51 protein-coding genes, 1 tRNA gene and 1 pseudogene (2 of these 53 running past the window's edge) are annotated in these 56550 nt (G+C 63.6%); 22 read left to right on the forward strand and 31 right to left on the reverse strand.

From position 1 onward, the window contains the following. The 6 genes from QMG80_RS14270 to dusB all read right to left on the reverse strand — a co-directional run. A protein-coding gene (locus QMG80_RS14270; RefSeq protein WP_085773400.1) for a heme o synthase crosses the window boundary here: on the reverse strand, positions 1–507 show its 5' portion. 435 nt of this gene lie to the left of the window's left edge; the window shows 507 of its 942 coding nt (coding positions 1–507); it begins with the start codon at positions 505–507; its stop codon lies off the left edge, out of view. 230 nt (positions 508–737) lie between these two features. Continuing rightward, positions 738–2105, reverse strand: a complete 1368-nt coding sequence (ntrX, locus tag QMG80_RS14275) for a nitrogen assimilation response regulator NtrX (RefSeq protein ID WP_085769775.1) — start codon at positions 2103–2105, stop codon at positions 738–740. Then, positions 2105–4306: a sensor histidine kinase gene (locus QMG80_RS14280; protein WP_245300011.1), complete on the reverse strand. Its 2202-nt coding sequence runs from the start codon at positions 4304–4306 to the stop codon at positions 2105–2107. Before QMG80_RS14280 ends, ntrX begins: the two co-directional genes overlap by 1 nt. A 352-nt stretch (positions 4307–4658) precedes the next feature. Continuing rightward, complete coding sequence (ntrC, locus tag QMG80_RS14285; protein ID WP_085769777.1) at positions 4659–6131, reverse strand: nitrogen regulation protein NR(I); 1473 nt, start codon at positions 6129–6131, stop codon at positions 4659–4661. Positions 6132–6165: 34 nt separating this feature from the next. Next, positions 6166–7293, reverse strand: coding sequence for a two-component system sensor histidine kinase NtrB (locus QMG80_RS14290; RefSeq protein WP_085769778.1), 1128 nt, complete (start codon positions 7291–7293; stop codon positions 6166–6168). After that, positions 7290–8321, reverse strand: a complete 1032-nt coding sequence (gene dusB / locus QMG80_RS14295; RefSeq protein ID WP_085769779.1) for a tRNA dihydrouridine synthase DusB — start codon at positions 8319–8321, stop codon at positions 7290–7292. The genes QMG80_RS14290 and dusB overlap by 4 nt, the downstream gene beginning before the upstream one ends. 124 nt (positions 8322–8445) lie before the next feature. Here dusB and QMG80_RS14300 point away from each other — a divergent pair, with 124 nt between their 5' ends. After that, positions 8446–9060, forward strand: coding sequence for a hypothetical protein (locus QMG80_RS14300; RefSeq protein ID WP_085769780.1), 615 nt, complete (start codon positions 8446–8448; stop codon positions 9058–9060). A 174-nt stretch (positions 9061–9234) separates the two neighbouring features. On the opposite strand, the gene QMG80_RS14305 is transcribed toward QMG80_RS14300, so the two are convergent. The 4 genes from QMG80_RS14305 to QMG80_RS14320 form a co-directional block, all read right to left on the reverse strand. Next, on the reverse strand, positions 9235–9633 hold the full coding sequence (locus QMG80_RS14305) for a hypothetical protein (protein WP_085769781.1): 399 nt from the start codon (positions 9631–9633) through the stop codon (positions 9235–9237). A 267-nt stretch (positions 9634–9900) separates the two neighbouring features. Continuing rightward, positions 9901–11988, reverse strand: a complete 2088-nt coding sequence (locus tag QMG80_RS14310; protein ID WP_085769782.1) for a vWA domain-containing protein — start codon at positions 11986–11988, stop codon at positions 9901–9903. Beyond that, entirely contained in the window at positions 11985–12527 is a 543-nt protein-coding gene (locus QMG80_RS14315; protein WP_085769783.1) for an RNA polymerase sigma factor, read from the reverse strand. The genes QMG80_RS14310 and QMG80_RS14315 overlap by 4 nt, the downstream gene beginning before the upstream one ends. Before the next feature lie 144 nt (positions 12528–12671). Further along, positions 12672–12748, reverse strand: a tRNA-Arg gene (locus QMG80_RS14320). A 201-nt stretch (positions 12749–12949) separates the two neighbouring features. Here QMG80_RS14320 and pap point away from each other — a divergent pair. Continuing rightward, positions 12950–14467: a polyphosphate:AMP phosphotransferase gene (gene pap, locus QMG80_RS14325; protein WP_085769784.1), complete on the forward strand. Its 1518-nt coding sequence runs from the start codon at positions 12950–12952 to the stop codon at positions 14465–14467. Positions 14468–14597: 130 nt separating this feature from the next. After that, positions 14598–15005 (forward strand): ester cyclase, encoded by a 408-nt coding sequence (locus QMG80_RS14330; RefSeq protein WP_085769785.1) that lies wholly within the window; start codon positions 14598–14600, stop codon positions 15003–15005. Positions 15006–15025: 20 nt separating this feature from the next. Here QMG80_RS14330 and QMG80_RS14335 read toward each other — a convergent pair whose 3' ends face one another. Next, positions 15026–15106 carry a hypothetical protein gene (locus tag QMG80_RS14335; protein ID WP_245300286.1) on the reverse strand — a complete coding sequence of 27 codons (81 nt, stop codon included), beginning with the start codon at positions 15104–15106 and terminating at the stop codon, positions 15026–15028. Here QMG80_RS14335 and QMG80_RS21595 point away from each other — a divergent pair. After that, complete coding sequence (locus tag QMG80_RS21595; RefSeq protein ID WP_342586557.1) at positions 15072–15269, forward strand: hypothetical protein; 198 nt, start codon at positions 15072–15074, stop codon at positions 15267–15269. The two genes, QMG80_RS14335 and QMG80_RS21595, sit on opposite strands and share 35 nt — an antisense overlap. On the opposite strand, the pseudogene QMG80_RS21600 reads toward QMG80_RS21595, so the two are convergent. From QMG80_RS21600 to QMG80_RS14350, 3 genes and pseudogenes are all read right to left on the reverse strand, one after another. Continuing rightward, a pseudogene (locus QMG80_RS21600) lies at positions 15269–15358 on the reverse strand (GyrI-like domain-containing protein); the annotation flags it as partial. The gene QMG80_RS21595 and the pseudogene QMG80_RS21600 overlap by 1 nt on opposite strands. A 1106-nt stretch (positions 15359–16464) precedes the next feature. Then, a complete protein-coding gene (locus QMG80_RS14345; RefSeq protein WP_085769787.1) occupies positions 16465–18036 on the reverse strand; it encodes an AAA family ATPase in 1572 nt (523 codons plus the stop codon). A gap of 149 nt (positions 18037–18185) precedes the next feature. Continuing rightward, complete coding sequence (locus tag QMG80_RS14350) at positions 18186–18866, reverse strand: GyrI-like domain-containing protein (RefSeq protein ID WP_085769788.1); 681 nt, start codon at positions 18864–18866, stop codon at positions 18186–18188. A gap of 240 nt (positions 18867–19106) precedes the next feature. On the opposite strand from QMG80_RS14350, the gene dapF reads away from it, so the two are divergent. From dapF to QMG80_RS14365, 3 genes are all read left to right on the forward strand, one after another. Then, positions 19107–19973, forward strand: a complete 867-nt coding sequence (gene dapF, locus QMG80_RS14355) for a diaminopimelate epimerase (RefSeq protein WP_085769789.1) — start codon at positions 19107–19109, stop codon at positions 19971–19973. 65 nt (positions 19974–20038) lie between these two features. Beyond that, positions 20039–21175 carry a MiaB/RimO family radical SAM methylthiotransferase gene (locus QMG80_RS14360; RefSeq protein ID WP_245300288.1) on the forward strand — a complete coding sequence of 379 codons (1137 nt, stop codon included), beginning with the start codon at positions 20039–20041 and terminating at the stop codon, positions 21173–21175. A gap of 132 nt (positions 21176–21307) precedes the next feature. Next, positions 21308–22048, forward strand: coding sequence for a TerC family protein (locus QMG80_RS14365; protein ID WP_085769791.1), 741 nt, complete (start codon positions 21308–21310; stop codon positions 22046–22048). Here the strand turns inward: QMG80_RS14365 and QMG80_RS14370 are convergent. The 3 genes from QMG80_RS14370 to QMG80_RS14380 form a co-directional block, all read right to left on the reverse strand. Next, on the reverse strand, positions 22006–23094 hold the full coding sequence (locus tag QMG80_RS14370; protein ID WP_085769792.1) for a M48 family metallopeptidase: 1089 nt from the start codon (positions 23092–23094) through the stop codon (positions 22006–22008). The two genes, QMG80_RS14365 and QMG80_RS14370, sit on opposite strands and share 43 nt — an antisense overlap. Before the next feature lie 121 nt (positions 23095–23215). Next, entirely contained in the window at positions 23216–23773 is a 558-nt protein-coding gene (locus QMG80_RS14375) for a LemA family protein (RefSeq protein WP_085769793.1), read from the reverse strand. Positions 23774–23827: 54 nt separating this feature from the next. Further along, positions 23828–24088, reverse strand: a complete 261-nt coding sequence (locus tag QMG80_RS14380) for a hypothetical protein (protein ID WP_085769794.1) — start codon at positions 24086–24088, stop codon at positions 23828–23830. A gap of 140 nt (positions 24089–24228) precedes the next feature. Here QMG80_RS14380 and QMG80_RS14385 point away from each other — a divergent pair, with 140 nt between their 5' ends. Then, positions 24229–25320, forward strand: a complete 1092-nt coding sequence (locus QMG80_RS14385; RefSeq protein ID WP_102938032.1) for a DUF2336 domain-containing protein — start codon at positions 24229–24231, stop codon at positions 25318–25320. 94 nt (positions 25321–25414) lie between these two features. Here the strand turns inward: QMG80_RS14385 and QMG80_RS14390 are convergent, their stop codons facing one another. From QMG80_RS14390 to QMG80_RS14415, 6 genes are all read right to left on the reverse strand, one after another. Beyond that, complete coding sequence (locus QMG80_RS14390; protein ID WP_085769796.1) at positions 25415–25756, reverse strand: DUF1491 family protein; 342 nt, start codon at positions 25754–25756, stop codon at positions 25415–25417. A 29-nt stretch (positions 25757–25785) separates the two neighbouring features. Next, positions 25786–27441, reverse strand: a complete 1656-nt coding sequence (locus QMG80_RS14395; RefSeq protein WP_158658513.1) for a serine hydrolase domain-containing protein — start codon at positions 27439–27441, stop codon at positions 25786–25788. A gap of 228 nt (positions 27442–27669) precedes the next feature. Next, a complete protein-coding gene (locus QMG80_RS14400; protein WP_158658514.1) occupies positions 27670–28218 on the reverse strand; it encodes a pentapeptide repeat-containing protein in 549 nt (182 codons plus the stop codon). A 151-nt stretch (positions 28219–28369) separates the two neighbouring features. Beyond that, on the reverse strand, positions 28370–30217 hold the full coding sequence (locus QMG80_RS14405) for a cation:proton antiporter domain-containing protein (RefSeq protein WP_085769799.1): 1848 nt from the start codon (positions 30215–30217) through the stop codon (positions 28370–28372). 210 nt (positions 30218–30427) lie between these two features. Continuing rightward, positions 30428–32215: an amidohydrolase gene (locus QMG80_RS14410; protein ID WP_085769800.1), complete on the reverse strand. Its 1788-nt coding sequence runs from the start codon at positions 32213–32215 to the stop codon at positions 30428–30430. A gap of 207 nt (positions 32216–32422) precedes the next feature. Continuing rightward, positions 32423–35032: an ABC transporter permease gene (locus QMG80_RS14415; RefSeq protein WP_085773401.1), complete on the reverse strand. Its 2610-nt coding sequence runs from the start codon at positions 35030–35032 to the stop codon at positions 32423–32425. 552 nt (positions 35033–35584) lie between these two features. Here QMG80_RS14415 and QMG80_RS14420 point away from each other — a divergent pair. Continuing rightward, on the forward strand, positions 35585–35797 hold the full coding sequence (locus tag QMG80_RS14420) for a cold-shock protein (RefSeq protein ID WP_085769802.1): 213 nt from the start codon (positions 35585–35587) through the stop codon (positions 35795–35797). 81 nt (positions 35798–35878) lie between these two features. Continuing rightward, positions 35879–36139 carry a hypothetical protein gene (locus QMG80_RS14425; protein ID WP_085769803.1) on the forward strand — a complete coding sequence of 87 codons (261 nt, stop codon included), beginning with the start codon at positions 35879–35881 and terminating at the stop codon, positions 36137–36139. A 434-nt stretch (positions 36140–36573) separates the two neighbouring features. On the opposite strand, the gene QMG80_RS14430 is transcribed toward QMG80_RS14425, so the two are convergent. After that, the gene (locus QMG80_RS14430) at positions 36574–36891 is read right to left on the reverse strand and encodes a DUF2795 domain-containing protein (protein ID WP_085769805.1); all 318 of its coding nucleotides are present in this window, start codon (positions 36889–36891) and stop codon (positions 36574–36576) included. 119 nt (positions 36892–37010) lie between these two features. Between QMG80_RS14430 and QMG80_RS14435 the strand changes: the two genes are divergently transcribed. The 4 genes from QMG80_RS14435 (at position 37011) to QMG80_RS14450 (ending at position 39877) form a co-directional block, all read left to right on the forward strand. After that, positions 37011–37145 carry a hypothetical protein gene (locus tag QMG80_RS14435; protein WP_280950000.1) on the forward strand — a complete coding sequence of 45 codons (135 nt, stop codon included), beginning with the start codon at positions 37011–37013 and terminating at the stop codon, positions 37143–37145. Between the two features lie 613 nt (positions 37146–37758). Continuing rightward, a complete protein-coding gene (locus QMG80_RS14440) occupies positions 37759–38106 on the forward strand; it encodes a hypothetical protein (RefSeq protein ID WP_085769807.1) in 348 nt (115 codons plus the stop codon). A gap of 221 nt (positions 38107–38327) precedes the next feature. Then, on the forward strand, positions 38328–39125 hold the full coding sequence (locus QMG80_RS14445) for a DUF4142 domain-containing protein (RefSeq protein WP_245300289.1): 798 nt from the start codon (positions 38328–38330) through the stop codon (positions 39123–39125). 290 nt (positions 39126–39415) lie between these two features. Then, a complete protein-coding gene (locus QMG80_RS14450; RefSeq protein ID WP_085769809.1) occupies positions 39416–39877 on the forward strand; it encodes a PRC-barrel domain-containing protein in 462 nt (153 codons plus the stop codon). Between the two features lie 103 nt (positions 39878–39980). Here the strand turns inward: QMG80_RS14450 and QMG80_RS14455 are convergent, their stop codons facing one another. Together QMG80_RS14455 and QMG80_RS14460 are read right to left on the reverse strand one after the other, a co-directional pair. Beyond that, positions 39981–41360, reverse strand: coding sequence for a sensor histidine kinase (locus tag QMG80_RS14455; RefSeq protein WP_085769810.1), 1380 nt, complete (start codon positions 41358–41360; stop codon positions 39981–39983). Beyond that, positions 41357–42040, reverse strand: a complete 684-nt coding sequence (locus QMG80_RS14460) for a response regulator (protein ID WP_085773402.1) — start codon at positions 42038–42040, stop codon at positions 41357–41359. The genes QMG80_RS14455 and QMG80_RS14460 overlap by 4 nt, the downstream gene beginning before the upstream one ends. A 788-nt stretch (positions 42041–42828) precedes the next feature. Here QMG80_RS14460 and QMG80_RS14465 point away from each other — a divergent pair. Together QMG80_RS14465 and QMG80_RS14470 are read left to right on the forward strand one after the other, a co-directional pair. Then, the gene (locus QMG80_RS14465; protein WP_085769812.1) at positions 42829–45198 is read left to right on the forward strand and encodes a TonB-dependent siderophore receptor; all 2370 of its coding nucleotides are present in this window, start codon (positions 42829–42831) and stop codon (positions 45196–45198) included. A 2-nt stretch (positions 45199–45200) separates the two neighbouring features. Beyond that, the gene (locus QMG80_RS14470) at positions 45201–46469 is read left to right on the forward strand and encodes a PepSY-associated TM helix domain-containing protein (protein ID WP_085769813.1); all 1269 of its coding nucleotides are present in this window, start codon (positions 45201–45203) and stop codon (positions 46467–46469) included. Between the two features lie 43 nt (positions 46470–46512). Here QMG80_RS14470 and QMG80_RS14475 read toward each other — a convergent pair whose 3' ends face one another. Further along, positions 46513–48738: a lytic transglycosylase domain-containing protein gene (locus QMG80_RS14475; protein WP_085773403.1), complete on the reverse strand. Its 2226-nt coding sequence runs from the start codon at positions 48736–48738 to the stop codon at positions 46513–46515. A gap of 255 nt (positions 48739–48993) precedes the next feature. Between QMG80_RS14475 and dapA the strand changes: the two genes are divergently transcribed. Beyond that, positions 48994–49887, forward strand: a complete 894-nt coding sequence (gene dapA, locus QMG80_RS14480) for a 4-hydroxy-tetrahydrodipicolinate synthase (protein WP_085769814.1) — start codon at positions 48994–48996, stop codon at positions 49885–49887. An 8-nt stretch (positions 49888–49895) separates the two neighbouring features. Continuing rightward, a complete protein-coding gene (gene smpB, locus QMG80_RS14485) occupies positions 49896–50372 on the forward strand; it encodes an SsrA-binding protein SmpB (protein WP_085769815.1) in 477 nt (158 codons plus the stop codon). Positions 50373–50619: 247 nt separating this feature from the next. Here smpB and QMG80_RS14490 read toward each other — a convergent pair whose 3' ends face one another. The 3 genes from QMG80_RS14490 to QMG80_RS14500 form a co-directional block, all read right to left on the reverse strand. Then, the gene (locus QMG80_RS14490) at positions 50620–51243 is read right to left on the reverse strand and encodes a LabA-like NYN domain-containing protein (RefSeq protein WP_085769816.1); all 624 of its coding nucleotides are present in this window, start codon (positions 51241–51243) and stop codon (positions 50620–50622) included. Between the two features lie 484 nt (positions 51244–51727). Next, positions 51728–52243 (reverse strand): disulfide bond formation protein B, encoded by a 516-nt coding sequence (locus QMG80_RS14495; RefSeq protein WP_085769817.1) that lies wholly within the window; start codon positions 52241–52243, stop codon positions 51728–51730. Continuing rightward, positions 52240–52821, reverse strand: coding sequence for a YqaA family protein (locus tag QMG80_RS14500; protein WP_199769010.1), 582 nt, complete (start codon positions 52819–52821; stop codon positions 52240–52242). Before QMG80_RS14500 ends, QMG80_RS14495 begins: the two co-directional genes overlap by 4 nt. 159 nt (positions 52822–52980) lie before the next feature. Between QMG80_RS14500 and QMG80_RS14505 the strand changes: the two genes are divergently transcribed. The 3 genes from QMG80_RS14505 (at position 52981) to QMG80_RS14515 (ending at position 54953) form a co-directional block, all read left to right on the forward strand. Next, on the forward strand, positions 52981–53448 hold the full coding sequence (locus tag QMG80_RS14505; RefSeq protein ID WP_102938033.1) for a hypothetical protein: 468 nt from the start codon (positions 52981–52983) through the stop codon (positions 53446–53448). 299 nt (positions 53449–53747) lie between these two features. Next, entirely contained in the window at positions 53748–54089 is a 342-nt protein-coding gene (locus tag QMG80_RS14510) for a hypothetical protein (protein WP_085769819.1), read from the forward strand. A 552-nt stretch (positions 54090–54641) separates the two neighbouring features. Beyond that, positions 54642–54953 carry a DMT family transporter gene (locus QMG80_RS14515; RefSeq protein ID WP_085773405.1) on the forward strand — a complete coding sequence of 104 codons (312 nt, stop codon included), beginning with the start codon at positions 54642–54644 and terminating at the stop codon, positions 54951–54953. A gap of 60 nt (positions 54954–55013) precedes the next feature. Here the strand turns inward: QMG80_RS14515 and QMG80_RS14520 are convergent, their stop codons facing one another. Beyond that, the gene (locus tag QMG80_RS14520; protein ID WP_085773406.1) at positions 55014–56132 is read right to left on the reverse strand and encodes an amidinotransferase; all 1119 of its coding nucleotides are present in this window, start codon (positions 56130–56132) and stop codon (positions 55014–55016) included. 340 nt (positions 56133–56472) lie between these two features. Here QMG80_RS14520 and QMG80_RS14525 point away from each other — a divergent pair, with 340 nt between their 5' ends. Then, a protein-coding gene (locus QMG80_RS14525; protein WP_158658515.1) for an autotransporter outer membrane beta-barrel domain-containing protein crosses the window boundary here: on the forward strand, positions 56473–56550 show its beginning. It continues 2958 nt past the right edge of the window; 78 of the gene's 3036 nt are visible here — the first part of the coding sequence; it begins with the start codon at positions 56473–56475; its stop codon lies off the right edge, out of view.

Below are 56550 nucleotides of genomic sequence, written 5' to 3' on the forward strand. Positions count from 1 at the left end.
ATAGGCGACGATCGGCGGAAGCGCGCCAGCCGCTCCGCCGATGACGATATTCATGGGCGTCGCGCGCTTGAGCCACATCGTGTAGATGACGACATAGAAGAAGATCGTGAAGGCGAGAAGCGCCGCGGCGAGCCAATTGGCGGCGAGGCCGAGCGTGAGGACCGAGAGGCCGGCGAGCACGAGACCAAAGGCCAGCGCCTCTTCGGGATTGAGCCGCCCCGCCGGGATGGGCCGGCCGCTCGTTCGCACCATGAGCCGATCGATATCGGCCTCGTACCACATGTTGAGCGCGCCGGAGGCGCCGCCGCCCATGGCGATGGCGATGAGCGAGGCCAGGGCGAGCACGGGATGAGGCGGCGTCGGCGCGAGAAGCAGGCCGGCGAGCGCCGTGAAGACGACAAGCGACATCACGCGCGGCTTCAGGAGCGCGAAATAGTCGGCGGGAGAAGCGGAGAACGGTTGGTCGAGGCTTCGGCCCGCGTCCGTGGCGAAAGTCGTGTCGCTCATTTGGTCCGATCCATCGGCGCGCTCGGTCGGAGCGCCCGCTTCGCGCAGTAAAGCCAGGACTCCGCGCGGCTCATAAGGGACTCGTATCGCCGAGCAAGGGCCCATCCCAAAGCGCTTCAACCATATTGTGAGACCCTGCGCAATTGCTGCGTCGCACCAAGTTGTCGCAGGCCCGCCCGAATGCAGCGCGATCTGCGCAGGCGCCGCGCTCGGCCCCCGGCTTCGCCAGCCTACTCGATCTCGAGCGACTTCATCTTTCGATGCAGAGCCGAGCGCTCCATTCCGATGAACTCGGCCGTGCGGGAAATATTGCCGGAGAAACGGTTGAGCTGAGCCACAAGATATTCTCGCTCGAACACCTCGCGGGCCTCGCGCAACGGCAGGCTCATGAGCTTCTCTCCGCGCACGCCGGCGGGGGTGGCCGGCACGAGCTCGCCCACATCCGCGGGCAGCATCTCAGCGGTGATCTCGCCGCCAGCCTCGCCGGCGGTGAGAATCATCAGCCGCTCCACGGCATTGCGCAGCTGCCTGATATTGCCGGGCCAGTCGTGCATCTGCAGCACCGCGAGCGCATCGTCGGAGACCGTGCGGCGTTGGAGGCCGGAGGCCGCTGTCGTCTGCTCGACGAAATATTCCACCAGCTCGCCGATGTCCTCACGCCGCTCGGCGAGCGAGGGAACGCGCAGCATGGTGACGGCGAGGCGGTGATAGAGGTCCTCGCGCAAGAGGCCGTCCTCGATGCAAAGCTGAACGTCGCGGGCGGAGGAGGAGATGATTCGGACGTCGACCTCGACGCGCGTCGAGCCCCCGACGCGCTGGAAATTCTGGTCGACGAGCACGCGCAGGATCTTCGCCTGCGTCTCCTTCGGCATATCGGTGATCTCGTCGAAGAAGAGCGTGCCCCCATGCGCCTCCTCGAGAGCGCCGATCTTGAATTCTCCGGGCGAGGAGCCCTCAAAGCCGAAGAGCTCGACCTCCATGCTCTCCGGCGCCATCGTCGCCGAGTTGATCACGATGAAGGGCGCCTCGGCGCGGCTCGATTGGCTGTGCATCACGCGCGCGGCGAGCTCCTTGCCGACCCCGGGCGAGCCAGTGATCAGCACGCGCGAGTTGACCGGGGCGAGCCGCGCGACGGCGGCCTGAAGCTGATTGGCGGGCATCGAGGAGCCGACGATGCGATCCTGGGTCCCGGCGCGCTGGCGAAGCGCCGAAACCTCGCGGCGCAGCTTATAAGCCTCGAGCGCGCGCTCGGCGACGAGCACCAGACGATCCGCCTTGAAGGGCTTCTCGATGAAATCATAGGCGCCCATCTTGATGGCGCTGACGGCGGTCTCGATGTTGCCGTGGCCCGAGATCATCACGACGGGAAGGGAGCGGTGAAGCTTCTGGATCGCCTCGAGCACCTGCAGCCCATCGAGCCGCGAGCCCTGCAGCCAGATGTCGAGGAAGACGAGATGCGGCCGGCGCGTCGCGATCGCCCCGAGGGCTTCGTCGGCGTTTCGCGCCGTGCGCGCATTGTGGCCCTCGTCGCTCAATATGCCGGCGACGAGCTCCCTGATGTCTTCTTCGTCGTCAACGATCAATATGTCGTTCGCCATCACGCCCCGCCAACCCGGCTCGACTTGGTTCTTTCCCAACCGCCCGACGCAGCCTCGCCGGGCGGCTCGATCGGGAGCAGAATACGCACGCAAGCGCCCTTCCCGGAGGGCGCGTCGAGCAGCTCCAGTCTGCCGCCGTGATCTTCGACTATTTTAGCGACGATCGGCAAGCCCAATCCGGTGCCTTCGGCGCGCGTCGTCATATAGGGTTCGAGGAGCCGCTGCCGATTCGTCGCCGGAAAACCCTTGCCATTGTCGATCACGTCGATCTGCGCCATGCCGTCCCTGCGCTTGAGCGCGATGTGCACGACGCCTTTCTCCCCGGGCTCGGAACCTTGACGGGCGGCGATCCCCTCGATCGCGTTCTTTACGATGTTTTGGAGCGCCTGGGAGAGCGCGCGCCGGTCAATCTGCGCGAAAAGCCCCTCGGCGGGCAGATCCTCGACAATGTCCACGTCGGCGTTCCCGACCCGCATCAGGAAGGCCGTCTGGCGCACGCTTTCGCACAGATCGTCGCGCTCCGGGCGGGCCTTGGGCAGGCGCGCGAAGGTGGAGAACTCGTCGACCATCCGCTTGATGTCGTCGACCTGCCGCACGATCGTGTCGATGCACTGGTCGAAGATCTCGCGATCCGTTTGAATCGCCTTGCCGTATTTGCGCTTGAGCCGCTCCGCCGAAAGCTGGATCGGCGTCAGCGGATTCTTGATTTCGTGCGCCATGCGGCGGGCGACATCGGCCCAAGCGGAGGTGCGCTGGGCGGTGACGAGATCAGTGATGTCGTCGAGCGTCACCACGAAGTTGCGGTCGCCGTCGGCGGCGCCGGCGGAGGTGACGGAAACGTTGTAGATGCGCTCCCTCGCGCCCCGCTTGATCGTGAGCTGAGTTTGAATCGCGCGCGGAAAGACTTCGACCGCATCGCGCAGCGCCGGCGCGATCTCGGGAAGCGCGTCCTCTACCCGCCCGGGAGCCGAGGCGCCGCCAGCCCGCAGCAGAGCCTCGGCCGATCGGTTGACAACGGTGATCCGGCCGTCGGCGTCGGCGCCGAAGACCGAAGCGGGAACGCCTGCAAGCACGGCCTCCGTGAAGGCGCGGCGCTCCTCGTTGATCCGGCTCGCCTCGAGCAGGCGTTTCTGCTGCAGATCGAGCTCCGTCGTCATCTTGTTGAAGACCGCGCCCAGGCGGGACAGGTCGCCATGGTCGCGGTCGACCTCGACTCGCACGGCGAGATTGCCGGCGGAGACCTCGTCGGTCGCAGCAATGAGCGTCCGGATCGGGGCGACGAGCCGGTTCGCGAAGTCGAGGCCGACCCAAATCGCAGAAAGCAGCAGGATCATCGTCAACATCGCATAGATGATCGCGAAATTGCGCTTGACCTCCGCGCCGAAGGACTCAAACGAGTCGTAGTTCTTGATGAATATGCCGGCCTGCCGCGGAAACTCGATTGCAAAAGGATGCATCGGCCGCGTGACATAGAGATAGGTGTCGGGGAAGCTCGTCAGCAGGCGCAGGCCGACGAAGGTGCGGTCATCGTCGATCATCCGGCATTGCAGCGCCCCTTGGCGCGCGTCCCGGAAGTCTTCCTGCGGCAGCGCGATCACGATGGCGCTGGCGGCGGTCGGGTCGCCGACGACCTGATCGAGAATCTGGCCGTTGGGATGGACAAGAGCCGCGACCGAGAACCCCAAGGTGCGCGCGCGGGTTTCGAAGTATTTGTGGTACAGGTTGCGGTCGGCGTCATAGATGGCGCGCGATTGGTCGAGATCCGAGGCGGTGAGCTGCGCCTCTTTGAGGAGCTCGCCGCACTGGGTTTCGCGAAAGGTCTGCGCGGCCTCGGCTGTTTTGTGCACGAACCCCTTGAGATTGGACATGAAGGCAGGGGAAAGCGCGCGCTCGAGGCTGACCGTCCCCACGACCGCGACGGCAAGCGCCGGAATGAGCGCGACGAGCGAGAAAAAGGCGACCGTGCGCACATGCAAGCGCGCCGCGGCCTCGCCCTTCCGCCAAGCTCGCCAGAGCGTCAAAGACTGGCGCAGCACCATGGCGAGCAGCAGGACGATCGCCAAGCTGTCTGCGACGTAAAGCAGGATCAGCGTCTTGCTGTTGGGCTCGATCGGCCCGGCAGAGGCGATGACGAGGAAGGTCGCGGAGGCGCAGGCGAGAGCGGCGAGAACGACGGCTGGACCCGCCCAAGCCCAGAGCAAACGCCGCCCTCGTGGCGCCACGAGCCTGCCCGTTAGTTTTCCTCCCTGAGACATTGGCCGCTACAAACAGGAAGTCGCGGCGGCAATGAGGCGGAAAACCGGGGCGTTGGACCCCCTTCTGAACTTTTTCCCCGAAAGCGGCATCCGCCTCGAAGGGCTTCGTCGCGCCAAATATGACCCCGTCAAAGAGCGCTTTGGGCGCATCGCTTTCGTCATGTGAAATTGCGCCAAGGTTTCAGGCTGCGGCAATCCTCAAGCTGCTAAGGCCCGGATCGCTCAGGGCGCCCAGGCCTTAGGCCTCCGCATCGGACGATAGCACGCAGGCGCCCGATTCCCAAGGAGAAAGAAGCCTCTATCGTGGCGCGCGCATCAGTCTGATGTCGAGATCATTGATCTTTTTGCGCAGCGTGTTGCGGTTCAGCCCCAACAGCTCGGCGGCCTTGATCTGGTTGCCGCGCGTCGCGGCGAGCGCCGCGGAAATCAACGGGACCTCGATCTCGCGAAGCACGCGGTGGTAGAGGCCGGGCGGCGGCAGGACTTCGCCGCAGTCGCGAAACAGCCGCGCGAGATGCGTCTCGACCGAAGACGAAAGCGTCTGCCCGCTCTCCAGCTCGCGGTCGGCGCCGGCCGTCGCCCCGCTCGGAGCGAGGAGCGAGGCTGGACGCGGCGCCTCGGCCGAAAGCTCCGCTTCGATCAGCGCTTCGCTCACGACCTCCTGCGGATGCAGCGCCGCGAGTCGGCGGATCAGATTTTCAAGCTCGCGAATGTTGCCCGGCCAGCGATAGCGCTTCATCCGGTCGAGCGCCGCCTGCTCGATGTATTTCTGCGGAAGCCCCTCGGCGACCGCCTGCTTGAAGAAATGATGGGCGAGGTCGGGTATGTCCTCGGTGCGCTCCCTGAGCGGCGGAAGCCGCAGCGGCACGACATTCAACCGGAAATAGAGATCTTCGCGAAACAGTCCTTGCTGGATCAGTATGCGCAGATCCTTGTTCGTCGCCGCGACGATCCGGACATTGGTCTTGATCGCCGTGCGGCCGCCGACCGTCGTATATTCGCCCTGCTGCAGCACGCGCAAAAGCCGCGTCTGCGCCTCCATCGGCATGTCGCCGATCTCGTCCAGGAACAGCGTACCGCCCTCGGCCTGCTCGAAACGGCCGGCCGAGCGCTGCGCCGCGCCGGTGAAGGCGCCTTTCTCATGGCCGAAGAGCTCACTCTCGATCAGATCCCGCGGGATCGCCGCCATGTTGATCGCGACGAAGGGGCCCTTCTTGCGCTTGCCGTAGTCGTGCAGCGCGCGGGCGACAAGCTCCTTGCCTGTGCCGGATTCTCCGTGGATCAGCACGGTCAGATCCGTCAGCATCAGCCGCGCCAGCGAACGGTAGATTTCCTGCATCGCCGGAGAGCGCCCGACGAGCGGCATACGCTCGAACTCCTCGCCCGCGCCGACCGCCTGTTTCTTGGGCTCGGCGAGCGCGCGGCCCACAATGCCGACGAGCTCCTTCAGGTCGAAGGGCTTCGGCAGATAATCATAGGCGCCGCGCTCCGAAGCACGGATCGCCGTCATGAAGGTGTTCTGGGCGCTCATCACGACGATGGGCAGCTCGGGCCTCAGCTTCTTGATGCGCGGCAGCAGCTCGAAGGCGTTCTCGTCGGGCATCACAACGTCGGTCACGACGAGATCGCCCTCTCCTGACTGCACCCAGCGCCAGAGCGTCGCCGCCGTGCCCGTCGTGCGCACCTCGTAGCCCGCGCGCGACAGCGCCTGCGCGACGACCGTGCGGATCGCCGCGTCGTCGTCGGCGACCAGGATCTCGCCTCGCGTCATCGGCCGTCTCTCCTCTTCCAATCCTCTAACGCAATTACCGGTACATCGGCATGAGGACGCGGAAGCAGGTTTTGCCGGGCTTTGATTCGCATTCGATGACGCCGCCGTGGTCGTTGATGATCTTGGCGACTAAAGCAAGTCCAAGGCCAGTTCCAGAAGTCTTGGTGGTCACAAAGGGGTCGAAGATGTTGCTCAGGATTTCCTCGGGCACGCCCGGACCATTGTCGCGAACACGGAACTCGAGCGGCAGCCCGACCGCCCGGTCCTGGCCGCGCATGCGGAGGCTGACGCCCGGACGAAAGGCGGTCGAGAGCTCGATCTCGCCATTGGGAGCGTCGCCAATCGCCTCCGCGGCGTTCTTGACGAGGTTCAAGAACACCTGCACGAGCTGGTCGCGGTCTCCCGCGAGCGCCGGCAAGGAAGGATCGTAACTCTCGACAAATCGCACATGACGCGCAAAGCCCGAGCGCCCAAGCTGCTTCACATGGTCGAGCACCGCATGGATGTTGATCTTCTCGCGCTTGAGCGGACGCTGGTCGGAGAAGGCCTCCATACGGTCGACGAGTCGGACGATCCGGTCGGTCTCGTCGCAGATGAGGCGCGTGAGCGCGCGGTCCTCGTCGCCAAGGCCAGATTCCAGTAGCTGGGCGGCGCCTCTGATGCCGGAGAGCGGGTTCTTGATCTCATGCGCGAGCATGGCGGCCAAGGCAGAGACCGAGCGGGCTGCGCCGCGATGGGTGAGCTGCCTGTCTATTTTTTCAGCAATTGTGCGTTCTTGCAGCACAACCAAAACTTCTCCCTGATCGCCGGGCAGCGGGGCGCAATGGGCGTCGACGCGCCGCTCGTCGGCCGCGAAACGTCCGATATCGACCTTATATTCATTGATGGGCGCGCCGCGCTCACGCACCTCGGCGATGAGCGTCAGCAGCGACGAGCCGAAGGGCAAGATCTTGTCGAGCGCCGCGCCGATGAGGATCGGCTTTGAGATTTCGAAGAAGCTCTCGGCGGCGGCGTTGGCGTCGCCGATCGTCCCATCGGCGCGGACCGTGATGATGACGTGCGGCAACGCCTCGAGGATGCAGGCTCGGCCCTCCCCGCTGAGGACGCGCAACCGCGACGTGGCGTTGACGCCGAGCCCCACGCCTTTGCGTTCCATCTTCATGCCGCGGCCTCGAGCGAGGGCGCCGAGAATATCCCGGCGAGAAGCCGCCTCGCTTCGTCGGGGTCCGTCTCAACGAGCAAGGCGCGCCGCCTCGCGGGATCGCGGTCGCCAAGACCGGCGCAATCGACATAGGCGGCGAGATGCTTGCGGGCGTGACGCAGCCCGGCGAGCGGCCCCATCGCCCGGCCGAGCGCCGTAAGATGCTCGAGCGCGATCTCGAGACGCTCGGCGAGAGAAGGCTCGGGCCGCAGGCGCCCGGTATCGAGATAGCTGGCGACGTCGCCGACGAGCCAGGGTCGTCCCAGCGCCGCGCGCCCGATCATGACCGCGTCGGCGCGGGAGAGCCGCAGCATATCCTTGGCGGCCTGTGGAGAATCGCAGTCGCCGTTGGCGATGACGGGAATTTGCACGGCGGCCTTCACGGCGGCGATCGCCGCCCAGTCCGCGCGGCCCTGGTAAAGCTGTCGGCGCGTGCGGCCGTGGATCGTGACCAACGCTGCGCCCTCCTCCTGTGCGGCGCGAGCGAGCGCAGGCGCATTGCGCGACGCCTCGTCCCAGCCGAGCCGCATCTTGACGCTGACCGGAACCCTGGCGGCTTCGACCGCCGCCGCCACGATGCGCCGCGCGAGATCAAGATCGCGCATCAGCGCCGCGCCGGCGAGTCCGCCGGTTACGCGCTTGCACGGACAGCCCATGTTGAGGTCGATCCACTCGGCGCCGGCCTCGACCGCCCCGCCCGCCGCGCGAGCGGCGCCCTCGGGGTCGCAAGCGGCGATTTGCACGATGTCCGGACCTCCCTCCGAGCGCGAGCGCGCTAGCCGCGTGCGGGTCTCGCGGTCGCCGCGCGCAAGGCCTGCGGCGGCGACCATCTCCCCGACGACCGCCGTTGCGCCGAATCGCAGAGCGACGCCGCGCATCGAGGCGTCCGTGACGCCCGCCATCGGCGCAAGGAAGGCTCTGCCGGAAAGCTCGAAGCGTCCTACCCGGATTGGCGGCGCGCAGTCGCCTAAAGTTTCGGCAGTTTCCATCTTGCATGAAGCATAAGCATTGACAGCCACAAGGGCAAGATGGCCTTGACTCTGTTATCGACGCGCAGCGCCTGGACGGCAGGGCGCGGCCGCTTTATGGTCGGCGCCATCGCAGGAGGCAGCATTGTCCGATGATCTCACTTCAAAGCCGGGCGTCGATATCGAACGCAGCAAGCAAGAGCGCATAGATTTGCTTGTACGCTTGCGCGAGGTCACCCGACAGCGCGACGAGCTGCTATCCCAATATGAGTCCATGGCGTTTCAGGTCGACGAGTCGACGAAAGACGTCGACGGCGCTCTGCTCGAGGCGCGCGCCAACGCCAAAAGGGCCGAGGCTTGCGAGGTGCTGGAGCGGCAGGAGTCGGCGCAGATCGCCGAGCTCACGCGTCAGCTCGACGAGGAGCGCCGCAAGAGCGGCGAGGTCGCGTCGGATTTCGCGCGCTACCGCAGTTCCATGGAGCAAAAGCTCGCCGAGCATGCGCAGCGCGAAGATCCCTGGATCCTCTTGGCCTTCGCAATTTCGCAGATCCTCTCCCAATCGGTCGCGTGGGTGCGCGCAAAAATCCCCGCGGACAGCCCGTTCTTGCCCTGGTTCGACCGCCTGGTCGAGTTCGCCAAGACGGCCGGTCAACTGGCCTTTGAAGGCGGCAAGGCGTTTTTCGAATGGGCGAAGCCGCACGTCATTGAGCTCTGGAAGCGCCTCAAAAGCGAGATCGCGCAGCGCACGAGCAAGGGCTAGGACTTCCTCCTTCTGCGCGCTTTCCGCAGCGATCGATCGCGCAATCCGCGATAGGTTTGTCGCCCAATCTTAGAGCATGCCACGGAAGAATGCGAAGCGGCTTTCCCGTCAGGACATGCTCTAAGTTTTTGATTTAGAGTGGCTACTCCCTGCTCCAACGATTCCGCTCGAAGCTCAAAGGCATCCATTCGCGCTGAGCTGAAGCGGCCAGGCTTTGCAGTCGATGTGCTGCCAGGGATTCGACTGCTGCTGTGCGACGCAATTGTTGAAATTCACGCGAAGCGCCGAGCAAACGGCCTCCTTCTTGTTGACCGGCGGAGCGACATAGGCCGGTCCCCCTCCTCCACCGCCCCAGCCGCCATATTCCCGCGCGCGCCGTTGCTGGCGCATTTGCCTGAGCCGCCAGCAGGCACGATCGTCGCCGTCATCGCAGGCCATCCGCAGCCGCTCGAAATACTCATGGCGGGCATAGCCGTCCCCGTCGCCGCCGCCGTACCATCCTTCTTGCGCACGGCCGACCGCCGGCGTCGCAAGAGCGGCGATCAGGATGAACAGCGAAAATCTGGCTCGCATAGATCGTGACTCCGGGGAAGCTGTAGATCACGCTGCGTTCAAGCGGAGCCGCCTGAACGCAGAAAGCGTGATCGATTCTAAAGGTTAGAGCGCGCATTGCGCGGAAACCGCTTTCCGCTTTTTCGTGTCGCGCTCTAGGCGGAATGGCCGGCCGCTCCGCGCACCTTCTCCTATTTTTGGGTTTTGGCAAGGCCGCGCTTGCGAAGGTCGGAGCCATTTGCGCCGGCGAGGATCGGGCCGACGCAAAAGCCACCTTCGGCAGGCGAATCAGGGCTGCGCGGACTTCGCCAGCCGCACGAGATTAACGAACTCGGCGCGATAGCCGAAGCGGTCCTCGCCCTTAGCGCCTTGCGCCAGCGCGGCGACGTCGTCGTAGCCATAGCCCTTGAGATAGGGCGCCCCCTCCAGAAGCTGGGCGTAGGCCACGGCCGCGATCGAGAAGCGGACGTCGTCGGAAGCCTCGGACAAGCTCTTTTTCGCCATAGAATCCTCGATCGGCAGCGCGATCAGCCGCGATGCGTCTTCCTTCGGCAGCTTGTAGCGCAGCTTCAGAAAGCCCCATTCGCCGCTCCCCGTTTCCGCCGCGCGCGGCTCGGTCTTCTTGCCGTAGCGCAGCTCATCATTAAGCTTCTCCGCACCGGCCGGCGTCACTTCGTAGATGGCGGTCACGGTCAGCCCGGAACCGATGGCGCTCGCGGCGACTTCGTCATTGTTGAAGTCCTCCCGTCGCAGGTTCCGCGTCTCGTAGCCGATCAGGCGGTATTCCGAGACGCGCGCCGGATTCCACTCCATTTGGACCTTCACGTCCTTGGCGATGGGAAAGAGCGTGGACGACGCCTGTTCGACGAGAACTTTCCGAGCTTCGTTCAGCGTATCGACATAGGCCGCGACGCCATTGCCGTGCTGCGCCAGCTTTTGCATCAGCGCGTCGTTGTAATTGTCCTGACCGACGCCGAGGATCGAGAGGAAGATCCCGCTCTTGCGCTTGCGCTCGACGAAGGCCTGCAGCTCGCGCGGATCGGTCACGCCGACGTTGAAGTCGCCGTCCGTCGAGAGAATGATGCGGTTCACCGCATTCTTGTCGAAATGCGCTTCGGCGAGACGATAAGCGTCGATTATGCCCTGCGCGCCCGCCGTGGAGCCATCGGCGCCGAGGCCGGCGATGGCCGCGAGAATTTTCTCCTTCTCCGCGACTTTCGTCGGCTCGAGCGCGACGCCGGAGCCGCTGGCGTAAGTGACGACGCCAATCGTGTCGTCGGGTTGTAATTCCTCGACCAGCAAGCGCATCGCATTCTTGACGAGCGGCAAACGGTCCTCCGGAGTCATCGAGCCCGAGACGTCCATCAGCAGCACGAGATTGGCGCGGGGGCGCTGCGCGCTGTGCAACGCGTAGCCCTGCACCGCGACATGCACGAGCCGGTTTTGCGGATTCCACGGCGATGGCGTGATCGTCACCGTCGGCTTGAACGGCGTGGCGGCCGACTCGGGCTGCGGATAGGCGTAAGGGAAGTAATTGATGAACTCCTCGGCTCGCACCGAATCCTTCGGCGGGAGTCGCCCCGCGTTCACCATGCGCCGCGCGAAGGCGTAGGAGGCCGTGTCGACCGCAAGCGAAAAGGTCGAGACGGGCTCCGCCGCGACGCTCTTCACGGGGCTCGGCTCTTTTTGCGAGAATTTGTCTCGGGACTTTTTTTGCAAGCGGCCCCTCGCGACGGCGTCGGCGTCGCCTTCCCCGCGAGGGCTGGCGGCTTGCGCGATCGGCGCCCGTCTCGCTTCTGGTCCGGCGAGGGGAGTTGGTTGGACGGCCGCCACTTGCGCCACCGGCGCCGCCGGCGCGGGGCGACGACTCTGTTCGCGCGTCCCGCGTCTCGCCAGAACGTCTCCGCCCTCGGCCGTGAGCGGTTGCGGGCCTCGGGCTAGCCGAGACAGCGCAACGGGCGGCGTCGGCAGCGACTCCGCGCCCGGCGACGGCGCGACGGGGGGAGCTTGTTTTACCGGCATGTCCATCGCGCGGCCAGACGCGCTCTCTTCGGCCAACCGCGCCATTTGCGCCGGCGCCGACGCCTGGCGCTGAAGATAGAACAGGGCTCCGGGCGCTACGAGCAGCGTCGCCGCCAGCGACGCGGCCAAAGCAGGGTTGAATCTCGCAAGGATACGCATCGGCTGACCTCCTTCTTTGCGGGTCGATGCGTTCCTGAGACGCGGCTGCGCCCTCGTTCCTTGGGTCGCGTCCCAATCTTTTTTTGCCGCAGCCGCGTCGAACGCTTCTAGCGCCGCGGCGAGCGCCGCGCGTTTGGCCGCCTCGCGGGCGGCGGGAGGCGCATGCTGCAGCCGCTCGAGTTTATCGTCGCTCATTGCGCCGCCTCCAAAGCCAGCCTCAACCGCTTGCGCGCCTCGTGCAGATGCCAGGACACGGTTTTCTCCGAACAACCCATGATTTCGGCCGCCTCCCGATGTGACATCTCCTCGGCATAGACGAGCAGCACCGCATCGCGCTGCTGCTCGGGCAGAGCGCGCACCTTTCCCCACAGCTCGCCGTTCATTTGCCGCTCCTCGGGCGTCTCGCCGTCGGGTTCGGCCTCGAGCCTCGCCTGATGCGTCGGACCCAGCGGCGCAAAGCGTCGCGCCGCGCGGAGGTGGTCGATCGCCGTCGTATAGGCGATGCGATGCAGCCAGGTGGAGAAAGCGCAATCGCCGCGAAAGCCGCTGATGGCCCCCGCCATCTTCACCATCGCTTCCTGCGCGATGTCCTCGGCCGCCGCGCGCGTCCCGCTCCACCGCCAGGCGAGGGCGTGGACGCGGTCGTAGTGGCGCTGCGCGAGCGCGCCGAAGGCCGTCCGATCGCCCCGGGCGGCCAGTCTCGCCAATTCGTCGTCGGCTGCTTCGCTCGGCAAATGGCCCCGCCCTTTTTCTCGTCCTCGTGCCCCTTAGACGGAGCGGCGGGCGGAAATCTTGGGGTCAAAAAGATAAAATCTCAAAAAAGACCGGTCGGCGCGCTCAAATCTCAATCCGAACGATCTGATTCGTCCGAAATCCGGTGGTGATCCCGGCAGGGCTCGAACCTGCGACCTACGGTTTAGGAAACCGTCGCTCTATCCGGCTGAGCTACGGGACCGACGCGCTTCTCTCTATCCGAATCCGCGCAATTTGCCTAGGTTGTCGCGCGGCGACGCGCGTCGGCGCCCGCTTAGATCACGCAGCGGTCGGGCGGAGTCGCCTGAGCTCGGAAAACGTGATTGATTTCAATGGGTCAGAACGCGTTTTATGCGAAGAGCCGGCTTCCACGTTTTCGCAACGCGCTCTAGCGGAGGCCATCATGTTCGATTCCGTCCGTCTGCCGCACAAGCTGGGCAAGTCAGAATTCGCCGAAGTGTCGGAGCGGTTGCGCGAACGGCTGCTCGAGGCGCAATTCGAGTTCGTCGAGCGGAAACAAAAGAGCCTCATCCTGCTCATCAACGGCTCCGATGGCGCCGGCAAGGGCGAGGTGCTCAATCGTCTTTACGAATGGCTGGACGACCACAGCCTTGAGACGCTCTCCTATGGCGCGCCCACGGACGAGGAACGCGCCCGCCCGCTCGAATGGCGCTATTGGCGGGACATGCCCGCCAAAGGCCGCATCGGCTTGATGCTCGGCGGCTGGCACCATCGCCTGCTGCATCATCGCGCCCGGGGCAAGATCAGCCGGGACGCCTTCGAAACGGGGCTCGACGAGATCAATCGCTCCGAGGAGATGCTGCGGGCCGAGGGCGTCGTGGTCGTGAAGCTGTGGCTGCATGTCGAGGACTCGGTCGCGCAGAAACGCCTCGCGAAATTACGCGAGGACGGCGGCCGGCTGAGGCGCGCCATTGTCGTCGAATGGGACGACATCAAGGGCGCGCGCTCGAGAGAGAAACTTGCCCGCTCCGCGCTCGACCTCATCGAGAAGACCTCGACAGGATACGCGCCCTGGGCCGTGATTGCGGCCGAGGACCCGCGGTACCGTGACGCCGCTGTGGCCGAGCTGCTGCTTGCGGCGCTGGAACGCGCCAACGCCGAGAGCGCCGCCGCCGCGCCCGCCCCGACGCCAGCGCCGACTCCCGCCCCCACGCCCGAGCAGCCCGGCGAAGGCCCGCTCCTCCCTCGCGCCAGTCTCGTCGGCTCGCTCGACCTCTCCCTGACCGCCGATCGGGACGGGTACGGCGGCGCGCTCGAATCGCTGCAAGACCGCCTGAGCGAGCTGACGACCTCCCGTAAATTCGCGCATCGGGGGCTCGTGCTCGTCTTCGAGGGCAATGACGCGGCCGGCAAGGGGGGCGCGATCCTGCGCGTGCGCGCGGGGCTCGATCCTAGGCGATTTCGCGTGCATGGAACAGCGGCGCCGACCGACGAAGAGCTTGCGCGACCCTATCTTTGGCGCTTCTGGCGCCACCTCCCCAGGCTCGGCCACACCGCGGTCTTTGACCGCAGTTGGTATGGGCGCGTGCTCGTCGAGCGCGTCGAGGGCTTCTGCTCGCGCGACGACTGGATGCGCGCCTATAGCGAGATCAATGATTTCGAGCGACAACAGACGCGCGCGCGCATCCTCGTCATCAAATTCTGGCTCGCGATCAGCCAGGAAGAGCAGCTTGCGCGCTTCTCGGACCGCGCGGCCCGCCCGGCGAAGCGCTACAAGATCACCGAAGAGGACTGGCGCAACCGGGGCAAATGGGCGCAGTACGAGGAAGCGGCCAATGAGATGATCGACCGCACCAACGCCCGCCGCGCGTCCTGGACGCTCGTCGAATCGAACGACAAGAAATACTCGCGGCTCAAAGTGCTGCGCACGATCGTCGATCGCCTCGAGGAGGAGCTTTAGGGCTAGTCATTTCAGATCGGCGTCGCGGCGTCCTACGCTCTCTTTACGAGCTCGCGCGCGCCTTTCATCTGATGGCGGCCGCGGGAAGGGTCACAGCGACCTCAAGGGCTCATCGCACGAAAGGAAGATAATGAACGCCGAAGGAAACAAGCAAATCGTTTGTCGCTTCATTGAGGAAGCCATCAATAGAGGCGACGTGGACGCGGCGGGAGCCTATGTCGCGGAAGACGTGGTCGAGCTGGAGCCTTTCCCCGGTCAGGGGCCCGGGCTTTCGGGCCTAAAAGAAGTTCTCCGAGGGCTGCTTATCGCCTTTCCGGACATGCGCTGGACCGTCGAAGAACAGATTGCCGAAGCAGATAAGGTGCTAACACGCTTCATCTGGACGGGAACTCACCGCGCCGCGTTTTTCGGCGTTCCCGCCATGGGAAAGCCGGTCACGGTGTGGGGAATGGTGATCGACCGACTGGAGAACGGCAAAATCAAAGAAACGCGAATCCTGATGGACGCTCTCGGATTGATGAAGCAACTGGGCGCGTGACTGTCGCTGAGGCGCCGCCCTTAGCGCGCGATCCAGCCGCCGTCGATGACAAGCAGGTGGCCCACGATGAAACGCGCCTCGTCGGAGCACAGGAACAACACCGCCGCCGTCAGCTCCTCCGCTGCGCCCCTACTTCACGAATATGTAGATATCGACCTCGCCTTCCTCGTCCTCCGTGTCGTCGAGGTCGCGGATATATTCCTCGATGAAGCGTCTTTCGTTTCGAGCCCTTTCTCGTCGAGGAAGGCGGTGATCGCCTCATAGGTCGATTCGATGTCCTCATAGGGGCCGCGGTGCTCGAACTTGAGCGCCTTGCCGGCGGGCGTGGCGCCAACCTCGACGCCGCAGCAAATTTTGGAGTCAAGTGCAGGACGAGAACCCCCCCGATACGGCTCTCCGGTGAGCTAGGTCCTGATACCTTCCGAGGCGGCGAAAAACCAAGACAGCTCCTCAAATACCCCCCCAAATACGCTAAGCCACTCAGGCTTATTTATCTCCGTCGCTAAGCCAGATAGGCCTCGATGATCCTGCTCAAGTAGATTTACCACGTTACTGCCGTACCCAGCGTGATTCCACTCCTCGCTGCTAATGCCCGCCGCACCGATTCGCTGAGTGAACCAATGCAAATCCATTTCGTGAACATCGTATAGGCTAGAGCATCCCTTCTTAATATCGAAGAATAGCCAAAAACCGTTTGGAGGCGGCACACCATTTGCTCTTTCCCAATCGATTATTCGTCGTATAAATCCATTCCAACTGCATCCAACAGCGCATTGCAACGTTAAGATTACTTCAAATGGAATAACGTTCTCAATCTCGTGACAGGGCAGCACCAACGCTCCAGCAAGCTTCCAATCATTTGCTTTACACGCCTCGATTACTTGACTCGCACTTCTAGACGGGGGGTGAGAAGGACTCCTTCTGTCTGAGTCAACTACGCAAAAAATAATGCTTCGCCTCTTTAGCTGCTCCTCGAAGATTTTTGGGAGAGAAGCACCTCCTCCATGTAAAGGATCAAAGCGAACTTTTGGCAAGCCCTTCCTCCTCTGTAGACATCTTAGGATATAGCCAATAACAAAGCCATCGCTAACTCCATTTTCAACCAGCAATTTTGGTACTTCGCCGACATTAGCGTGGCCTAGGTGACCTACCGGCACTTTTATGGCACTTCCACAGACTCGCATTTCTCCGGTTGACACCATTTCCACGTACGATTTCGCTTTCGTGTGAAGCCAGCCAGTCTGGGTGAACTCCTGCTCAAGTCTTTCAACAACTCTTAGGTCGCGGGGGGCGAATTGAATTAAATTTTTCAGAGAGCGGGCACAATTACGCTCCATCACAACTAGGTGATTACCCACGCGATGCGCTCTTAAGAGTTCCGTTACGGACTCCTCGAGCGCTCCGCTATCGCATTCACGAAGTTCTTCATCGGATAACGCTATGCGAAACAGCATACTTGTCAGTCCACCGTGGCTTGGAAAAAACCGTAAGGCCAGTTCTCGAGTGAACCATCCTCGTTGAAGGTAGCCACCTGGACTTTTGTGATCCGCTCCTCTTCATCATCGGGTGAAAAAACCACAATATTAACGCTTTCAGGCTTGATCTTCCCCTGAGACACAAGCTGACCAAGCCGATTTATAAATGTTTCGCTGTGAGACTCTACCAGGAAATGGACCTTATTGGGTCTAGACGATGAACCGCGTAAAGCGGCTTCACCGACAAGCGCGTCAGCCAAAAGAGCCTGATGCGCTGGATGAAGATGCAACTCCGGCTGCTCGATAGCCAAAAAGGTAGGAATGGTGTTTTTGCCCATCCAAAGCGGTCGCTCCCGCTCGCGAGCCCACCAGATCTGTGCCAGAACCGGAAGGATTTGAGAAACGCCGTATCCGACATCAACAAGGTTAGAAGCAGCCCCTTTTTCGTCCAAGTTTATGCTGATATGACCGCCGGAGCGGGAAAGAGTCAGTCCATACCCAAAAAGATTTTCGATCCACCTCGACAGCTGTCGTAACTGGCTACCGCTAAGCGAATTAAGAAACATAGGAAAGTTCTTCCCATCAGGGTCAATTTCAGAAACCGCAAGCTCCTGGTAGCGATAATAGCGCTCGCTGCGCGCTCTGGCCGGGCCTATGTAAAGCATATTTGATACCATCGCTCGAAACATTGCGGTTGTACGGTTTAGTAACTCGGGAAACCAAGAGGCAGCTAAAACATTGCCGAAATCACGACGCATAGTCACTTTGTCCTTGCTGGACAGAACTTCTAAAAATCTGTTGAGCTGCTGGGAACCTGTTTTTATTCTTCCACGCTCCAGAATATTTTTGGTCGACGGACCCATTTGAACTAGCCGATACGCCATATTTGCAATATTTTCATCACTCACCCTGGACGAAAAATTTTGCTTCAAGAAAATCACTACAGCATCTATTAAGAAATCGTCCCTTGGTGGGAAATAAAAACGATCTGGTCCGGACGTCCTACGCGCAACATGAAGCTCCGGGAATACTGATCCGGGCGTAAGAACCAGGGCAAACTCGCTGATTTCCTTACGTATATCATTACCATTTACATTGATAGAGCCTATTTTTCCATCAGAACCCAATTCAATATGATAACTTAAGCCCGGCTCCTGAAACTCTAACTTCAAACATTTGATTCTCGTCTGGAATCCTTCTGGGACAATGCTGATTGCGTAGGTAACACCTTTGAAATCAATTCGATTTTCATCGTTCTCGGGGAATTGCCAAGTCCTTCTCGATTCTAGAGTATCGGATGAGAAAGTAAAAGATATTGTATTGTTTATTGCGTTCTCCGTAACGGTAGTTTCGTAAGATCCAAAATCTACCAAATCCCCATACCAAAGGATAGGAGCGCTAGTTCTTGTGTTAATAGACTGCCTTAACAGGGGTAAAGACCTAAGATAGGTGCTTTTGCCACTGCTGTTGCGACCGACGAGGACAGTAATTGGTCGCAATTCCAGGGGCGGAACGTCCTTCAATCGCCTTAGATTGGAAACACCGAATTTGATCATCAGTCAATCCGTCCCTTCGGCGCGTTAGCCGCCCGCCAGTATCCTAACTGAAGGTTTCTTCGCGGTGAAGGCAAAGGGCGCTGCCTACCAGCATCGTTAATCTCGCAAACAACGTACCTTCGCCTTGAAAGCCGCGCATCGTGGCGCGCCTACTTCACGAAGATGTAGATGTCGACCTCGCCTTCCTCGTCTTCCGTGTCGGCGAGGTTGCTGAGATATTCCTCGATGAAGCCGTCCTTCGTGTCGAGCCCTTTCTCGTCGAGGAAGGCGGTGATCGCCTCATAAGTCGATTCGATGTCCTCATAGGGGCCGCGGTGCTCGAATTTCAGGGCCTTGCCGGCCGGCGTCGCGCCGATCTCGACGCCGCCCTCGAGCTTGCCCTTTCCTTCCGGCGCCTTTTCGAGGGGCAGCATCGCCTCGAAACGAATGGCCTTCTCGCTGGTTTCGGAAAAGACGGCGATCGGCTTTCCAGAAAGCTTCACGCCCGCCTTCGCGGCGGCGGCGTTGAGCTTGTCGAGCGCCTCCGCAATGGCCTTCTGCGCGTCGTCGAGCGGCGCCTCCCCCTTGAGCGTCAGCGCCGGACGCGCCGCAAGCTCCACGGTCTGGCTCTCGAGACTGGCCTCCGTGCTCTCCTGCCCCTTCCCCGGCTCTTCCTTAGCCTCGGGCGGCGGCGTCTTCCCGGGCGCCGGCGCGTGCTCGCCGACAGGGACAGGCGCAGGGGGGGCGAGCTGCTTTCGCAGATAGAAGCCCGCGACGCCCAGGACGATGACGAGCGCGGCGACGACGCCGAGAATCCGGCCGAGATTCTTGAACCCGTTGAAATTCGCCATCCGCACGTCCTCTGCTGCCGCTCCCGCCTGTCCGGGGCAAACTCGCTCAAAATTTTGTCCTGCGGAAGACTCTACACGCTTCCCGCCGGACAATCAGGTCCCTTGCAGGTCCCTTGCAGGTCCCTTGCAAAGGGCGCCCCCATGGCGGGGGAGGCCCGAGCGCACGCCTTCCCGCAGGACGCGTGGCGCATCGGCGCGTGTTCGCTTATACTTCGCCAAGAGCCCTCGAGCGACACCCCCATGCCCCACGCACTCGCCGGCCGTCCCGTTCTTCGCATGAACGGCGCCGGCAATGAAATTCTCGTTCTCGATCTGCGCGGCGCCGCGCTCTCCGTGTCGCCGCAGGAAGCGCGCGCGATCGCGACGCAGGCCGGGCTCGCCTATGATCAGCTCATGGTGATCCACGATCCTCGCGAAAGGAGCGCCGACGCCGCGCTGACGATCTACAATGTCGACGGGTCGCTGTCGGCCGCCTGCGGAAACGGCACGCGTTGCGCGGCCTTCGCGCTCGCCCGCGCAGAGGGCGCGCCGGCCGTCGTCTTCGAGACCGACGCGGGTCGGGTGGCGAGCTGGCGCGAGGAGGAATTCTACTTTCGCGTCGACATGGGACGTCCGCGGCTCGCCTGGCGCGAGATTCCCTTGGCCCGCGATGTCGGGGATCTGGCCGATGTCGCGCTCGATCCTCCCGTTCCCGGCGCGCCGGCGCGTTTCTCGGCCGTCGGCATGGGCAATCCGCACGCGGTCTTCTTCGTCGCGGACGCGGAAGGCGTCGATCTTCTCGGCCTCGGCCCGAAGATTGAGCGCCATCCACTGTTTCCCGAGCGCGTCAACGTGTCTTTTGCCGAGATGCGCGCACGCGACGACATTTTGCTGCGAGTCTTCGAGCGCGGCGTCGGCCCGACCAAGGCTTGCGGCTCGGCCGCATGCGCGACGCTCGTCGCCGCGGCGCAAACGGGTCGCGCGGAGCGGCGCGCCCGCGTGAGGCTTCCCGGCGGCGATCTGACCATCGAATGGCGCGACGACGATCACGTCCACATGAGCGGACCCGTCGCGCTCGAATTCGAGACGACGCTCGCGGCGCGAACTTTCGAGGGGCTTGCGGCGTGAGCGCGCCGCCTGCCCTCTCGCCGGCCGGCGGCGTCGAGACTGTGACGCTCGGCTGTCGACTGAACATGGTCGAATCCGAAGAGCTCGCGCGTCAGGCGCGCGCTTCGGGCGAGCGGAATCTCGCTATCGTCAACACTTGCGCCGTCACCGCCGAGGCGTTGCGCCGCTCCCGCCAGGCCGTGCGGCGGCTTGGACGCGAGCGACCGACCGACCGCATCATCGTCACGGGCTGCGCGGCTGAGCTTCACGGGCGCGACTTCGCCGCCATGCCCGGCGTCACGCGCGTGATCCCGAACGGCGACAAGACTCTCGATCCGGCGGCGGGCGCGGCGCCTCGCGCTGTCGCAGCCGCCGAGGGGACGCGCGGCTTCCTCGCCGTGCAAAACGGCTGCGACCACCGCTGCACCTTCTGCGTCATTCCCTTCGGCCGGGGCGCCTCGCGCTCCGCGCCGCCCGCCGAGGTCTTGCAAGTCGCGCAGGCGCTGGTCGAAAGCGGCAAGCGCGAGATCGTGCTGACCGGCGTCGATCTGACGGCCTATGGCGCCGATCTCCCCGACGACTGGAGCCTGCCCCGCCTCGCGCGCATGCTGCTTGCCGAGATTCCCGATCTCGCGCGTCTGCGCTTGTCCTCGATCGACTGCGTCGAGGCAGGCTTCGAGCTCATCGACGCCATGGGGCAGGAAAAGCGACTGGCGCCGCATCTGCATCTTTCCCTGCAAGCGGGCGACGACCTCATCCTCAAGCGCATGAAGCGTCGCCATTCGCGCCAGGACGCCGTCGATTTCTGCCGGCGCTTGCGCGAGGCGCGTCCGGAGACGGTTCTGGGGGCGGATCTCATCGTAGGCTTCCCGACCGAGACGGAGGAGATGTTCCTTCGCACGCTCGAGCTCGTCGAAGACTGCGCGCTCACGCATCTCCACGTCTTTCCCTTCTCGCCCCGGCCGGGCGCCCCCGCCGCCCTCATGCCGCAAGTGGACAGAGAGACGGTTCTCGAGCGCGCCGCGCGGCTGAGAGCCTTGGGCGAGCGACGACTGAAGCGCCATCTCGAAGCGCAGCTCGGGAAGACCCTGCGCGTGCTCGCCGAACGCGGCGGACAGGCGCGCGCCGCGGATTTCACGCTCGTGCGCACGCCTGGGGCCGAGCCCGGGACGCTGTTCGACGTGAGCGTTACGGGCCACGACGGGCGGATGCTGCTGAGCTGACGCGCGAGCCCGCGTTCGGCTCGGATGATTCCGTTCGAGCGAAAAGGGCGCTAAATTTGCTACTGTCACCTCGAACCTCGGCGCCACAGCGCGCCCCTCGCGCCCAATGGCGCTCACCGGAAACGCGTTTAGATGTCCGACTTCGCCGCGCTGGCCCTTAAGATCCTCGAGATCGTCTGGATCAACCTGCTTTTGTCGGGCGACAATGCGGTGCTGATCGCGCTCGCCTGCCGGGGCCTGCCGCAGAAGAGCCGCCGCCTCGGCGTGCTGCTTGGCGCGCTGTTTGGCGTGGCGCTCCGGGTTGGCTTCACGATGATCGTGTTCCAGCTGATGGGGATCCCGCTCTTGAAGCTCCTGGGCGCGCTGATGCTGATCGCCATCGCGATCAAGCTGCCGAACCAGAAGATTGATCATTCCGAGATCGAGGCGAAGCCTCATCTCATCAGCGCGGTCACCGCAATCGTTGTCGCCGACGCTGTGATGTCTCTCGACAATGTCGTCGCCATCGCAGCCGCGGCGCATGGCTCGCTGCCTCTCATCATCTTTGGTCTCGCGCTCTCGGCGCCGATCGTGATGTTTGGCGCCAGCGCGCTCATGGAGATTTTCGATCGCTTTCCGATACTGATCTTCCTCGGCGCGGGGCTCCTCGGCTTCGCGGCCGGAGAGCTCGCAACGACAGACCCTTTCCTGGCGCGTTTCGGCGCGCTGCCGCCACATGCTGATATTCTCGCGGGCGCCGCCGTTTGCGCCCTCGTGCTCGCGCTTGCATGGCTCTGGAAGGCGGCGACGAGAGACGCGGCGACGCCGGAACGGCGCTTCCTGTCGTCAAGTCAGCCCCAGGGACCCCTTTCCCGCGGCGCCGCAGAGGACTGAACGTCGGGCGGGAGGAACCCGCCAGGGGCGTCTTTCCCTGCCTCTTGCGGGGTCGGCCCGAGCGGTAGGTCGCGCCCGCCAGCGAACTCGACGAGCGCCGCGACGCGTTCGTCGACGGACGGATGAGTGGCGAAGACGCCGGATTCGGGCTGGAGCGCCGGGCTCTCGATGAAAAAGGCCTGCATGCGCGACGGGATCTGCCGCATCGCCGCCTGCGCCTCGATTTTGCGCAGCGCGGAGATCATCGCATCGGGGTTCTTCGTGAGCTCCACGGAGCCGGCGTCGGCGAGAAACTCGCGCGCCCGCGAGATCGCCAAGCGGATCAGCACGGAAGCCCCCCAGCTCAGGGCGATGACGAGGAGCGCGATGACGATCGCGAAGATCGCGCCGCCGCCGCCGCCACGCTCTTCGCGCGAATTGTCCCGGCGGGGGGAAAAGCCGAAGGGGAAGTTCCAGCTTCGAAACATCAGATCGCCGACAAAGGCGAAAATACCTGCGAAGATCGTGGCGACGACCATCACCTGCGTGTCGCGGTTGCGGATATGCGTCAGCTCATGACCGAGCACTGCCTCGATCTCGGCGTCGTCCAGCCGCGCGAGAAGGCCGCGCGTCACTGAGACGCTGTAATGCCCCTCGCGAAGGCCCGAGGCGAAGGCGTTCAGCGCCTCGTCGTCGATGATCTTCAGCGCCGGGATCGGGATGCCGCGCGAGATGCACAGATTCTCGAGCAGGTTGTAAAGCCGGGGCGCTTCTTTTCGAGATATGCCTGCGGAGCCCGTCGCGTAATCGATCATGCGCTGATGAAACAGAAAGGCGATGCAGAACCAGAGGGCGGCCCCACCGAGCGCGAAGGGCCATCCCTGCTTCACGTCGGCCACGGCGCGCGCGAGAAGAACCTCGAGCGGAGCGTCCGCTGAGAGCGCCTCGAAGAGGAGAGAGATCGAGAACATCAACGCGACGAGCAGCACGACGAAGCCGGCCAGGAGAAACATCGTTCGCAGCTGGTTCGCGCGAATGTGCGAATAGAGCCCATAGGCTTTGAACATGCGCGGCTCGCCTTGTTTTAGGGACGGGAAGCGCCCAACCAAAGAGCGTCAAGCTTTGCGCATGAGCCCCCTCCCTTGCCCTCCCCCGCTCCGCGGGAGAGGGGACGGCCAGCGTAACGCGTCAAAACTGCACTTTCGGCGCTTCTTCGACGGCCTTGCGCTCGCCCTCGTCGAGCGCGAAGAAATCCATTGGCTTGAAGCCGAAGCGCTGGGCGATCAGCACGCCGGGAAAACCCTGGCAGGCCGCGTTGAATTCGGAGACGGCGTTGTTGAAGAAGCGCCGCGACGCCGCGATCTTGTTCTCGAGGTCGGAGAGCTCCGACTGCAGAGCTTGGAAGTTGGCGTTGGCCTTCAGGTCGGGATAGCTCTCCGCGATCGCGATGAGCCGCGACAAGGCGCCGCCGAGAGCGGCTTCCGCCGAGGCCTGGGCTGCGGGCCCTTGCGCGGCGGTCGCAAGGTTGCGCGCCTTCACGACCTCGTCGAAGGTCGACTTCTCATGCGCCGCATAGCCTTTGACGGTCTCGACCAGATTGGGAACGAGGTCGTGGCGCTGCTTGAGTTGAACCTGAATGTCGGAAAGGGCCTGGCCCGCTCGCTGCCGCATCGACACGAGCCCGTTATAAGACGAGACCAACCAGAGCGCGACGACCGCGACGACGCCGAGAAGCAACAGAAACATCGCTCCACTCCCCGAGATTGCGGCGCGCGAGACGCCGCGACTGCTCGTAGGAGCTTAACCTCGTTTCGTCAGCGTGGGAAGGCGGGCTTTCGTCGTTCTCGCGCCCGGCGGCGTCCCTTCCGAGGCGCGACGGGATCGCTTCTTGCCGCTTTCTGTTTCGCCGCGCGTCTTGCGCGCTCTGCGCTTCGGTTCGTCCTGCTCTTCGACGCGCGAGTAGCGCACGCCGAGGAAGAAAAGTATCTGCGCGCCCTCTGGCGGCGGCGGCGCCGCCCGAGCCGCTCGCGCGGCGGGACGCAGCGGAATGATCTCGGCCATCGTCGTCAAAAGCCCCCCGAATCGGCCATCAAAACCCGCACTCGGCCTCCGGGGCCGATTAGGGTCGCCGAGGGTTAATGTTCCGTCAACGCCAACCCTCTAAACTGATGAAGTGTCGAGTACGAGGGAATTGCGTTCAAATGACGGACGACCAAAAGGAGAAGGAAGCGGAGAAGCGAAAAGTGCTCGCTGCGATCGTCGAGCAATTCGTCTCGCGCGCCTCCCATCGCCCCGACGAGCTGCGTCAGTTCGCAAGACTCGCGGGCGATCTTCTCGCTTTCGTCGACGACGAAGGCGCCGCAGCGGTCGCCGAGCCGCTCTGTCGGCACCCGCAAACGCCGCGCAATCTGGTCTTGCGTCTTCTGGAGCGCGGCGGCGCGCCGGCGCGCATCGCGTTGCGCATGGCGGCCGCGACGCCTCAAAGCTTGCTGTTCGCCTTCGTCGAACGGGGACCGATCGAGATGGCGGTCGCCGTCGCGGGCCGCGCCGATCTCTCGCGCGAATTGGTCGCAAAGCTGCTCGCTCGCGGCGATCCCCGCATTCTTCGAGCGCTCGCCGCCAATCCCGAGCTTCGTTTAGACCCTCCGACGCTGAAGCTCCTGACCGAAGCGGCGCGAGATGATTTCGTCGTCGCCCGCGAGCTCCTCGGCCGCAATCCGGCAGGCGGCGCAAGCGAGGCGCTTTTCCTCTTCGCCACGCGCGAGGAACGCGCCGCGATCCTCGTCGGGGCCTGCCGCGCGGCGATGCTCGCCGGCGCAATCGAAACGCCGCCGCGGCAGGACGAGCTTGCGGAAGAACTCGAAATCCTGGCGATCGACGAGGACCACGAATGGTTCGTCGCTGCGCTGGCGGCGGCGCTCGACGCCCGTAAGGATCGCGTGCGCGCCCTTTTCTGCGACGAAAGCGGCGAGCCGCTGGCGCTGGCGCTCACAGCCTTGGGCGTTCCGCTCGAACGCGCCAATCGCATCCTGCTGGCGGCCGGCCGCCCCTATTCCGCCGACGTCGCAAGACTAGGCGCGCTGCGTGAGCTCATCGCTGCGACCCCCTATCGCGCCGCCGCCTCCATCGTCGCGGCGATGACCGGCGTGACGCGGCAGGATCGCTCGCCTTCGCGGCGTGCGCAGACGCAGGACGAGCCGATGTCGCAGGCCGCAGCCTGGCGCAAGGCCGCGCCGCGCGCCAACGCGCCGACTCCGGCGCGGAAGAGCGACGGCCTGGGAAGGATCGCCTGAGATCTCGCCTCAATAGCGTGCGACCGATGCAAGCCGTGGTCTCACTCTCCTGGCGCCTCCGGACAGCGAGCCTCCTGCTCCCCTGCAGCGGAGGTCACTTTGCGAGATCGAGGAAGGCCCGACCCTGACGGTCTTCGATCTCGACGATCCAGAGGTCCGGATCGAAGTCGACCTCACGAGCAAGTCGCGCCTCGATCTCGCCCGGATCGAGCCATTCCGCGGCGTGCTGGCGCTGGAAGAGGCGCGCGACGCCAGGGTCGATCGCTTCCGACTGCGCCGCCGGGCCATAGAGCGCCGCCGAGCCGTCAAGTCGGTCGACCTTGACGTAGATCGCCCCCGCCTCCGCCGCGCCCCGACGGCGCAGCATCGCGACGGCGCCGGCGACCTCGACGCGGCGGATGAGTGCGGAAACGAAGATGTCGGAGCGCAGGCGCATTGTCATTTTACCGCTGGACGTTTCGAAAATCAGGGATGCGCCGGGACGCAGACAGACGTCGTTTGCGAGCACGCCTCGCCGCTCGGGCAGCCGGCGCAGACGAGCGATCCGCCGCACCCGGCGGGCGCGGCTCCGCCGCAAGAGCTCTCGCAGCCTGCGCCCGCCGAACAGCTTTCGCCGACGGTGACGTCCACAGCGGCGGCATATGAAGCGACGGCGCTCCTTGCGGTGACGCGCGCCACGGCGTGGCCGCTCGGGGCCGCGGGAGAAGCGGAAAATTCGATGAAGCCGGCCGCGGCTCGAATGGGGCGCGCCGCTTCGACCCATTTGGCCGTCACGCCCTCCGGCAGGCCGGTGACAGCAACACGGATCGCGGAAGCATCGCGCCCTCGCGCCTCGAAAGTCTCGGCGGCGACGCGCAGCGCGCTTTGTCCCGGCGCGAGAGTGACGCATTTCGTCGCCAATGAGAACTGGGCCTTTCTGCAATGGCGGGCGCCCTTCGGCGCATGGTCGAGCGTCGCGCGCTTGAGAGCGTCGCGGACGAAGGTCAGCGCGTCATCGGGCGTCGACGGCAGAGGCGAATTGGCGAAAAGCACGACCGGCGTGTCGCAGGTGAAGAGCCCGGCGTAGGTCCGAACGGCCTGGTATGGCGCGTCAGGAGACGGGTAATAGCCGACCGCGCCGTGCTTGCAGAGATTTCCCTCGGGGCAATCGGCGGGCCTCACCCCATTGTCCCAGCCGAGCCGCTGACAGCCCATCGCGGTTTTCGCCCCTTCGGAAAGGAGCTTGCCGCCGTGGCCGAGCGCGGTGAGCAGCGCGTGGATGTCCTTCGCGCTCAAAACCCAATTGCTGGCGCCGCAGATGAGGCCGCCATCGCTCCACTCGTGGCCGGGAGTCGAATCAGCGGGGAAAGAATAGGCGAGCGCATAATCGGAACGGCTCGTTCGCTTGCAGGCGCGCGAAGCATTGAGGACGCTGCGGAACACATGCTCGTTCACATAATCGATATAAAACTGCGAGCTCTTCTTCGCTCTTTTGTTCTCGTCGCGCTCCGCGGCGATATCCTTTCGACCCTCGAGCTGCGGCAGGAGCTCGCGGATCAGGCCGATATTGGCGTTGCAATAGAGCGGGATCTGCCGGTCGGCGGGCTCGATCCCAAAGGCGATCTGCGCCTTGAGGTTGGAGTAAAGCGTGCTCCCGCAATCGGGATAATGGGGATCGGAGGAGACAAGCGCGCCGCGAAAGCCGGAGCGATGGGTGAGGAGGTCCTTGAAGGTGACGCTTTCCACATTCGGGCCTTTCGGCCAATCCGGATAGAGGAAGGGCGCGATCTTCTGATCGATGGTGAGCTTGCGCTTTTCCAGCGCCTGCAGCAGCGCGACCGTCGTCAGGACCTTGCTCAGGCTCGCGACATTGGAAAGACGCTGCGGAGTCATCGCGACGCCGTTCGGCGGCGCGTCGGACGCGCTTTGCGCGAGGCCCCCGAAGGCCGGAGGCAGATCGCCGACGATCACCACATAGCCCTCGACCTTGTCCTTCAGGCCGGAAACGAGATTCTGCTTGAGGAGGCCGAGATCGAGGCAGGCGCGATCATCGCAGACCACCTCGGCGAATGCGGCGCGAAAGCCGACATTGGCGAGCAGCCAGGCCGTCAAAACAAGCCGAAGCGCGGCGGATCGCGTCATGGGGCGCGGCGAGGCGAGCGGTCGCGAGGGAAATGTTGCATCTCGAAGGCCCAGAGCATCGAGAAATGGTATCCGCCAACCCGGGGCGCGACAAGCGCAAGCACGACTTTGGCGCGATTTCTTATCGCTCGGATGATTTCCGTTCGAGCAGGAAACGCGCGGAAGCGCGATGCGAAAAGCGGAAACCAGTCTTTCGCTCGACATGCTCTTTCGCGTGATTCCACGCGATCAGGACGCGCTCCGGTCTTTGGCGTGGATCATGCCGGCCTCGCTCGGATCGAATCCTTGAGGGAATCGCGTCTCGCTATCGAAAACGCAACCCGTCAGGTCCGCGCCGCCGAGCTGCGCGTCGGCAAGATCCGCGCCGTCGAAGCGAGTCGGATGATCCGGGCGGCTCGAGCGGGCGCACGCCTCGCGCAGGTCCGCGCCGACGAGGCGGGCGCGCCGAAAGCTGGCGCCGCCCATGTCGGCGCCGCGCAGATCCGCGCCTGAGAGATCGGCGGCATCGAAACGCGTGGATCCGGCGACGCTATCGAAAGAGAGATCCGAGCCGCGGAGATCGGCGCCGCGGAGATCCGTCTCCTGGAAAGACGCGCCGCTGAGGCGGCATCCTCTCAGGATCGCGCCGTCGAGCTTGCAGCAGCGGAGAACGCCCCAGCGGAGATCGGCGCCGGAGAGATCGACTCCTGAAAGCCGCGCAAAAATCAGGTCGCGCCCTTTTATCGTCGCGCCAGCAAGCGAGCGGTCGCCCGGCGGCAGCGTAAAATCCCGAAACACGGCTCTCTCCCGTTGGCGCCGGTCCATCGAGCGACGCCGATATCGGGAAATAGACTCAATACGCGTGCAGCCGCGTTGCGTTTTGGCACATTGCAATGGATTTGGAGCGAAATCTTTTTCGACCGCTTAATTCCACGCGATCAGAACGCCGCTAGCCCGTCTCGTCCTCGGCCTGATTCTGGACGCGGCGGCGGGCCAGGAGTCGGCTTCGCAACGCCAATCGCTTGAATTGGCGCTCACGCGCCTCTTCGGCCTTGGGCTTCAAGATCTCGCGATATTCGTCACGCTTTCCGTGGATCGAAGCGATGACATGGCCCATGGGGACCCCGATATCCACGAGCACGGTTTCGGCGAGCTGCAAGCTCGCCTCGATCGTCTCGGGGATCGCGTCGGTCGCGCCCGCTTCATAGAGGCGGGTGGCGTGATCCGCGTCGCGCGCGCGCGCGACGATCGTCATGTCGCCACGCATCTCGTGGGCCACCCGCACAATCTCGACCGCCGCCTCGACCTTGGTCACGGTGACGGCGAGCGCCCGCGCCTGCTCAAGCCCGCATTTGGCCAGCAATTCCCGCTTCTCCGCGCTGCCCCAATAGATGTCGACGCCCTCGTTGCGCCGTTCGGCGACGACTGAAACCGCGTCGTCGATCGCGACGAAGGGAATCTCGTGCCGGCTGAGCATTTCGCCGAGGAGCGCCCCGACGCGCCCGAAGCCCACAATGAGCACCTTGCCGGCGGCGACGTCGCCTTCCGGCATGAGATGCGCGAATTCCGCCCGCAACGCCTCGGCGGATTTTCCCGAAGGAAAGCGCGCCCCGAGCCGCGCCAGCAGCGGCGCCGCGAACATGCTCAGCGTCACCGCGACCATCGCCTCCGCCCCATGCTGGCCCGGCAGCACGCCTGCGACGCTCGCGAAGGTCAATAGCGCAAAGGCGAACTCGCCACCCGGCGCAAGCAGCAGACCCGTTTCGGCGGCGACGGAGGCGGGAAATTTCAAGGCAAGCGCAAGCAAGCTCGTGAGCGCCGCCTTCAGGCCGATGAGCCCGCTGGCGTAACCCACGAACAGCAGAGGGTCGCCCAGTAAGAGGTCCAGGTTCAGCTCGGCGCCGATGGAGACGAAGAAGAGTCCGAGGAGCAGGCCCTTGAAGGGCTCCATCGTCACCTCGATCTCACGGCGATATTCCGTTTCCGCGAGCAGCAGGCCGGCGACGAAAGCGCCGAGCTCCATCGAAAAGCCGGCCGAGGCGCTCACAACCCCGGCGCCGACGACGATGAGGAGGCAGGCTGCGACGAAAAGCTCGGTCGATTGCGCCGACGCGACGAGGTGAAAGAGCGGCCGCAGAAACAGCCGTCCCGCGAGGATCAGCCCGCCGAGCGCGACACAGGCCGGCGCGAAGGTTGCGAACAGCTCAAACGGCGTGAGCGGATGCTCATGGGCGCGCTGCATGAGCGAGATGAACAGCAGCGCCGGCGCGACCGCGAGATCTTGCGTCAGCAGGACGGCGAAAGCGGCGCGTCCGGCGGGCTTGTTCAAGCGCCGCGTTTCGGCGAGCACCCCCATCACGAGTCCGGTCGATGACATCGCCAGCGCCCCGCCCATGACGAGCGACGGCGCGGGATCGAGCGCGAACCAAAAATACCCGATCGCAGCGAGCGCGCCGGTCGAGACGAGCATTTGCGCAAGACCAAGCCCAAAAATCAGCCGGCGCATGCGCTCGAGCCGCTCCCAGGAGAGCTCCAGGCCGATCATGAAGAGCAGAAAGACAAGGCCGAACTCGGCGACGCTCGCGACGCGTTCGACATTCGAAATTGACAGATAGTTCAGGAATTCGACGTGATCGCCAAATCGGCCGAGACCGAAAGGTCCCAACGCGACGCCGGCCGCCAGGAAGCCGAGCACCGGGCTGAGCCGCAGCCGGTGGAAAAGCGGCACGACGACGCCAGCAGTGGCGAGGAAGAGCAGCGCCTCGCGATAGGACTCGAGCGGGGACGGAGGGGTCATAGGCCTCGTTCAAGAGAGCGACTTTCGGGCGAAAATCTGGGGCGAGTTTCGCAGAAGTCTAACAGGATTTTGCGAACGAGAAGCTTTCTGCTTTCCAGTCTCACGCCTTTTTCACGCAGGGGACCGTGGCAAGCCCGTCAGGTTCCTTTGCGGCCAAGCAAAAAAGAGCCGTCTCATCCATCCGGCTCCGTTCTCTCCCGCCAAACCGCGTCAACTGCTGTATTTCCTCTCGCCCGCAACCCAAGTCTCGCTGACTTTGATCCCGCCGATCTTTTCGGGCTTCGTCTTATAGGGGTCATCTTCGAGGATCACGAGATCGGCCTCCTTGCCCTTCTCGAGCGAGCCGATACGGTCACCCATGCCCAGCTGGCGCGCGGCGTCGATGGTCACGGCGCGAAGCGCTTCGTCGAGCGTGATCGCCTGATCCGGGCCGATCGTCGAGCCATCGATCTCGCAACGGCGCGTGATCGCCGTGCTGACGAGAGCGAGCGGTCCGGGCGGCGAACAGGGCGAGTCGGTGTGCAACGTGAATGGCAGGCCGGCCTTGACGCAGGCGCCAGCGGGATCGGTGAAAGCCGCTCTCTCCGGGCCGAAAATCTCGTTCCGATAAGCCGCGCCATAGAAGCGGACATGGTTCATCAGGAAGCTCGGCTGAACGTTGAGCGCCTTCATGCGCAAAAGCTGATCGGCGCGCGCCATCGTCGAATGCTCGATCCGGTTGACGCCGTGCTCGGTCGAGCCGCTGTAGGCCGCCTCGATCGCGTCGAGAGCCATGTCGATCATTTGGTCGCCATTGGCGTGGATCAATACCGGTAGTCCCGCGGCCTTGATCGCGGCGACCATTTCTTTGAGCTGCGCCGCGTCATAATTTGGCGAGCCCTTGCTCGTGGTGTCGAGATAGGGCTGCGTCTGAGCGCCCGTCTCGGTCTGGTTCGATCCGTCGCCGACGATCTTGACGCCGTAAAGCGTGAACAGCGAATCCGGAAGTTGCATCGCCTTCGCGCCGAGCCCGAGGCTGCGATAGGGCTCGAGGCCCTTCATGTCGTCGTACATGAGGCTCGCGCTCGTGCGGCAGGCCAGTCGATTGGAGAGCTTGGCGAAGGGCGCAATCCAATCGGAGCGCAGCGTTCCGGGCTCGTGCAGCATCGTGTTTCCGACTGCGGCGACGGTGCGCAGATAGTCGTTCACCGCCTTCGCCGCGAGCTGCGGCGTGATCTTGGGAAGCGCCGGAAGCACAACCTTCCTCATGGCGCTCTCCTCATAGACGAGGCCGTTGAGCCGCCCCTTCTCGTCTCGGCCGAAACGGCCGCCGCCGGGAAAGGCGCCGACATTCTCTGGAATATGCGCGGTCTTCAGCGCGAGCGAGTTGACGCAGGCGTCATGACCGTTGGTGTACCAGACCAGAATGGGATGGCTGGTCGAGACCGCATCGAGCTCCTCCCTCGAGAGGTCGCCGCCCTGCAGAAGATTGTCGAAGTTGCTGCAGGCGATCCACTGGCCCGGCGGCGTGCGCGTCGCGATCGCGCGCAGCTCGCTCATCAATTTCCCGCGCGTCGGGAACCTCAAATAGCCGACGTCGGTCAAGAGCTCGAATATGAGCGCGGCGAGAACGGTGTGATGATGCGGGTCGATAAAGCCCGGCATCAGCACCCGTCCCTCGAGGTTCACGATTTTCGTGTTCTTGGTCTTGAGATCGGCGACGGCGCTTTCGGAGCCGAGCGCGAGAATCTTGCCGCCGCCGATCGCCAGCGCTCTCACGCTGGGCCCGCCCGGAAGGGGAAGGATCTTTCCTCCTTTGAAGATGACGTCCGCGCCTTGGCTCTGCGCGCGCGCGCCGCCCGCGTTTGGGAGGGTCGCGGCGAGCGTCGCGGCGGCGACCGAACAGGCCATGAAGCCGCGTCGGGTATTATTGAATGCGCCGTCGCCGGAAATGCGGGATCTCCCGCCCTCGAAAAAATCGCCATGCAGGACGAGCGGATTGAAGCAGGCGCGGCACATATCTCGGCCTCCACGGTTGCTGGGAGCGGCGTTGCGTTGTTTCGGCGGAAGATCGGGAGCCCCCTTGGGGGTGGTCGCGACGCTGATCCTCCCCTTCTTTCAAGCTTTTGGCAAGACGGCGCAGCCTTTTGACAAGACGGCGCAGCGCCCCGAAGGCAGCGCCCGAAGACTTCTCGCAGAAATCGAGAGCGCGAACTTGCCCGGCTCCTACAAGCTCCGCAGCTCCGGCCCGGGTTTCCTCGACAGCGCGCGCCAGACGCCGGCGAGCCCAAGGAGGAGCGTCGCGGCGAGCGCGGCAAGCGTCGTCAAAGCGATGGCGCCGGGCAGGAAGACGAAACGCATCTTCATGAGAAATTCGACGATCGCGTAAGCCGCGCCCGCGCCCGCGGCCAACGCGAAGAGGCTCGCAGCCAAGGCCAGGCACAGAAACTCCATCGCGTTGGAGGTGACGAGCCACAGGCGTGTGGCCCCGAGCGTCTTGAGCACGACCGAGTCGTGAATGCGCGCCCTTTCGCTCGCCGCGACCGCGCTGCCGAGCGCGAGCACCGCCGTCAAGATCGCGATAGCCGCCGCGGCGCGCGCTGCGAGCGCGAGCTGCGTGGCGATCTTGTCCACCGCCTCCAGCGCCTCCTTGACGCGCACCGCCGCCACTATGGGATAGCGCTTCGCGCTTTCCCGCGCGATTCGCGCATCAAAGCTTTTCGAGTCGGCGCCCGCCGGATAGCGGGCCGTGAACAGTTCCGAGTGCGGCGCGCCAACGAAGGTCGCGGGCGAGAAGACCATCACGAAGTTGATCCCGAAGCTGCGCCACTCGACCTTGCGCAGGTTGACGAGCTTCGCTGTCACCTCGCGTCCCAGCACATTGACGGAGATGTCGTCGCCAATGGAGAGGCCGAGACCCTTGGCGACGCGCTCCTCCATGGAGACCAGCTTCTCCTGCGTGTCCTTCGGCCACCATTGGCCCTCGATGATGCGCGCGCCTTCGGCAGGCTCGGCGGAGAAGGTGATCCCGCGGTCGCCCTCCAGCACCCAGGCGGCGTCCTCGCCTGGATGCAGCGTCTCGGCGCGCGCGCCCTTCACCGCGACGATGCGCCCGCGCATCATCGGCACATGCTCGACATGCGACCCAGGCGCCTGTTCCTCGATGAAGGCGGAGAAGGCGCCCGCCTCCTCCTTCGGCACGTCGATGAAGTAGAAATCCGGCACGGCGCCCGTGCCGGAGCGCTCGAGCTCGGCGTGGATCGCTCCCTCGACGAGCGCCAGCGCCACCATCAGCGTCACGGTCACGCCGACCGAGACGATCAGCGTCGGAGCCAAGCTCCCGGGACGCGCGATATTGCCCTGCGCCAGACGCAGCCGCGCGTCGCGGGCGCGGGGGAGCCTCTTCGCCGCGAGGATGACGAGCCAGGCGACGCCGCGCAGCAGGAGAAAGGCGCCGAGCACCGAGGCGACGAAAGCCGCGGCCAGCGTCTTGTCGGCCGCCGTGACGAAGACGACGGCTCCAAGCGCGGCCAGCGCGACGAAAGCCGCCAGGCGATAGCGCAACGGCGCCTTGCTCACGTCGCCGTCGCGGTCGTCGCGCAAGAGCGCCGCCACCGGCACGTCATGGGCGCGCCCGAGCGGCGGCAGCGCGAAGACGAGCGCGACGAGCAGGCCGTAGAAGGCGCCGATCGCCAGACCCCGATAGTCGACGCCGATCGCGATCGGCAGCTCCAGCGCGCGACGCAAGGCCTCGCCCGCCGCAAATGGCATGACGGCGCCGACGGCGAGCCCGATCACGATGGCGAGCGTCGCCATGGTCAGCACCTGCCACAAGGCGATGGCAAAGACGCGCGAGGCTGGCGCGCCCAGCGCCTTGAGCACCGCAAAGGCTTGGCGCTTGCGCTGCACGAGGCCCTGCACGGCATTGGCGACTCCGGCGCCGCCAGCGACGAGCGCGGTCAAGGCGACGAGCGTCAGAAGCTGCGTGAAGCGCTCGAGATTCTTGGAGAACTGCGGCGACACCGCGTCGCGCTTGCGGACGTCCCAGCCAGCCTGCGGGAAGGCTTTGTTTGCGGCCTCGACAAAGCGCGTCGCGTCCTCATCCGAGGGCGCGCCCGGCAGCGTCAGGCGCGCGAGATAACGAATGATCGTGCCCGGCCGCACCAATCCCGTCGCCAGCAAAGCCTCATGCGAGATCAGCACGCGCGAGCCATATCCCAGGCCCCCCGAGAGCTTGTCGGGCTCCGCGCGCATCACGGCGCGGATTGCAAAGCGCGCCCCCCCGATCGTCAGCCGATCGCCAACCTTGGCGTCAAGACGCGCCATGAGCAGCGAATCGGCGACGAGGCCGAAATTGTCACCCTCCTTGGAGAGCGCCGCGGCAGCGGTCATCCCGGGCTCCGTCTCCAGCGCGCCGAACGGCGGATAGATCGCGGCGTCGACCGCCTTGATCTCGACGAGCGCCGGAGGCGGCGTTTCCTTTTGCGGGTCGCCGTTATCCAGCCGCGCCATGCCGCGCATCAGCGCGATCTCGTCGACATGGCCGCGCGCCGAGAAATAGGCGCGCTGCTCGTCGGAGAAATCGCGATGCGCCAGCGCAATGGAGACGTCGCCGCCGAGCAGCGCCCTGCCCTCATGCGCGAGCCCCTGCGCGAGCGAGAAGGAGAGACCCTCGACGCCGGAGATCGCCGCGACACCGATCGCGATGCAGGCGACGAAGACGCCAAAACCGCGAGGATCGCCAATCAGATCGCGCAACGCATAGCGCAGCGCAAGCGGCAGACGGGCAGCCTTGCCCCGCCAAAGGATCGCCTTCGAGGCATTTTCTAAAGGCATCAATCTGTCTCGCGATTTGACGGCGTCGGTCGTCTCGGCCGGATTTCGCGCCAAGGCGGCCGCATCTCTGCTATGCCATGTCCAATGGACGTCGGCCGCGACGTCTTTAGCACATGCTGAATCAGCAGCGGCTGAGTCCGGCCCGAGTCATCGCGCCTTGGAGCGCATTTCCGCAAGAGCCGCGCGGTTTTTCATCGCTCAAACGCCTCCACCCCTGGAGCGCGATGCGAAAGACGTGGAAACCGGTATTTCGCGCGACTCGTGCCCGCTCGGCCTCGAAAAAAACCACCAAATCCAGGGTCATCGCTCCGACTTGCGGCGTAGATTACAGATCCCCGGCGGCCCGAGACGCCTTTTAAGCTTGACGGTAAGGAACTTTGAAAGAAAAAAGTTGCGTTGGAGCATCCCCAGTCCCATATAGCGAATATCGAGTTTTCGGCCGAATGAACTTGCTCCCACGCGTCTGCGCGCCAGCTCGTGACTTCCTCTCCAGAACTACGATTGGCATGGGACGCGCGAGCGGCCCGCTCTGCTCCTGGAAAGGGACAAAATATGCAGACAGGCACAGTGAAATGGTTCAATGGTCAGAAGGGCTTCGGTTTTATCGCCCCGGAGGGCGGCGGAAGTGACGTGTTCGTTCACATCAGCGCCGTCGAGCGCGCCGGTCTGACCGGGCTCGCCGAAGGGCAGAAGGTCACCTACGAGCTGGCCGTGGATCGGCGCAGCGGCAAGTCTTCCGCAGATCAACTGCGACTCGTCGCCTGATCGCGCTTTGTCTTGCGGGCCGACGAGAACGTCGGCCCATTTCCGAACCCTTCAAACGCAAGCCGCATTTGGGAGCTCCTCATGGGCGACGTCATCAGTGCGGCCGGGCGTTTCCGTGGCGCAGCACGGATTTTTTCGCCGGCGAGCCACAAGTTCGCCGTTGGCGCTTCGGTCGTCTACCGGATGGGCCATCAATCCGAAAAAGTGCTTTTTCGCGTCTTGCGACATTTGCCTGACGGCGGGCAAGGGCTACAATATCGACTGAAGTGCGAGACCGACGGGCATGAACGCGTCACCTTCGAGGCGGCGCTGGAGCACCCGGAATCGGAAAAAGCGACATAATCTGCACAAGGAAGGAGACGGACAATGGATCCGGAGGACTATCGGATGGAAGCCGGTCTCTTCTTCTCCAAAGGCGATAGCGCCAGAAACAAATCGCTCGTTTTCCGCCGTTTTCGCCGCGCGGCCGACGCCATTCAGTACGCCGTCGAGGAGCTCTCTCCAAAAACCCTGTCCAGTTGTTCATTGGAAGTGAATGGGCTGCACTATTTCGGACGCGAAATCCGGCCGCTATACGACGGCGAAGCGTTCCCCTTGCGGCGGCGGTCGAGGCCGGACGCTTCGAGGCCGGACGCTCGAGGCTAGAGCCTCTCCGGGAAAAGCGCGTTCAATCAGGACAGGGTCTTCTGCGTTCAGGCGATTCTGCCCGAACGCAGCATGACTTAGGATACGCCCCACCGCGCCTTGGCGCGGCGGGACTCCATGCATCATAAGTGTCAGTGACTGCGACCTCGACCTCCGCCGCCGCCCTCCGGCTCACCGCGACCGCTGCTGTGCTCGGATTCGCCGGCGTCGCGCTCCGACGAGCCGCCCTGCTCGCCGCGCCCCCGATCCGCTTCGCCGTAAGCCTTCATCACATCGGCCATGTTTTCAAAATCCATGTCCGGCATGTCCTCGATCATCTCCAGGATGTCGCGGTCGGCTCCATTGGCCTTGGCCTTCTTGACGAGATCCTGCTTGCGCGCAGGAAAATTCACGCCACTCAGATGATGCGTGACGTTCGCGGGCGAGACGCCGCCCAGTCCTCGTGTCATAAGCTTCTCCTTTACCGTTAGTGTCGTCGACGCGATGGTTCGTAGTCGCCCTCGTCGCTCCGGCTGCGACCACGACTGCTCGTAGGGGCTTCCCGACGAGGCGCCTGCATCGCGCGCTCATGGCGCGTCTGTCCGCCGCGGCGCCCGATCTCGGAATGGCCTTCGGGATCGCCGAAATAGCCGCCCTGACCCACGTCTTCAGCGTAGCCGCCTCGCTCCCCGGAGCCACCCTCATAGCCGCCGCCGCGCGCTGAGCGCGTCGAGCGATAGTCTTCATCTTCCTCTTCATCCCGATACGAGCGCCGATCGCTCCCGCGCTCATCGCTCCGCTCTCGTTCAAAGCGACCCGCCTCATCGCGCGGGGGCGGTCGACGACTACGGGACTCTTCGTAGCGTGCTGTCGCCATCGTCTATGGCTCCTTCTCCCAGTGATAGAATGCGTCGCCTCGAACGGCTCGCGCTTGTCGTCAGCGCCGCTACCTGCTCTCCCGCCGCCAGGAACGCCCGCGAATCTCCCCGGCGTTTGCAGACTAGCCGCGAGCCGCACTGGCGCCGCCACAAGCTCGATAACCCGCGGGCTATTTCAAATGTTCCCAATAATAGCCAAAATATTAAGCTTTTATCAGCAACACCCTCGAAATAAATGGCTAAGACACAGTTGTATCTAAACTAAATAGCGTATAGCTATTGATTTTTATAGCTTTCGCCTACATTTTTTCTATCTCTGTTATCCTCATTCGATTACAGCTCGGCCTCAGGGATGAGAAAGAAGCTCAATCACCTCGGCCGGAAGCGACTCATCGCACGGAACAATGGAAGATTTGCTCGGTTATTTGGCGGTGCGGGGGGGGACTGAAAGGAAACGCCATGATTAGACGACCTCTGCTCACGACGACCCTCGGCCTTGCTCTCATCTCTACGGCCGCCTTCGCCGCGACCGCCCCCGAGACCCAGTCGCCGTCGGGACTTGCTCCGGCCTCCCCCGACACGCAATCCACGATGCGCCAAAATGCGCAAAACCTGCCTCAAGAGTTGAAGCAGAAGCTCACCTCGCAGGGCTTCACGGACGTTAAGGTCGTGCCGGACTCTTTTTTGGTCAGCGCCAAGGATAAGCAGGGCTATCCCGTGACGATGCTGATTGGTCCCGATTCTCTGACGGTCTTCACGATGGTCGAGAATCAGAAGAGCGCGGACCAGCAGCAACCGAAAGAATGATGCAATACTGGTCCTGAGCAGATTTAGGGTGGCGGCCAGGAGTGGTCGCCGGCCATGGACGGCTGATCAGCTCGTCGCGAGATTGCTCGCTTCAACCTTGGCGCCACGCGGCGTGGCGCGATTGAACCTTCGGCGGCAATCGAGGCGCAAGGAGAGCGAATTCCACAGAAGTTGACAGACTTCAGCGATCAGAATTCGCTCCGCCTGCCGAATTGGCGCGGGTGCTTATCGGAGGATTCCGTTCAAAGGGAAGTGCGCTATATCACGCTGCCTTTGAGCGGAATCGGTCAAGCGCGGATAAGGTGAGCGATTCCAAAATTGCAGAGCGCGATTCACGCGACAAGCCGGTTGTCACTTTTTTGCATCGCGCTCTAGGCGTGACCATCACCCCGCGCGCACGCAGCTACATTGGCCACGCTTGCCGCTCTCCCCACGCTCGCTATTTGCGTGCGCAGTCCGCGCGTGAGCCTCAGCAACCCGGCCAGCGCGAGCAAACCTGGAGAATTCGGATGAAAACTTCTGCAGCCATCCTGACCTGTCTCGTCTTCGCGCTCCCCGCTTACGCCGGCACGAGCGCGATGGAGTCGAGCGGCGTGAATTCCGTCCTCAACCTCAGTCCTTCGTCGCAGGATTTCGTCAATGAAGCCGCGATTGCCGATCAGTTTGAAATCGAGTCGGGGCAGCTCGCTCAAACCAAGGGCGACGCTTCCGACAAGACCTTCGCGCAGCACATCATCACCGACCACCAGAAGAGCTATTCCCAGCTCAAAGGCATCGACCCCAATGCGCCGAATGCGCTCGATTCCTCAAAAAGAAAGATGCTGGACGAGCTCGCGCGGTTGAGTGGCTCGGATTTCTCCAAGCAGTTCCGCCGCGATCAGATCAACGCGCATAAGGAGGCCATATCGCTGTTCCGCCGCTATTCGGAAAAAGGCGACAACGAACAGCTGAAGAACTTCGCCGCCAAGGCGTTGCCTGAGCTCGAGCGTCACCTCCAGCTGGCGGACACGCTGCGCTGAGGCCTTTTGAAGCAAAGAGTCCCCTCAGCCGGAGCATGTCCTGGAAAAGTGCGAAGCGCTTTTCCAGTCACGACATGCTCTGAGTTTTTGATAGGGAGCTTAGAAGCAAGCCGACGGCAAGCCCCGCGTTGATCAAGGAGCTCGCGTTACAAGGAACTCCCGTCGAACGAGGAAATTAAGCTGCGTCCGGAACAATTTGCGCTGCGAGCGGTTTCTGATGCTCCCAGAGCGTCGCCTTCCGCGCAAGGAACGAGAGCGACGCCGGAACATACCCGACGAGGAGCCCGAAAATGGCGACTGCATCACCGACCTTCAATCTCATCTCAAGCGAAGATGTGGAAGGAACGAAGGTTGCCGATTCCGCTGGAAAAGACATCGGCGAGATCGACCACCTCATGATCGATAAAGTTTCGGGGAACGTGCGTTACGCCGTCATCAGCTTCGGCGGCTTCCTCGGCCTCGGACACAGGCATTATCCCGTCCCCTGGAACGCGTTGAAATACGACATGAGCCGGGAAGCCTATATCGCGAACATCACGGAGCAGCAGCTCAAGGATGCGCCCGAGTTCAGCGACGACAGCTGGACGAGCCGCGACTGGGAGTCGGACTGGCACGAGCACTTCGGGACGCAGCCCTATTGGCTGCAAGAGGGCGGCCGTTCGTCGATAGCGTCCGGAACTTCCGCATCGGCCGGCGAGCCAAGCGGCATCTCCCCCGAGCCTCCGATGACGCCCCGCGAGCCCCTGACCTAAGCGAGCCGCGAGAGTGAAAATGATGAGGCGAGACCATTTTCAGGCCTCGCCTTTTTTCACTCTGGAGCCGGCGTCTCCTGACCAAGCGTTCTAAGGCGCGATTTCAACATGTGCCGGCCTCCGCATTGGAGAAGGACACGATAAACGTCGCGCCTCCCCCTTCAGTATCCTCGACCCAGATGCGGCCGTTATTCTTGTCGATCAGCTCCTTTGTGATCGCCAGTCCTAATCCCGTGCCTGGCGTGACGTCGCTCTTGCGCCAGAAGGGCTCGAAGATCATGTCGCGGTCGGAAAACGGCACGCCCTCTCCATGATCAATCACTTCGAAGACCGCATCCTCTCTGACCCGCACAAGCACCGTTCCACCCACGGGCTCGGCGCGCAGCGCATTGTCGATCAAATTGGCGACGGCGCATTCGACGGCGCGTCGATTGCCGCGTGTCACCACGGGCGAACCCAGCGCCTCGAACTCGATGGCTCGATCGCATTTGACGGCCAGCGGGAGGCGCCTGGACACGATCTCGCGGATCACCTTCACGAGATCCATCTCCTGATCAATCGCGACCTGATTTTCCGTCAAACGCGCCGCGATGAGCATTTGCTCCACGATGGCCTGCAACTGGCTCGCATCGCGCATCAAATCCGTCTTGAAGGTCGGTTCTTCCGCATCTTCCAGACGCGCGCGCATGATCGCCAGCGGAGTTCGCAATTCATGCGCGGCGTTCGCTGTGTATCGACGCAGTCGCATTGCGCTCTGATCGAGCCTGGCGAGCGCGTTGTTTATCGCCGACACAAGAGGCGCGACCTCTGCTGGCACATTGTTCGTGGAAAGGCGCTGATCGAGGGAATCCATATTGATCCGCGTCGCCTCGTCAGAAAGCGCGCGCAGGGGATATAGCCCGCGCCGAACCGCGAGCCACGCAAGGGCGGCCGTCACCGCTATCGCTGTGAAAATCTCGACCGCCGACCACTGAAATGAGTCGACCATTGCATAATAAATGTCATCCAACCGAAATCTCGAACCATAAACAGCGATCTGCAAGGGGCCGAAAGGAGTCGAAATGGGAGCGGCATAACCCTTCGGCGTCGACTTCGGGTCTTCCGGTAGGACAAAATGCGTGTGCGGCGAATTGATCCGAATGACGCTCGTCAAGGCCTTAGCGAGCTCGGGGGAAGATCCGGGAAGCGGCTCATAGGTCATCGCGTCGAAGGCCGCATATTTCAAGGCGGAGGTTCGTCGCGACTCCGCAAGCAATTCAGGCGAGGGTTCAATTCGGATTCCATGGTCTGCGTCACGAACGAGTGACGCGATCACGAGATCTCTGATGCGGGACGTCGCCAGCGTGTCCAACGATAAGTCGAATATCCATATATGAGCGATCCCCAGACCGAGCGTAATCGCCCAAGCGATCATGAAAGCGAGAAATTGCGCGACGACGAGATAACCGACAAGGTGCAGCGCAAGCGAGGCGCGGCCCCTCATGCGCTCGGTCTCGCCTTCGTGAGCATATAGCCCAGACCGCGCGCGGTATGAATGTTGACCCCGGCATTGAGCTCGGCCAGCCTTGCGCGCAAGCGCGAGACGAGTTTCGTCAGAGCATGCTCGTCGATCTCGTCGTCGCAACCATAGATTTCGGACAAGAGAGACTCGCGCGTCACCACGCAATCGGCACGCCGCACCAACATGTCGAGCAAGGCCAATTCTCGCCGCAACAGCACGACGGGAGTGCCTTCGATCGTGACGATGCGGGTATCGATGTCAAAGGAGAGCGCGCCGACCGCAATCGGCGGCGTGCGTTCGCCACCGGGTCTCCGGAGAGTGGCGCGAATGCGCGCCATCATCTCATCGAGATCGAAGGGCTTCACCAGATAATCGTCAGCTCCAGCGTCCAGTCCCTCGATGCGATCGTCGAGCGCGTCCAACGCTGTCAGCATCAGAATGCGGCTGCCTGGCTGTTGGCGCCGGATGCGTGAGACCAGGGTGAGGCCGTCACCGTCCGGCAAGCGCCGATCGAGCAGAGCGACGGCGTAAGCTTGCTCCCCTAGCGCCGCCTCGGATTCCCGGATGGAGCCGAAATGATCGACGGCGTATCCCGCGCGTCTGATGCGTTTGGCGATGCGATCCGCCAGCTCGGCGTGATCCTCGACTAGCAGAATTCGCATGGGCGCCGCCACCCGATGGTCTCGAAGTCCCCGCTCGCCTTTTTGAGGCGCCGGTTCGACACGCGCCCTTCATACGAATTCGCAAAAACTTTGCAACGCCTATTGTGGCATTTCGGCAACACCGTTCGCACTTTTGCATCGCCCAAGCTTCACGTCACGTTGACAAGACGTTCGCCGCTTAGGCTGCAGCCTCGACACAGCTTGGTTTGGCAGTCCATCCGGGGCCTGTCGCTCCCTATGACGCGCAAAAGAGCTCCACTCAGGCAATGAGCACGGAACGGACGAGATTGCGAAAAGACGGGGCCCGCCGCCCAGGCGGCTCGGCTCACGCGATCATCGCCCGTGTCATGGTGTGCTTGTGTCTTCTGCAGGCGCTTGCGGCTCCCGTTTCTGTGTGGCTCCAGCAGGGGTCTTTTCGCGTCGGCGCCTTGGGCGTCGTTGCCGAGACAAACGCACAATCTTGCGTCACGCATGACAGCGACGGCGCGCCGATAGGGGAACATCGCAACCACGCGCAATGCTGCATCTTCTGCGCGGCGAGCGGGCGCGACGCGTCCCTGGTCTTTGTGCTCGCATTTTTGGGCGAGATAGCTTACCTCGCGCCTAAAAGAACCGCTTCGATCCTTGGGACTCTGCTCAAGGATTCAGGGGCCCGCCCTCTCGGCTGGGCCAGTTCCTGGTCATCGCGCGCGCCGCCCTCCCACTCCTGATCCGACCGAGCGGCCAACTGGCCGCAATCCTCAATCCCGGTCCAAGCGGCCTGCAACCGGCCGCATCAGGAGATCCTCATGTTCCGCTCGATATTGCTGCGCGGCGCTTCCGCCAGCGCGCTCACCCTTGTGCTCGTCTCCGCCTCTGTCGCGCAACAGACGCTTCCGGAAATCGACGTTCATCCGCCGCATCGAACGGCCGCCAAAGCCAAACCGCCACACCAAACGGCCCACCGGGTGACGCAGGAGCCGCTGGCGGAACCGCCGACGACGGCGCCACCGCCGCCGCCGGCGGCGGTGGCGGCCGAAGCGCAGGGAGTTGCAACGGAAGCGCCGGGCTCAAGCCAGAGCGGCGCCGGACTCGGCGGTCGGTTTACTGGCTATACGGTCAATCTCCAGACGCCGGCCGTGGCGACCAAGGACAACATCCCCATCCTACAAAATCCGGTCTCGATCCAGGTCGTTCCGCGACAAGTGATGGACGATCAGCAGGACATTTCAGTGGAGGACGCGATCGTCGGAAATGTCAGCAGCGTGCAGCCGGCCCCCGACACCTTTTACGACGGCTTCACGATCCGCGGGATTCCCAACGTCAGCATCTTCCGCAACGATTTGAAGATGCTGAGAATAACCCATCTTCAGACCGCCAATTTGCAATCGATCGAGGTCTTGAAGGGTCCCGCGGCCATGTTGTTCGGACGCCTCGAGCCGGGCGGCGTCGTCAATCTCGTCCTAAAGCGTCCGCTGGACACGCCTTACTTCTCGGTCGAGGAGCAGACTGGCTCCTGGGGGCTCACGCGAACGACCGTGGACGCCACCGGTCCTTTGACGAAGGACAAGGACTGGCTCTACCGCGTCAATCTCTCCTTCAATCACAGCGACTCGTTCCGCAATTTTGTCACCAACCAGGACGCCTTCGTCGCGCCGACGATCAGTTGGCGACCGGCCGAGCGGTTCCGGTTCAACGTCGACGCCGAGTATCAGAACACCATTTTCGTCGCGGATGCGGATAGCGCCATTCCAGCGGTTAACGATCACCCCGCGCCCATCCCGATCAGCCGCTATCTCCAGGACCCCGCGGTGACGCGCGCCAACCCCAGCCGGATGGAGAGAGGGCTCATCGGATATGATTGGACGATGGATTTCAACAATGATTGGAGCCTCACCAATCGCTTCTCCTATACCGATATCCAGTGGGCGCAGAGAATTACCGATTATAGCTCCGTCAACGAAGCGACCGGCCAAATCACGCGCGATGACTGGGATGTGAACGCTCACCGCTGGGCGCTCAGCAGCAACCTCGATCTCAAGGGGAAACTGGAGACCGGCCCGTTCCAGCACGCGATATTGCTCGGAAGCGATTACTGGAACGAGGACAATCATGATTTCGGTTTTTCTGGCCGTCCGCTGGGCCTGTCGCCGATCAACATGTTCCTTCCGAGCTACAGCCTTTCCGGATACGTCAAGCCGACGGACAATTTCTACACTGCCTATCCGCAAGCCTGGAAGGGCGTCTACGGGCAGGACATGATCTCCTTCCTCGACGACAAGGTGCATGTGCTCTTAGGCGGAAGGCACGACTGGGCGGATTACGCGCGAGGGTTCGGCGCGAACTCTTTCGCGGAAGCCTTGGGGCCCTATAACCCCAACACAGGTCTCGGTTTCCGAAACGCCTTCGACCAGGCGTGGAGCCCCCGACTGGGCGTCGTGCTCCAGCCGCTGCCATGGCTCTCCTTCTACGGCAACTACTCGAGATCCTTCGGCGCCACCAACGGCATGCCCGCTCCCAGGGACCCGCCCTTCGCGCCTCAGCGAGGCCTCCAATGGGAGGGCGGCGCCAAGGCCGAGCTCTTCGACGGTCGGCTGACCGCAACGACGGCCTATTATGACATCTTCAAATCGGGCATTGTCCAAACGATTCCCGGCACGCAGTTCTCGCGGCCGGTCGGCCTCGTGGAGAGCAGAGGCGTCGAACTCGACGTCGCCGGCCGCATTGACGAGAACTGGAGCCTGATCGGCAATTACTCCTACGACTTGGCGCACATCGTCGCTGACGCGAACGGACCGACATATCTGGGATTGGGAGGTCAGCTCGGCAATTGGCTGCAGAATGTGCCTCGCCACGCCGGCAGCCTATGGGTCAAATATGACGCGCTCGGCGATTGGCGCGGTTTGAGCCTCGGCGGCGGGGTGTTCGCGGTCGGCGAGCGCCAAGGGGATAATCAAAACGACTTTCAATTGCCGGCCTATGCGCGCATCGACGGCATGGTCATGTATCGCCTGCAGCCCTGGATGCTTCCTGCGTCGAGCGGCGTGAAGAACCTGACGTTTCAGCTCAACGTCAAGAATCTGGCCAACACGACCTATTACGCGCACGCGCTCGACCGCTTCAGCATCTTCCCCGGCGCGCCGAGAACGTTCATCGCGTCCATCCGAGCGGAGTTCTGACGATGGCGCGCGCCTTCTGGGTCTGGCTACACCGCTGGACGGGGCTCGCCATGGCGGGCTTTCTGATCCTCGTGGGACTCACGGGGAGCCTCCTCGCCTTTTGGCCGGAGGTCAATCATTGGTTCACCCCAGAACTCTATCCCGGCCCGCACGCCGGAATAGAACTGAGCGCCGCGACGCTCGCGCGCCGCGCCGAGGAGATCGTTCCGCAAGGCCGGGTCAGCGCAGTGATCTTCGCCGATCCCGGCTCCGTGATGATCGGAATGGAGCCGCGGGAGGGCGCGCCCCCGCTCGACTTCGAGTTCATTCACCTCGATCCCATCAGCAGCAAGGAGCTCGGGCGCGTGACTTGGCACGCGCTGCCGCGCACGAAAAACGACATCATGCCGTTCATTTACGGCTTGCATATGTATCTCGCGATGAAGGGGATCGGCGACTGGATTCTCGGCTTCGTTGCGCTGCTATGGACCCTCGATTGCTTCGTCGCCTTCTATCTGACCTTGCCGCTTCCCGGCGCAAACTCGGGGAAAGGCTTCCTTGCACGTTGGAAGCCCGCCTGGCTCATCAAATGGGGCGCTTCTTTCTACCGCATCAATTTCGATATGCATCGCGCGGGAGGCCTGTGGCTCTGGACGATGCTGCTCGTGTTCGCCTGGTCTAGCGTAAGCTTCACAATGCCGAAGGTTTATACGAATACGATGCGGGCCATCTTCGATTATGAGACGCCCGACGCGCTTGTTCGGTCGCATGCGGGGCCGAGCAAGGAAAATCCTAACCTCCTCGAGTGGGAGGGAGCGCAGGCCGCTGGCGAGCGGCTGATGGCGGACGAGGCGCGCATTCACGACTTTGCGATCGAGCGACCGATCGCCCTTTATCTCTCCCGCGCCCTCGGGCTTATCGAATATCGCGTGCGCTCGTCGCGCGACATTGGCGACAGGAGCGGCGCGACATCGGTGATTTTCGACGCCTATTCGGGCGCGTTGAGGGCCGTCAATCTACCCACCGGCCAGCGCGCCGGCAACACGGTGACGACGTGGCTGAGGGAGCTACACGTCGCCAATGTCTTCGGTCTTCCTTACCGCATTTTCGTCAGCGCTCTCGGCCTCGCCATCGTCATGCTGTCCGTGACCGGCGTTTACATCTGGTGGAAGAAGCGGCAGGCGAGAAAGAACCGGTCGCAGAGCGAAGCGAGCAAGTTTTCGCCGAAGCCCAAACCAGATGAGCGCGAGCTTGCGCTCGATCTCGACCCCGATCGGAATTTTGAGAGTTAAGCCACTGCTTCAAACCGGGGCGCCTGAAGAGGCTACGCGCGGTTCAGTTCGCGCCCCCTACCCTGGCGAGCTCCATCTGCGGGGCGCGCACCGTCTCCTCGCCGAGCTTGGCGCGATAGACGACGAAGTTCTCCAGCACGCGCTGCACGTAGTTGCGTGTCTCGGCGAGAGGGATGCGCTCGACCCAGTCGATCGGATCGACATTGGCGTGACGCGGATCGCCATAGGCGTTGATCCACTGCGCCGCGCGTCCCGGTCCCGCGTTGTACGCCGCGAGCGTGAGGATATAGGAGCCCTTCTCGGTTCCGAGCAGCTCTCCCAGGAAGGAGGCGCCGAGCTGCGCGTTGAAGGCCGGCTCGCTCATGAGCCGATGCGGGTCGTAGCCGACATGCGCGAGCGACGCCGTATGGCGCGCGGTCGAGGGCAGCATCTGCATGAGCCCCACCGCGCCGGCGATCGAGACCACATGCGGATCGAAGGCGCTTTCCTGGCGCGCCACCGCGAAGACGAGCGACTTCGGGGCCGAGCCCGGCAGCGCCGAGAACGCCGGAACGCCGAAGGTCGGGAAAGCTGCGTCATCTATCGCGACGCCGCGATAGGATGCGAGCTTGCCGAGCGTCAGCGAGAAACGCGCGTCATGCGCGCGCTCCGCGGCGATAGCAAGCGCCGCAACTTGCTCGGGGCGCTCGAGATGCTTCGCCGCTTCGGAGGCCAGCGCGCTCATCGCCTCTTTTTCGCCCACGGCGATCAGAAGCTCGACGGCGCGCACCGATTCGTCGCGCGCGTCGCCGAGAGCGGGCTCGGGCGAAGGCCGCACCGGCGAAACATTGGAGCCGATCTTGGCGAGCGCGAGCTGGCCATAGAAGGTCGTAGAATGAGTCGCCGCCTCGCGATAATGCGCGCGGGCGATCTCGTCCTGCTCGGGACTCTGACGCGCCTCCGCAGCGCGGGCGCGCCAATATTCGGCGCGCGACTTCTGATGCGGCGTCTCGGCGATGGCGACGGCGCGATCAAAATGCCGCTCCGCCGCATCGATGTCGTTCATGAACCGCAGGGCGATCCAGCCGGCATGAAATTCCGCCTCGACTTGCGAAGACGCCGTCTTCGCCGCATGGCCCGCAAAGACCTCATAGGCGCGCTTCGTGTCGCCCTTGTCGAGGAGCTTGCGCGCAATCGTCTTGCGCTCCGTCCACCAGGCCTCGCCGTCGACGAGCTTTTCAGGCGCGGTTGGCGCCTCGCGCAGAGCCGCCGCGGCTTCCGGATATTTGTTCATCTTGCGCAGGTAGCGAACGCGCGCGAAAACGAGGCCAGGGTCCTTTTGCAATGCGGGCGGCAGGCTCGCGGTCATTTTGGCGTCGCAGCGTCCGATGCTCGCCGCCGCACGCGCTTTTGCGAGCAGCGCCGCATCCTTGCCGGCGAGCTCGGCGGCGCGCAGCGACGGGCCGCTCCGCCCCGCATAGAAGAGGCGATCGGCGCGGTATCTGTGGTCCTCTGGACCCAGCAGCTCCGCAAACTCCTTGCGCGCCAGCGCCTCGATCCCATCTCCGAAGTCGTCCTCGCGCCAAAGCTCGCGCGCAAGCGCGGTCGCCTGCTCGAACTCGCCGTCTCGGGCGAGAGCCCGGGCCAGGACGAGCTTGCCCGCCGGGGCGGCGGGCCGTCGATCACTGAAGAAGGCCTTGATCGTCGCGTCCGAGCGGCCCTCGTTCAAGAGTTGGTCCTCGGCGCGATGACGCAGCCAATCGCTCGCGGGCCAGTTCGGATGCAAAGCGACGAAGCGCTTCAATCGCTCGAAGCCGGCGTTACGCCAATGGAGCTTCAGTCCCACCCATTGCGCTGTGGTGACGGCGATTGGGTTCTCCAAGCCGGCGATCGCCGCGTCTCCCGCAGCGAAATCGCCGGCGCGATAGGCGGAAACCGCCGCGAGAAAAGGCTCGGCCTCGGCGCCCACCAGCGTCGCGAGCTCGGAGGAGGCGACGAGCGGCTCTTGCTTCTGGGCGGCGGGCTCCGCCGACGCTTCGGCCTGCTGCTGCGCGGCCTCGCTCTCGGGCTGCTGCTCGGCGGCGGCGCTCTCCTCGCCTCGCGGCTTCGCGGCTTCGTCGGATTGAGGCGCGGCGCTCCAGGGAGAAATTTGCGCGACCCAGCCCCGCCACGCGCCCTCCGGGGCGTACCACACGCTGCCCCCGGCAAACCCGATCAACAGCGCGAGAACCGTCGCGCCAGCGATCCATGCTCCCGTCTTGGAGAAGAGTCTCGGTCCGCCGCCTAGCATGGTTTCAGGCTCCATCCTCTGGCCTCGCCCGTCTCGATCGAGACGCCGAGCGAAAGGTCGATCCATACGCATGGTCTATGAATTTCGCGGGGATTTCGTTAACGCCTCGCGCAAACGTAAGCCGGGGCCGTCCTTGCTCGCGCAGCGCCGCCTTCGAGGGCCTTTCCACGCGGGCGGGCAACGGCTAAGAAGCCCCGCAAACTCAGGTAGGCTCTGAATGCGGCGACCGCAAGGCGCTGAGAAAGCGTTGAGAAGATGCCCAAGGCAGCAATATTTCACGGCTCGATAACGGCGCTCGTGACACCTTTCAACCACGGGGACGTTGATTTCGACTGCCTGCGGCAGTTCATCGACTGGCAGGTTGAGAGCGGCACGCATGGCCTCGTGCCGGTTGGCACGACCGGCGAAAGTCCGACGTTGTCGCATGAGGAGCATGGCGCGGTCATCACGGCGACGGTTAAAGCGGCGCGCGGCCGTGTCCCTGTGATCGCCGGGGCCGGCTCCAACAACACAAGGGAGGCCGTTGCGCTCGCCGGGCACGCCGAGCGCGCCGGCGCCGACGGGCTGCTCGTCGTCACGCCCTATTACAACAAGCCCAATCAAGAAGGGCTCTATCAGCATTTCAAGGCGATTAATGATTCGGTGTCGATCCCGATCATCATCTACAATATCCCGCCGCGCTCGGTCATCGACATGAGCGTGGAGACGATGACGCGACTCTCCGAGCTCAAGAATATTGTCGGGGTCAAGGACGCCACCGGCAATGTCGGACGAATCTCCTTGCAAAGGCAAGCGATGGGGCCGAAGTTCATCCAGCTTTCCGGGGACGACATCACCGCGCTTTCCTGCATGGCGGCCGGCGCGCAGGGCTGCATCTCGGTCGTCTCCAACATCGCGCCGAAGCTCTGCGCCGATCTGCAGAACGCGGCGCTCGCCAGCGACTTCAAGACCGCGCTCGCGATCCAGGACAAGCTCGTGCCGCTTCAGGTCGCCGTCTTCCTCGAGGCCGGCGTGAACGGCGCCAAATACGGCCTCTCGCTGCTCGGCCGGTGCCTCGAGGAGACGCGCCTGCCGCTCATTCCGGTGACTCAGGCGACAAAGGATCGCATTCGCGCGGCCATGATCCACGCCGGCTTGCTCGAAGGATAAGCCGGATCGTGGCGCAAAGCTCAGAGTCGAATTTCAAGATCGTCGCCGAAAACCGCAAGGCGCGATTCAACTACGAGATCGGCGAAACTTTCGACGCCGGCCTTGCTTTGACCGGCACTGAGGTCAAGTCGCTGCGCACCGGCAAGGCGACGATCGCCGAGAGCTACGCCCATGTTGACCGCAAGGGCGAGGCTTGGCTCGTCAACGCGACGATCCCCGAATATGAGGCGGGCAATCGGTTCAACCACGAACCCAAGCGGCTGCGGAAGCTTCTGCTCAAGCAGCGCGAATTGGCCAAGCTATCGCAGGGAGTCGAGCGCGAAGGGATGACGATCGTGCCGCTGCGCATTTACTTCAACGATCGCGGACGCGCGAAGCTGCGCATCGCGCTGGCGCGCGGCAAGCAGCTTCACGACAAGCGCGAGGTCGAGAAGAAGCGCGACTGGGGCCGCGAGAAGGGCCGGCTGTTGAGAGATAAGGGATAGCGGGAAGAGCCAGCTCTTGGCTCTCCAGCGAAACATGCATCGCCAAAAGAAGTGGTTGGGGTCGACGAGAAAAGCGGGGCTTCGATTGCGCTGCGCCAAGCGCCAGGAAGAATTTGCGACCCCTGCAGGGTGCTGACCAGGCCTCGCTTCAGCCAGGCGCTGCGCCAAGGAAAATCGATCGACATGAAAAAAGCCGACGCAGAAGGCCCGCGCCGGCTTATGGAAAGGCCTTGAAGAGAGGAGTCTTTTACTCCTCGCCTTCCTCGTCATGCCCCGCAGCTGCCGGCGCCGCCGCTTGCGGCGCGGGCCGACGCTCCTGGTAGCGCTGCATGCGCTCGGCGCGCTCGCCGGGGTCGCGTCCGATCTTGCCCACGAGATGGATGAGATCGATGAACTCGTCGGCCTGACGGCGAAGTTCGTCGGCGATCATCGGCGGCTGCGTCGTGATCGTGGAGATCACCGAGACGCGGACGCCCTTGCGCTGCACGGCCTCAACGAGCGAGCGGAAATCGCCGTCGCCGGAGAACAGCACCATGTGCTCGATGTGCTCCGCCATCTCCATGGCGTCGACCGCGAGCTCGATGTCCATATTGCCCTTGACCTTGCGGCGGCCGAGCGAATCGACAAATTCCTTGGTCGGCTTGGTCACGACGGCATAACCGTTGTAGTCCAGCCAGTCGATCAGCGGGCGAATAGAGGAATACTCCTGGTCCTCGATCAGCGCCGTGTAATAGAAGGCGCGGATGAGCGTTCCCTTCGCCTGAAACTCGCGCAGCAATCTCTTGTAGTCTATGTCAAAGCCAAGCGACTTGGCCGTGGCGTAGAGGTTCGCGCCGTCAATGAATAGCGCAATTCTCTCTTTGTCTGTCATCTCTGTCTCGCGGTTCTTCAAGGTTGGAAAAAAGTTCGCTCCCCCGCGACGGAGCGCGAACCGGTTAATAGCGCGGCGCCTTCAGCCTCGGCTCAGAACCCATTGCTTTGTATCACATTGGGATGAACTCGTCTCTCGAACGCCGGTCGACCCGCCTGCCCGACCGTAGATCGCCTCTTCCCAGCATGGAGAACAATCGTGGATCGCCCACGCCCTTCTACATACCTGTCATCTATTTTTCGTCAAGAGCGTGGCCCCGGCGGAAAACGTTAAATACATGCAGGGAAACATTAATTTTTTGAGAGATGAAGGTTTGCCTCGATTATGCGTCATGATTGTTGCGGTTGACCTCCGCCACTAAAGCTCTTGCCGTTCCGGAGTCTAGTCGCCGGCGCCTATCCACAAAGGTTCGAGCGGACGATCACTCGCTCGACGCGCCTGAGCCTGCAGAGGCGGAACGGCTGTCGCCCGGCGATCCGCCGGCTCAACCGTGTCGGCGCAAGAATCCCCAGAATGCGAATCCGGATAGACCCGCGCTCAGCATTGCGCTCCAGGCCGCGAGGCTGAGGCCGAAGACGAGGAGCGCCGGCTCGTCGCAGCGGATGGGCTTTACGTGCTTCAGGCGCGCGAGAAAATCCGCTTGCGAGGCGGGAGGCGCCATCGCCCCCGTGCAGTCGGCGGGACCCGGCCAGAGCTTCCATTCGACCCCGGCATGATAGGCCCCAATCGCCGCCCCAGCGAGGAAGATCAGCGCGAGCAAAGGCAAGCCTTTGCGAGCGAGATCGTCGCGTCCGCGCGCCGACAGCCCGACGCAAAGCGCCGCGACGGCCATGCCAAGGTAATAGGGCTTGCGACCGAGCAGGCAGAGCTCGCAGGGGAGATAGCCCCGCGCCTCGAAAATCCACGCGCCCGCGATGGTCGCTGCGGCGCCGAGCAGGATGGCGAGCGCGACCGCCCCGGCCGGACGCTTTCGCAGAGCCGCGACGAGCGCCGCAATCAAAACAGCTTCACCGCGATGACGAAGCCGCCGACGACAATCGCGGCGAGCGAACCCAAGAACAGGCCGAAATGCGCCTCCATCTTGTCCCGCAAACTGTCGCCGAAACGATTCAGCGCCGCGGCCAGAAAGAAGAAGCGCGCGCCGCGCGTGATGAGCGAGAGCAGAATGAAGAGAGGAAAGTTATAGGCGAAGAGCCCAGAGAAGATCGTCACGAGCTTGAAAGGTATAGGCGTCAGCCCTTTCAGCAGAATGAAGTAGGCGCCCCATTTTGCGTAGAACTCGCGCATGGAGGCCATCTTCTCTTCATAGCCGTAAAGATGGATAAGCCAATGCCCTACCGTGTCGTAAAGCAGGGCGCCAATCGCGTAGCCGAGCGCGCCGCCAGCGACGGAGGCGAGCGTGCAGATCGCCGCATATCGCCAAGCCTTCTCGGGTTTGGCGAGCGACATCGGAAGCAGGATCACGTCGGGCGGCACGGGGAAAAACGAGCTCTCCGCGAAAGCCACGGCGGCGAGGGCCGCCTCGGCGTGGGGGCCGCGCGAGAGCTGGAGGGTCCATTGGTAAAGCTTCTTTATCATGGCAGGATCGTTAGCATCCGCAGCGAAGATAAGAAAGCGCGACGCAGGCGCGGCCGTCAGCCGCAACGCGACCGCCGCGCTCCGACTCCTTTTTCGGCCACGATTGCCGCGTATCCGCCCCGGCGCTGAAAACTTTGTCGAAACGGGAGGAGAAACTCCATGACGCCGCGCTGGAAATCGTGTAGCGCCCTCGCGCGCCTCGCGATCGCCGCCTTCGCCCTTTCGGGCGCCGCCAGGGCCGCCGATTACTACGGCCCCGGACCGGGGCCATCAATCGCGCCCGCCTATCCGCCGCCGTATCCGCCGCCCCCTCCCCCGCCGCCCTATCCGCCGCCGCCGGCAGTCGGGGTGGTTGTTGCGCCTCCCGGCCCGGCCTACCCGTATTTCTGGGGCGGCCAGCGCTACTGCTGGTACGACGACGCCTGGAACGGTCCCGGCTGGTATTGGTGTGGCGCCGCTTGGCGACAGGGCGTCGGCTGGGGCGGTCCCTACGGCTGGAACCGCTGGGTTTGGCGCGGCTGGCGCGGTTGGCGCGGCTGGGACAGCGGCTGGCGTCCTGGACCGCCTGGCGGTTGGCGCGGCGGGCCGCACGGCGGCTGGGGCGGACCGCACGAGAGGTGGCGTTAGAGCGCGGCGTTTTCTGCGTTCAGGCGATTCCGTCTGAACGCAGCGTGATCAAGCGCTCGCTTCCGCCCTCGCTCGAACCGAAGATTTGAGAAAGCCCGGCGGCCTGCCGGGTTTCATCTCGCGCAAAACGCCGAGGCTTGGGCGCAAAGTGCGCAAAATGACGCATTGCAAGCGTTATGGCTAAAAATCTCCTAACAAAAGCCACATCCTGCGCTGAAAGTGGATGCCGTCGGCGGTGCGGGGGGCACGCCTCCCCCCTCCGGGTCGAAGTCGACCCCGTCGGCAGGACGGGAGACGCCATGCTCAGACTCGAGAGTCTCATTCCCTGCTCGCTGGTCGCCCAAGAGCGGCTGATGGTGAGGAAATCCAGCGCGGAGGACGGCTGCGCGGGCCGGGCCATTTTCGCGCTCGTCACGCTAGCGGCGGAGCTTTCGGGCTTGAACGGCACGCCCGTCCATGAACGGCTCGAGCGCCTTTGGGAAGCCGAGGAAGACCGCGCGGGCGAACGCGACCGGTTCAGCGAGATCGTCACCGAGGAGCTCTTCGCCGTCGGCTTCACCTTCTTCCCGGCTTCGGCGACAGAGCTTGTGGAGAGAATCGCAAGCCGCATCGAGCGCGAGAGCTGCTGGCTCGCGGCTTGAACGGAACGGAGCCGCGGCTCTAACGGAGCAGTAGAGCCGCGACTCGTCCAGCGAAAAAGCACGCGAGGAGGAACGGGCCGTAGCGCATCGCGAAGAGCATCACCACTTGTGCGTCGGGACCCTGCATTTGCTCCCCCTATCGGAATGATCTTTCAGTAACGCGCGATTCGTAGCGCACCTTCAGTGAACGGCGTTATGGTTAACAACAGGTTAACCTCGCTCGCGGCTCGTTCTTTCCCCTTCAGACGTTCAGACTTTCCGCGACGGCGCCCGCGCGCTTGCGGCCATTCCGCGGCATCGAGTCGCGCGTATTCTGCGATCCCCGATTGCTTTGACGAAAGGGCCGGCGCCGTCGCGTGCGGAATTCCCTTGGGCGGCGCCTTCGAGAAAGCGAGCGACGACTCCACCGCAGATATGCGCCGGCGCAATCGCATCGCGGGCTGGCAGATTCTGACTTGCGCAATAGTTGCGAGGCTGTTTACTGCCGGCGTCCGTAAGCTTGGCAGGATTTTCAGCACGGCGAGGGCGTGGACAGCTTCGCAAGGGGAACCGATGGGCTGGGTGATTCTTCTTCTCGCGGGACTTTTCGAGATCGTCTGGGCCGTGGCGCTGAAATATTGGGGCTTTGGGAAAGCCTTGCCCTCAGCCGGCATTCTCGCCGCGATGGGAGCAAGCGCGGGACTCCTGAGTCTCGCCCTCCGTTCGCTGCCGGTCGGCACGGCCTATGCGATCTGGACAGGCATCGGCGTCGCGGGGACCACGGCGCTCGGCGTCTATCTCTTCGACGAGCCGGCGACGCCGATGCGTCTCGGCTGCATTGGGCTCATCCTCCTGGGGATGGTCGGGCTGAAGCTCGCCTCGTAGACGCCCCGAGCTTGCCGACGCCGTTATCGCGAGCGAAGCGGAAGAGCGCCGCTCTACTCCTTAAAAATAGCTTTCCAACCTCCCCCGCCGACGCACGTCAAGCGTCGCGCAATGGAAGGAGCCGCCGAAGGGCGCGTAATGCAGGAAAGGACAAGGAATGGGCTCCAGCCCCCAATCCTTCATCGCCTGCATCGTGCGCTTATGATGCGGATCGACGACGACGCGTCTTTCATCCAGCATCAGGATATTCATGTTGAGCCATTTGCCGCAGAGCGAGGCGAGCTTCAAAAGCCGATCCTCGATCGGATCGGGCTCGGGGGCGATGAGAATCTCCCATTTCTTCATGATCGGCGGCAGCGCGTCGACGTCGACATAATCCGGATTGACGAGGAAGCGGCCGGGCCCAAGCGGCAGAACCGTCGTGTCTATGTGCATCGGCATGCGGCAACGGCTCGGGACTTCGTGAATGCGATAGTCCTCGCCCAGATGCCGGCGCAGCCATTCGATGCCGAAGGCGTTGGTCACATTGCTGCGCAAGGCGAAAATATCGCGGCCGCAGCGGAAGAAATCGGCCGCATCGAAGACCGGCTCGAACTCGGTCAGAATGTAATCGATCGGCGCGCCTTCCTCCGGGATCTTGAAGTCGCCATCATAGAGATCGTCGAGGAGCTGGGGCTTGGGCGCCGCGGTCCAGCGGGCGCCTTTCCTGAAGTATTCCTTGATGAGCCCGCGATAGGAATGTGTCTCGAAATAGCGGCAGGGCCAGGCCATCGGCGTCTCGATGATCTCCTCGCCGATGACGAGCAGGCTGTCGCGCGGACAGGAATTGCAAAAGCCGCGCGACGACCAGCCCGGCGCGCCGAATCTCCGGCGATAGTCGACGGCGTCGGGCCGCCGCACGGTCACGCCGAGCGATTCGAGCAGCGCGACAAAGCCGTCGAGCTCGCGCTGAGCGGGCTTCACGAGAAATTCCGGATAGCGGAACCCGCCGGCCCAAGCCTGCGCACGCGCGGCGAAGCCCGGAATATTGCAGGAGACGACGGGGTGATCGGAGGGGATCGTCGCGCCCTCGAGGCGACCGACGACGATCTCCTCGAGCGGGTCCCATTCATTATGCGAGCAAACGGGCGAAGGCGCAGTCTGCGCACCAATTGCGCCGTCGCGCGCCAATTCATCCATCTTATTGGCCTCCCAAAAAGAAGTTTTAATTTCAGCCGTAGCTATGACAAGCCGCGTGCGCAGCGGCAAGTCGGGTGTCCAGGCATTCGGACCGGCTCCGCCTGGCGCGGTGACGCAGAAGCCGGGCAAGGCGCCGGCGGCGCGCGCGGCGTCCCCTTTCAAGAGAATCGCCGTACTGTTGCAAAAAAGAGACGTCCGATAAAAATCGTCACTGGCCGAGCATCCGAATCACTAAAGTATTTGTCAGCTGTTGCTCGGGCCCTTTATCTTCACAAAATTCGCAGCCGCGGAATTATATCCGCCGTTTTGCGTATCAGAAGACGAATGCGGGGGCGATTCCATGTCGGAGCTACCGGCTTTCCTTTCTCTTGGTCCCCGGCGGTGCATCCTGTCTGCTCAAAGCTTGCGGGCGGGCGCG

Source organism: Methylocystis bryophila, from assembly GCF_027925445.1.
GTDB lineage: Bacteria > Pseudomonadota > Alphaproteobacteria > Rhizobiales > Beijerinckiaceae > Methylocystis > Methylocystis bryophila.

Excerpts from the sequence above, each read along its gene's own strand:
- ntrX (WP_085769775.1), bottom strand. The coding sequence starts at position 2,105 with ATGGCGAACGACATATTGATCGTTGACGACGAAGAAGACATCAGGGAG.
- ntrC (WP_085769777.1), bottom strand. The coding sequence starts at position 6,131 with ATGACGCGAGGCGAGATCCTGGTCGCCGACGACGACGCGGCGATCCGC.
- QMG80_RS14290 (WP_085769778.1), bottom strand. The coding sequence starts at position 7,293 with ATGAAGATGGAACGCAAAGGCGTGGGGCTCGGCGTCAACGCCACGTCG.
- dusB (WP_085769779.1), bottom strand. The coding sequence starts at position 8,321 with ATGGAAACTGCCGAAACTTTAGGCGACTGCGCGCCGCCAATCCGGGTA.
- QMG80_RS14305 (WP_085769781.1), bottom strand. The coding sequence starts at position 9,633 with ATGCGAGCCAGATTTTCGCTGTTCATCCTGATCGCCGCTCTTGCGACG.
- QMG80_RS14310 (WP_085769782.1), bottom strand. The coding sequence starts at position 11,988 with ATGAGCGACGATAAACTCGAGCGGCTGCAGCATGCGCCTCCCGCCGCC.
- pap (WP_085769784.1), top strand. The coding sequence starts at position 12,950 with ATGTTCGATTCCGTCCGTCTGCCGCACAAGCTGGGCAAGTCAGAATTC.
- QMG80_RS14330 (WP_085769785.1), top strand. The coding sequence starts at position 14,598 with ATGAACGCCGAAGGAAACAAGCAAATCGTTTGTCGCTTCATTGAGGAA.
- QMG80_RS21595 (WP_342586557.1), top strand. The coding sequence starts at position 15,072 with ATGAAACGCGCCTCGTCGGAGCACAGGAACAACACCGCCGCCGTCAGC.
- QMG80_RS14345 (WP_085769787.1), bottom strand. The coding sequence starts at position 18,036 with ATGATCAAATTCGGTGTTTCCAATCTAAGGCGATTGAAGGACGTTCCG.
- QMG80_RS14350 (WP_085769788.1), bottom strand. The coding sequence starts at position 18,866 with ATGGCGAATTTCAACGGGTTCAAGAATCTCGGCCGGATTCTCGGCGTC.
- dapF (WP_085769789.1), top strand. The coding sequence starts at position 19,107 with ATGCCCCACGCACTCGCCGGCCGTCCCGTTCTTCGCATGAACGGCGCC.
- QMG80_RS14360 (WP_245300288.1), top strand. The coding sequence starts at position 20,039 with ATGGTCGAATCCGAAGAGCTCGCGCGTCAGGCGCGCGCTTCGGGCGAG.
- QMG80_RS14365 (WP_085769791.1), top strand. The coding sequence starts at position 21,308 with ATGTCCGACTTCGCCGCGCTGGCCCTTAAGATCCTCGAGATCGTCTGG.
- QMG80_RS14370 (WP_085769792.1), bottom strand. The coding sequence starts at position 23,094 with ATGTTCAAAGCCTATGGGCTCTATTCGCACATTCGCGCGAACCAGCTG.
- QMG80_RS14375 (WP_085769793.1), bottom strand. The coding sequence starts at position 23,773 with ATGTTTCTGTTGCTTCTCGGCGTCGTCGCGGTCGTCGCGCTCTGGTTG.
- QMG80_RS14380 (WP_085769794.1), bottom strand. The coding sequence starts at position 24,088 with ATGGCCGAGATCATTCCGCTGCGTCCCGCCGCGCGAGCGGCTCGGGCG.
- QMG80_RS14385 (WP_102938032.1), top strand. The coding sequence starts at position 24,229 with ATGACGGACGACCAAAAGGAGAAGGAAGCGGAGAAGCGAAAAGTGCTC.
- QMG80_RS14390 (WP_085769796.1), bottom strand. The coding sequence starts at position 25,756 with ATGCGCCTGCGCTCCGACATCTTCGTTTCCGCACTCATCCGCCGCGTC.
- QMG80_RS14395 (WP_158658513.1), bottom strand. The coding sequence starts at position 27,441 with ATGACGCGATCCGCCGCGCTTCGGCTTGTTTTGACGGCCTGGCTGCTC.
- QMG80_RS14405 (WP_085769799.1), bottom strand. The coding sequence starts at position 30,217 with ATGACCCCTCCGTCCCCGCTCGAGTCCTATCGCGAGGCGCTGCTCTTC.
- QMG80_RS14410 (WP_085769800.1), bottom strand. The coding sequence starts at position 32,215 with ATGTGCCGCGCCTGCTTCAATCCGCTCGTCCTGCATGGCGATTTTTTC.
- QMG80_RS14415 (WP_085773401.1), bottom strand. The coding sequence starts at position 35,032 with ATGCCTTTAGAAAATGCCTCGAAGGCGATCCTTTGGCGGGGCAAGGCT.
- QMG80_RS14420 (WP_085769802.1), top strand. The coding sequence starts at position 35,585 with ATGCAGACAGGCACAGTGAAATGGTTCAATGGTCAGAAGGGCTTCGGT.
- QMG80_RS14425 (WP_085769803.1), top strand. The coding sequence starts at position 35,879 with ATGGGCGACGTCATCAGTGCGGCCGGGCGTTTCCGTGGCGCAGCACGG.
- QMG80_RS14430 (WP_085769805.1), bottom strand. The coding sequence starts at position 36,891 with ATGACACGAGGACTGGGCGGCGTCTCGCCCGCGAACGTCACGCATCAT.
- QMG80_RS14435 (WP_280950000.1), top strand. The coding sequence starts at position 37,011 with ATGGCGCGTCTGTCCGCCGCGGCGCCCGATCTCGGAATGGCCTTCGGG.
- QMG80_RS14440 (WP_085769807.1), top strand. The coding sequence starts at position 37,759 with ATGATTAGACGACCTCTGCTCACGACGACCCTCGGCCTTGCTCTCATC.
- QMG80_RS14450 (WP_085769809.1), top strand. The coding sequence starts at position 39,416 with ATGGCGACTGCATCACCGACCTTCAATCTCATCTCAAGCGAAGATGTG.
- QMG80_RS14455 (WP_085769810.1), bottom strand. The coding sequence starts at position 41,360 with ATGAGGGGCCGCGCCTCGCTTGCGCTGCACCTTGTCGGTTATCTCGTC.
- QMG80_RS14460 (WP_085773402.1), bottom strand. The coding sequence starts at position 42,040 with ATGCGAATTCTGCTAGTCGAGGATCACGCCGAGCTGGCGGATCGCATC.
- QMG80_RS14465 (WP_085769812.1), top strand. The coding sequence starts at position 42,829 with ATGTTCCGCTCGATATTGCTGCGCGGCGCTTCCGCCAGCGCGCTCACC.
- QMG80_RS14470 (WP_085769813.1), top strand. The coding sequence starts at position 45,201 with ATGGCGCGCGCCTTCTGGGTCTGGCTACACCGCTGGACGGGGCTCGCC.
- QMG80_RS14475 (WP_085773403.1), bottom strand. The coding sequence starts at position 48,738 with ATGCTAGGCGGCGGACCGAGACTCTTCTCCAAGACGGGAGCATGGATC.
- dapA (WP_085769814.1), top strand. The coding sequence starts at position 48,994 with ATGCCCAAGGCAGCAATATTTCACGGCTCGATAACGGCGCTCGTGACA.
- QMG80_RS14490 (WP_085769816.1), bottom strand. The coding sequence starts at position 51,243 with ATGACAGACAAAGAGAGAATTGCGCTATTCATTGACGGCGCGAACCTC.
- QMG80_RS14500 (WP_199769010.1), bottom strand. The coding sequence starts at position 52,821 with ATGATAAAGAAGCTTTACCAATGGACCCTCCAGCTCTCGCGCGGCCCC.
- QMG80_RS14505 (WP_102938033.1), top strand. The coding sequence starts at position 52,981 with ATGACGCCGCGCTGGAAATCGTGTAGCGCCCTCGCGCGCCTCGCGATC.
- QMG80_RS14510 (WP_085769819.1), top strand. The coding sequence starts at position 53,748 with ATGCTCAGACTCGAGAGTCTCATTCCCTGCTCGCTGGTCGCCCAAGAG.
- QMG80_RS14515 (WP_085773405.1), top strand. The coding sequence starts at position 54,642 with ATGGGCTGGGTGATTCTTCTTCTCGCGGGACTTTTCGAGATCGTCTGG.
- QMG80_RS14520 (WP_085773406.1), bottom strand. The coding sequence starts at position 56,132 with ATGGATGAATTGGCGCGCGACGGCGCAATTGGTGCGCAGACTGCGCCT.